Source organism: Pseudomonas sp. Pse1 (genome assembly GCF_024519635.1).
Taxonomy (GTDB): domain Bacteria; phylum Pseudomonadota; class Gammaproteobacteria; order Pseudomonadales; family Pseudomonadaceae; genus Aquipseudomonas.
The window spans coordinates 1-47,281 of sequence record NZ_JALJRO010000032.1; the positions used below are offsets into that span (position 1 = coordinate 1).

Below are 47,281 nucleotides of genomic sequence, written 5' to 3' on the forward strand. Positions count from 1 at the left end.
TACGCGCTCCCCTCGGATGAATGCCTCCACTCAGCCTTCTGTAACGGGGCCGGTGAATCAAAATCAAAAGCAACCGAGGCGGCCTACCGGCCGGCCTGTTCAGGAAAACCGGCGCAGCTCAAACCCCTGTGGGAGCTGGCTTGAAGCGATAACGGCAGCACATCCAGCATGGGTGTCGACTGCCCCACCACAATCGCGAGCAGGCTCGCTCCTACAAGGGGTTTGAGGTGTTTGCGATATGGGTGTTCGCCGCAGATTCATGTGGGAGCTAGCCTGCTAGCGATGACGGCAGCCCATCCGACAGGGATATCAGCTGCCCCACCACCATCGCGAGCAGCGGAACGCTGCCCGGCTGCTCCTACAGGTCTGTGAACGATCAGGCGGCGGCCAAGGACTCTGGCTGCCGGTCACGGCGCTCGGCCTCGTGCTGCGGCACAGCCGCCGGGGTCCAGGCCGGGGTGCTTGGCATTTCCTTGCGCAAGCTGTGAATCAGGGTGTACGACATCACCAGCAACAGCATGGCGATCGGCAGTCCGGCGACGATGCTTGCCATCTGTATCGCCTTCAGCCCCCCGGCCAGCAGCAGCCCCGCAGCAATCGCCCCTTCCAGCAGGCACCAGAGCACTCTGATCCAGTTCGGCGGATTGGTGCTGCCCAGAGCGCACAAGGTACAGAGCACCTGAGTCCCGGCATCGGCGGTGGTGACAAAATGCACCCCGAGCAACACACAGACGAGGATCGACAACGCCGCGCCAATGGTCGGGCCATCGAGGGACTGCAACAGGGTAAACATCGCCGCAGTGGTTTCTTTCTTGGTCGCCTGCAGAATCGTCCCGCCTTCGAATTTCGCCTGTTCCGTGCCGACCTGCTGCGTGGCAACAGAGGCCTGGTAAGCCTGACGGTCCTGCTGTTCATTCTTCAGCGCAGCACCACCGAACACCGACATCCACAAAATGGTGACCATGGTCGGCACCACCAGCGCACCGATCACCAGTTCGCGAATGGTCCGGCCCTTGGAGATACGCGCAATGAACAGGCCCACGAACGGCCCCCAGGTCATCCACCACGGCCAGTAGAACGCCGTCCACCAGTTCTGCCATTCGCTGTCTTTCTGGGTGTCCATCCAGAAACTCAGGCCGACAATGTTCTGCACATAGTCCCCGGTGGATTCAAACATCAGATTAAGAATGTAACGGGTCGGACCGATCGCCAATACCGCCAACATCAGAGCGAACGACAAATACATATTAAGCGTGGAGATACGCTTCATGCCTTTGGACAAACCGGCCAACAACGAAATACAGGCAACAATACTGACAAAGAGAATGATCGATAACTGCAGACCGACACTGATAGGCAAACCAAATACGTTATGCATACCGGTATTGATCTGCACGACGCCGAGACCCAGCGATTGGGAAACACCAAAGGCGGTAATGATCACGCCCATGATGTCGACCACATGCCCGATCCAGCCATAAATACGTTCGCCGATCAGCGGATACAGCAGCGAGCGCAAGGCCAGTGGCAAGCCCTTGCGGTAGGCAAAGTAGGCCAGGCCCAGGCCGATCATGGAAAAGATCGCCCAAGGGTGAAGGCCCCAGTGGAATAGGGTAATGCGCATCGCCAGGGTCGCCGATTCATCGGTCAGGCCCTTGGAGAAAGGGTTGTCGGCGTAGTGCAGCATGGGTTCGGCCACCGACCAGAAAATCAGGCCGATGCCCATCCCGGCGCTGAACAGCATGGCAATCCAGGAGGCGAAACTGAACTCGGGGCGGTCATGTTCGGTGCCCAGTTTCAGATTGCCGAAACGGCTCATGGAGATATACAGCAGCAAACCCAGGACACCGGTGATCAGCGCCAGGTAATACCACTTGAAGTTATGCAGGATAAAGGTGGAAGCCGCTTCAAAAGCCTTGGCTGCCTGTTGATCTTTGAAGGCACAGAATAAAACGAACAAGATAACGCCCACTATCGAGAGCACTGTCACAGTCGGATTAAGGCCCTTCAACATGCCGGATTGCGCACGCATTGTTATTCCCCTTTTGTTTTTGTTTAAGGGTGTAGTTGCTGTCCGCAGGGTGCTTATTGCCTGATATCGAGCGACATCAGGGCAGTGTTCATCTGCAGGTTAATTCAGGTCCATCTCGGTTTTGGCAGCCGTGCCAATTTGCTTGAAGCCCCACTACCGTTCAAACCATATTTAGTCACCGACTCATGAGAAAAACGCATCAATAAAACGATGGTGCTAGGGCCGGTCAGTGCCCTCCTCCACCGTCATCAGGTTGCAGCTGGCAATCCCGTTGGGGGTCACCGGATGCTGCAACGGCGCATCACTGCGCAAGTGTTCGCCGGTGACTTTTGCCTGGCCCACACAGAGGGCGAGCAACAGCGCGGTGCCGGTATAGAAAAAGTAAAAACTCGCCGCACCGAGGTGCTCCATCAGGGCGCCGGCCATCAGCGGCCCGACGCAGGCGCCGACGCCGAAGGTGATCAACAGCATGCCCGAGAGCGACACTCGCAACGCCGGTTCCATATTGTCGTTGGCCAGCGCCACACCCAACGGATACAGGCAGAACTGCAGGAAGCCGATGCCCGCACCAAACCACAGCAAGGTGACGAACCCAGGCGCCTGGTTGAACGCCAACGGCAGACTGATGACGATCAACAGCAGCGCCACCGCGCGGATCAGGCTCGCCCGTGGCAAGCGATCCGAAAGCCAGCCCAGGGGCAACTGGGCCAACAATCCGGCAGCGATGGACAGGGCCATGAACTGGCCGACCTGCGCGGTCGCCAGCCCCTGCTTGCTGGCGTAGATCGCTGCCAGGCCGTAGAAGCTGCCGTTGAGCACGCCGGACACCAGCACCGTGACCAGCGACTGCGGGATCCGCCGCAGGAACACGCGCAAGTCAATCGACGCCGCCGGTACCGCCGTGGGATGCATGCTGCGGGTCAGCGCCACCGGCACCGAACCAAGGGCGAAGACCATCGCCACGCCAAGCAGCGCGCGGATGCCCAAGCCTTCATCCAGGCTCAGGGCCAGGTTACCCAGCATCATGCCGACGTAACTGGCGACCATGTACAGCGCCAGGACTTTGCCGCGTTGCTCGGTCCTGGCCTGGTCGTTGAGCCAACTTTCCACCACCATCAACTGGCACATCATCGCCAGTCCCACCAGCGCCCGCAGCACCAGCCAGAACGGCAGCGATGCACTGAATTCATGGCCCACCACCGCCGCACAAATGATCCCGGCACAGGCCGCGTAAGTGCGAATATGCCCGACCTGCGCAATCAGGCTGCGCCCCACCCAGCCGCCCAGCACCATGCCCAGGGCATTGGCGGCCATCAACGCACCGCCAGCAGTTTCGCTGGCTCCCGAATCGTTCAGGCGCAACGCCAGGTAGGTCATCAACATCATCGATCCCAGCTGCATCATCGAGCTGGCCAAATACAGCGCGCCGAAGGTCTTCGTCAGTCCAAACACGGTGCCGATTCCAGAAAAAAGTGCGGATGCAAAACCCCTGGCGCGCAGCCATCGGCCAAGCGCCAAGGGTCGATGGCTCAGCTCAAACCGTGCAGCTCTTTCCAGTTGCCCGGGTGCACGACATAGCCGAACAAGGCGTGCCCGCCGTATACCAGTTCGGTGCCTTCGGGGATCCACAGCAACTGGCCCGGGGTGACCTGGAACAGCTCGGCGCCGACCTGCAGCTCGAAGCAGCCTTCAATGACGAAAATCACTTCGTCATAAAGCACCGTCCAGGCCACCTGGGCACCCTCCCAGCGAGCAAAGCCGACGCCGATATTCGGCGAGACTTCATTGCTCAGGGCCCGGGCCACGAAGGCGCCACCGGGTGGGCCACCGCGCACGCTGAAGTCGAGGTCGCGGTGATCGACTTGCAGCACCCGCACCGAGGGTTTCACGCCGGCAGTCATAGCTCGCTCCGGCTGTTCCAGGCCGCCAGGTGAATGCGCGAACGCACACCCAGGCCAAGGAAGGGTTCCGGCGGGTTGAGCGACGGCATGCCGGTCACGGCACGAATGTCGTCCAACTGTGAGGACTCGGCGCCCACCACCTGGTCTGCGAGCATCGTCCCGGAGATCGTGCCCCACGCCGCGCCGACGCCGTTGTCGCAAGCCGAGGCGTGAACCCCCGGCTCCAACTCGCCGAAGAAGTTGGTGAAGTTTCGCGAGATCGCATAGACCCCACCCCAGGTGTGGCTGAACGGCACCTCGGCCAACTGTGGGAAACGCGCCTTGAACGCCTTGCGGTGGGACTCGCGAATCTTCAAGCGCATGCCGTCGCTGGTGCTGCGCCCATACTTGGGCACGTGCTTGTAGGTGTTGCGGATGATCAGCCGGCGGTCCTGGGTCATGCGCACCGTGGTCCCGGCATGGTCCGCCGGGGTCAGGCCCCAATCCAGCTGGCCGCCATAGGTGGCCAGTTCGGCATCGGTCAGCGGACGGGTCCAGCTGGCGAAGGTCATCACCGGCAACAGGCGGTTGCGCAGGTAACCGAACTCCTGGGTGAAGATGCTGGTGCCCAGCAGCAGTTGCGGGGTGCGGATCAGCCCGTTGCTGCCCTGCAGGATCCAGCCGCCGCGACCGTCACGTTCCAGGCGCTGGATCGGTGATTCCTCCAGCAGCTCGACGTTATCCGGCAGGGTGCGCGCCAGGCCAGTGACCAACGCCGCCGGCTGCATCAGGTAGCAACCCGGGGTGTAGATCGCACCGCTGTAATGTTGCGTGCCAAGGACCTTGGCCAGTTCGGCAGAATCAGCCCGGCGGAACGGCTCGCCGAGCTCGCTCATCAAGCGCTCGAAGTGATCCAGATAGGCCAGCCCACGCGCGCCGACGGCACCCTGATACTTGCCGGCATGGGACCACTGGCACTCGATGCCCCGGCTCTGCACCAGCCCTTGCAACTGGGCAATGGCCGCGCGGTTGAGCGACAGCAGGCGTTGCTTGTGCGCCGGGTCCGGATGTTCCAGGGCAAATTTGTGCGGCAGGTCGATGACGAAACCCGAGTTGCGCCCGGAAGCGCCATGGGCGACGCGCTGGGCGTCCACCAGGATAATCCGCGCCTGCGGATGATGTTCGGCCAGGCGCCTGGCCGCCGCCAGACCGGCGAAGCCCGCACCGATCACCGCGTAATCCGCCCGTTGCTCGCCAGCCAGGCGCTTGACCGCCGGCTGTTCAGGCAGCGCGGCGTACCAGCCGCAACTGTTATCGTCGTAAGGCAGCTTGATTGAAGTGTTCATGTGTACCGCCTCAGGCGACCGCCTGCTGAGAGTTCTGACAGGACTGCAGCAATGCGCTGCGCTGTGTTTGTGCCTGGCGACCCAACAGCACAAAGCCGTTGAGTCGGCCTTCGGCGTCGTAAAAACCGCCGCTCAAGCCGTCCGGGGTTGGCGTGCAACGCCACTCCCCGGCTCCCGTCGGAGCCAGCAGACACAGGGGTGCGGCCGGAGTTTTCACGGTGACTGGCATCAGCGGGTAAGCGACGGCGGTCGGTTGTCCGAGCAGGGTCTTGCTGAGTGCCTGGATACCCTGGTTGATCGGCGCCAGATACGGCAGCAACTGGCCGTCGATCTCGATGCAATCGCCCAGCGCATAAATGCCCGGTACCGAGGTCTGCAACTGCGGGTTGACTTGAATGCCGCGCCCCACTGCCAGGCCGGCGCTCTGTGCCAGACTCAGGTCCGGGCGCAGGCCGACCGCCGACAACACCAGGTCAGCCTCGAGGGTCTGGCCACCGGCGAGTTTCAGCCGGTAGCCCGGCCCGCTCGACTCGATGGCCTCGACGGTGTTTTGCAGGTACCACTTGACCCCCAGATCGCACAGCGCCGCTTGCAATAGCTGCCCTGCTTCGGCGGGCAACAGCCGCTCCATGGGCCAGCGGCCGAGGCCGATCACGTCGACCTCGAAACCGTTGTGCGCCAGGTCATTGGCAAACTCGCAGCCGATCAGGCCATCACCGAGGATCGCCACGCGCCGCATGCCGCTCAGGCGCTGGCGGAAGCCGTGGTAATCCTGCAGGTTGTTGACGCTGACCATCGCCCCGTCACCCTCGATCGGCAGACGGATCGGTTGCGCGCCGCTGGCGATCACCAGTTGCCCGTACGCCATGTCGCCGAAACTGGTGCGCAATACCCGCGCCGAGCTGTCAATGGATTGCACGGTGCAGTGCGCATAGACGCGGATGTTCAGGCGCTGCTCAATCGCCAGGGGCGACTCGCCGGACAGCGCTTCGGCACTTTTGCCCTGGGACAAGCCGATCGACAGCGCCGGCTTGGAATACAGATGACCGGATTCCTGGGTCAGCACGCGGATCTCGACCTTAGGGTCGGCCTTGCGCAACGCCTGGGCCAAGCCGTAACCGGCGTAACCACTGCCGATGATCACGATCGGCTGGCGTGGCGCAGCAACGCTAACCGGTGCCACCACGGGCACCGCGAGCACTGCCGGCGGCACGCTGATCGGTGCCGTCACGGCCTGGGTGTATTCACTGATATCGAGCATCTCGAAGTCGGCCTTGCCGACGTGACACTCCGGGCAGATCCAGTCTTCGGGCACGTCTTCCCAGCGCGTACCAGCGAGGATCCCATCCTCGGGCCAGCCCAGCGCCTCGTCGTAAATCAGACCGCAAACGATGCACAGCCAAGTCTTGAACATGCTGCTCACTCCCCGGCGATCCGAATCGCCACGTTTTTCGTGCGCACGTAGCTGTACAACGCTTCCTGGCCCTTCTCGCGACCAAAGCCCGACAAGCCGACCCCGCCGAATGGCGTTTCGATACCGCCGGCGTACCACTCGTTGACGAATACCTGGCCGGATTTCAGGCGGCGGGTGCAGCGCATGGCGCGGCTGATGTCCTGGGTGAAGACCCCGGCCACCAGGCCGAAATCGGTGCCGTTGGCGATGGCAATCGCCTGTTCTTCAGTGTCGAAGGGCATGATCGCCAACACCGGGCCGAACACTTCCTCCTGGGCAATGCACATATCGGGCGTGACGTCGCGGAACACCGTCGGGCGCATGAAATGTCCGGCGCGGTCGGCAAAGGCTTCGCCCCCGGTGACGGCTACCGCGCCCTCTTCGATGGCCCGGCGGCACAAGGCTTCGATGCCCGCCAGCTGCCCGGCGCTGACCACCGGCGTCAGGTCGGCGTTGTCCTGGCCCAGACCCACGCTGAGGCCTTCGGCCATGGCCACCACGGCCTCGACCACCTGCTCATAGATTTCGCGCTGCACCAGCAGCCGCGACATCGCCGAACAGACCTGGCCGGCATTGAAGAAAATCCCCGACTGCACGCTGGCCAGCAGTTGCTCCAGATTGGCATCGGCGAAGGCGATCGCCGCCGACTTGCCACCCAGCTCCATCACGCTGGGAATCGCATGCTCGGCGGCATCGCGCAGGATTGTCTGGCCGGTGGGCACCGAGCCGGTGAAGACAATCTGGTCGACGCCGCGATGACGGACCAGGTGCGAGCCGACTTCGCGGCCACGACCACAAATCAGGTTCACCGCACCGTCTGGCAGACCGGCCTTGGCAATGGCGCGGATCAATACGCACATGCCCAGTGGCGACAGTTCCGGTGACTTGATCACCACCGCGTTACCGGCCGCCAGCGCTGGCGCCAGGGACCGGGCACAGATCGACACCGGGAAGTTCCACGGCACGATCTGCGCCGAAACGCCCATCGGGTCGTACAGGGTGAAGTCCATGTAGCCGTTGCCCAGCGGGATCGAGGTGCCCTCGATCTTGTCCGCCATGCCGGCGTAGTACTCGAAGTAGCGCGCCGCTTCGGTGAACTCGTCTCTGGCGTCGACCAGGCGCTTGCCGTTTTCCTGGCACAACACCCAGGCGCCCTCATCCGCCACCGCGCGAATTTCTTCGGCGATGCGCAGCAGCCAGGTGACCCGCTGTGCGGGACGGGCACGGGTCAACTCGCCGCTGTCGGCGCAGCGTCGGGCCGCCTGCAATGCGCGTTCGGCATCGGCCACGCTAGCCTGGGCGATGCTCGCCAATGGCTCGCCGGTGCCGGGATTGTTGACCGTCAGGCGCTGGGTGCTGTCGACCCATTGCCCGTCGATGTAGTTGAGCCAGTGGGAGGCTATCGGATACATGGCAACGCTCCTCAGACCGACTCGGTGGTAGCCAGCAGTTGGCGCGCGGCCCACTGGTGGAAGAAGTGCGTCGGGATGTCCATTTCCGGGGAGAACGCGCCGCCCTTGTAGCCAGGGGAATAACGGCCTTTCTGCATGCCTTCGACCGAGCTGATGTCTTCGGCGAATACCACTTTCCAGGATTCCAGGATCGCTTCGCGGCAGGCGCTGAACTCTTCGCTGCTGGCGGCTTCGTCGCCGACATAGAACAGGCGCAGGTGCTCGATGGTGCGGCCCGGCGATACCGGCTCAAGCTGCATGGCGAAGGCGTGGTCGGCCTGGATGCCGAGCAGCACGTTAGGGAAAAACGCCACGTATTCGGCGTTGCGCAGGCGGTCCAGCGGCCAGGCCGGGAATTTCGGCAAGTGCGTCCCAGCGACGTCGGACAGGTTGTAGGCGTAGCTGCCCTGACCCGAGAAGTGTTCGCCGACGATGATGTTGTAGTGGTCTTCCAGGCGCGAGTAGGAGTTCAGGCTCGGGTGGACCCACGGCAGGTGGTAGGCCTCGCAGTAGTTCTCCACCGCCAGCTTCCAGTTGCAGTTGATGTCCAGCACCGTGGCGTCATGGCCTGGACGACGGCTCAGCAGGCTCATGCCGTCTTCGCCGAGGAACTGGCTCCAGCGTGCGGTCAGGGGTGCAAGCATCTCTTCCAGCGGCTGGGCTTCGCCGGACAGGTTGATGAACACCATGTCCATCCAGATCGCGCTGCGGATCGCCTTCAGGCCGTGTTTTTCACAGGCGAAGCGTTCGTCCTTGTGCTTGTCGATGCCGCCGACGTGCGGCGTGCCACGCAGGCCGCCATTCAGATCGTAGGTCCAGGAGTGGTAAGGGCAGCGAATCACCCCTTGCACCTCGCCGGCCTCCTCCACCAGTTTCATGCCACGGTGGCTGCAAACGTTATGGAACACCTGCACCAGGTTTTCACGGTTGCGCATCAGCAGCAGCGGCAGGCCCATGAAGTCGATGGGCTTGACCGAGCCGGCCTTGGCCAGGTCGCTGGCGAAACCGACGCAGGCCCAGGTCTTACCCAGGACCTGATCGCGCTCGAGTTCGAAGTAACGTTGATCGGTGTAGAACTCGTTGCTCAGGCCGGTCGCTTCATGGATCGGGTTGAGCACGGTTTCGAGGTTCTGCACTGGAATTTGTTGGAGGGTGGTCATTATTGTTTTCCCCTGCTGGGCACGGTTCGGAAAGATCGGCAGGGCGCGTTGGCCCAGTCCGTTGGCGGCAATTCTGGAAAAACCGGAGCAGGGTCGACAAACGATATTTCGGGCGGGATTCATGACTTTTGATCATGAATATGGACGCGGTGTGCCCCCCCCTGTGGGAATGGGCTTGTACAGGGGGAGGTCGCTTGACTTATGGGGTACCGGAAGCAACCGGCAGTTGGTTCAGCAACCAGCTGCGAAAACGCTTGACGCTTTGGCGCATGCCGCCACGGGACAGCGGCTCCAGCAGGCAGAACTGCGCGTCAGTGCGCAACACGGCGTCGAGCGGACGTACCAGGGCACCACTGCGCAGGTGATCGTCGACCAGTCTCGACCAGGCCAGCGCCACGCCCTGCCCACCCATGGCCGACTGGATCACCATCGAGTAACTGTTGATATTGATCCGGCGCTTGGGGTCGACATTTTTCAGCCCCTGGCTGTTGAACCATTCGGACCAGCCCAGCCAGTCACGCTGCGGGTCGTCGAGCACCAGCCAGGTGCAGGCCGCGAGGTCTTCGGGCTTGTTCAACGCGGGGTGTTTTTGCAGGTATTGTGGGCTGCAGACCGGGAACACCTCCTCGGAAAACAGCGGCGTGACCTGCATATCCCTGGGTGGCGTACTGCAGTAATACAACGCCAGGTCGCAATCGAGGCGGGAGAAATCCTTGACGTGGTCATGGGCAATGATCCGCAGATCGATCTCTTCATTCTCCCGCTGAAACTCGGAGACTTTCGGCAGCAACCACAACGAGGCCATCGCCGTGCTGGTGGCCACCGTGACCTGTTCGGCGCCCTGCCAATGGCGAATTTCCCCGGTGGCCTGGGCCACTTGCAGCAGCGCGGCGCGGACGATTTCGTAGTAGGCAGTGGCCGCCGGGGTCAGGTGGATGGTGCGGGTGGTGCGTTCGAACAACACCTTGCCCAGGTAGTCTTCGAGCAGCCGCACCTGGCGACTGATAGCGCCCTGAGTCACGTTCAATTCGTGCGCGGCCAGGGTAAAACTCAAATGCCGCGCGGCGGCTTCGAAGGCGACCAGACTGTTGAGTGGCGGTAAGGGGTGGATTTTCATCAGGCAGGGTCACGTCGATATTTTGGTTTTATCCCGTGAGTCTAGCGGGTGGCGCAGGGGCTGGACAATGCGGGCAGCAATACCGAGGGCACCCCACCCCCGGATATTGGATGGGTGTCCTACCTCTGGGGCGCAGTTCACAAAACCTGTAGGAGCAGCCCGGGCGGCGTACCGCTGCTCGCGATGATGATGTTTGCCAGGTAGATCTGGTTCAGCTCGCCGCCAAGCCCTTCCCTGCTCGCTCCAGATTGCGCCACAGCCATACCGGCAATACGTCCGGATCAAGGCTGTCGATCAGATTTTTCAGGGTAAGCCCCAACTCAGTATCACCCTCGATCACCAGCCGGCGCCGGAAGAACAGGGTGTCGGGGTCTTCCTGACGGCTGGCGAGCAACAGGAACTCGCGCCAGTTGCCGCTGATGGTCACGTCGGCCGGAGCCTCGCGGGCGATCTGCAAGCCGTCGCGGCTGCGGGTGATGTACCAGGACAGGCCGAGGTCGTTGATCCGCAGGCACAACCAGCGGCCGCGCAGCACCTCGAATTCGCCGTCGCGCAAGGGCTCGGCGAGGCAGCGATTGAGGGTCTGTTGCAACGCCAGGCGCTGCACCACGAACGGCACACGACGCACCAGTGGCAGCACCCGGTCGGCGCCTTTCAACAGCCATTGTTTACGCTTCAGCACAGGCCCACCTCCTCGACCCGCAACATGCCGGCCTGGCCATGCCAGTAGCCGTTGCAGCCTTCGACAAACAACGGCGGCGTCGCGCCCTCGCGCACCTGCTGCCAGGCTTCGACCACCTGCGCCATGCCCTCGGCACGCGGGCTCAGGCGCACCAGATCGGCACCACAGGCCTGCAATCCGGCGTAATCGGCAAGCAGATTGGTCACCTCGGCGGACATGGTCTGGATGCCATTGAGGGTGAACAACGCCTGGCCTTCCTGGCTAGTCAGAGCTAACCCATCGGGGTAGTTGATGCAGCAGAACTGGCAGTCATCCTTGGGCCGGTTTTCCGCCCGCGCGGTAAAGCAGCGCGCGGAATAAGCCAGCGGCAAATGCCCGTAGGCGAAGATTTCCACCTCCGGCAGCGCGTGCCCGAGTGCACCGACCTGCTGGATCACATCGCGGATCAGCGCCGCCGAACACTCCACCGGCGGCACCCAGCGGACCATACCGCTATCGAGCAATTGCGCCAGCGAATGGCCGTTGTACAGATTCAGCGCCGGCCCGCCAACGAACGGCAGCTTGCGCTCGGCGAGGAACTGCACCGCGCCCAGGTCGTTGGCTTCCACCAGCAACTGGCCGTTGTCACACAGACGGCGCAGGCTCGACAGTTCGGACGCGGCTTCGATCAGCGTGAGGCTGGAAATCACCAACTGCGCCTGGCTGCACTCCTGCAACTCACGACCCAGGCCCAGCCATTGATCGAGGGAAAACGCCCGGCGTTTCGAACACACGGTTTCCCCCAGGTAAATCACGTCCAGGGGCAGCGCCGACATCTCGGCGTAAAAGCTGCTGAGCTGCTCTTTGTCCCAGTAGAACAGGACCGGTCCAAGGCTTAACTTCATGCTCCCTCCCTCACTGCCACGATCGATGATAAGCACCCAGGGTGGTCTGGTTGCCTTCGGACAAACCGGCCAACACCTGGCGCCATTCGTCCTTGACCCGGAACCCGCCCGGCGCACTGCGGTGCGCATCGAGTGCCGCGCGCCAGACCCGGGTGACCTGCTCGACATAGGCCGGGCTGCGTTGCCGACCCTCGATTTTCACGGCTTCGACACCGATGGCGGTGAGCTCCGGGAGCAGGTCCAGGGTGTCGAGGCTGGTGGGTTCTTCCAGCGCGTGGAAACGTTTGCCATTGACCAGGAAACGGCCCTTGCACAGGGTCGGATAGCCGGCCGGCTCATCGGCGCCGTAACGGTCGATCAGCACTTCGCTGAGGCGTGCACTCAAACCCTCGGCGTCCTCGCTCCAGCGCACGGCCTTGGCCGGCGAGCAGACGCCACACAGGTTCGGCGACTCGCCGGTGATATAGGAAGACAGGTGGCAGCGCCCTTCGGCCATGATGCACAGGCTGCCGAAACCGAAGACTTCGATCGGCACCGAACTGCTCGCCGCGACCTGGCGCACCTGGGCCAGCGACAGCACGCGCGGCAGCACGGCGCGACGGATGCCATAGCGCTGGGCATAGAATTCCAGTGCCGCCGCCTGAGTCGCCGAACCCTGGACCGACAAGTGCAGGGCCAGTTGTGGATGGCGCTGGCTGGCGTAATTGAGCACCCCGGGGTCGGCGGCGATCAGCGCGTCGACGCCGAAATCCGCAGCACGATCCACTGCCCGCTGCCAACGCTCCCAGCCCTTGGGCTGCGGGTAGGTGTTGACCGCGACATAGAGTTTGCGTTGGTGCTGGCGGATGTGGGCGACGGCGGCGTCGAACTGCTTGTCGTCCATGTTCAGGCCGGCGAAATGCCGGGCGTTGGTGTCATCGCGAAAGCCGACATACACGGCATCCGCGCCTTGGCGCACCGCCGCTTTCAGCGCAGGCAGATTCCCTGCGGGGCAGACCAGTTGCATGGGTGATCCTCATGTAAAACGAAGACGCAGATCACCTGTAGGAGCGAGCCTGCTCGCGATGGCGACCTTACAGGCGATGCATGTCTTACGGGCCCCATCGCGAGCAGGCTCGCTCCTACAGAGGAATTCAAAGGCCAGTTTATGCAGCCCGAAAGTAACGGCCTTGACCGCAATCAATTGCCGTCACTGCATCAGCCCGGCAAACGGCAGGAACAGCACTTGGTCATGCTTGTGCACCACCTGCTCGCGTTCAATCACCGCCAACCCGTCAGCCCAGCACGCAGCAGTCAACATCGCCGAGCTTTGCTGCGGGTGCAGTTCCACCTGCAACGCGCCACCGGCGTCAGCGGTCAGTCGGGCGCGCAGGTACTGGCGGCGCTTGTTCGGCTGCAGCCAGTCGAATCCGGCCGGCACGGCCACAGGCGTTGGCAGCACGTCGGTCATGCCTTGGGCGCGCAGCAGGAACGGTCGCACCACCACCAGCGCGGTGATCAGCGCCGCCGACGGATTGCCCGGCATGCCAATCCACGGCTTGCCACCCACTTCGCCAAAGGCCAACGGCTTGCCGGGCTGGATCGCCAGGCGCCAGAAATCCACGCTGCCCAGTTCCTTGATCGCCTGCTTGAGGTGGTCTTCCTCGCCCACCGACACGCCACCGGAACTCAGCAGCAGGTCGCATTCCGAAGACGCCAGGCTCAGGGCGTGGCGGCTGGCCGCCAGCTCGTCGACCATCACCCCGTAGTCATGCACCTCAACGCCCCAGCCCTTCAACAACGCGGCGAGGCAGTAACGATTGCTGTTGTAGATCTGCCCCGGCGCCAAGGCTTCGCCCGGCTCACGCAGCTCATTGCCGCTGCTCAGCAGGCACACCCGCAGCGGCCGATAGACCTCGACCCGGGCCACGCCGGCACCGGCCAGCAAACCGATTTCCTGAGCACGCAGACGCTTGCCCGCGCTGAACAGCAGATCACCGCGCCGAAGCTCTTCGCCCTCCTTGCGCACGTGATCGCCCAAGGTGACGGGAGGAAACCACACCCGCTCGCCCTCGACCTTGCAACGCTCCTGCGCGACCACCGTGTCGGCCCCCGGCGGCAACGGCGCACCGGTAAAAATCTGCACCGCCTGCCCTGCCGGCAACGGTATAGCCGCCTGATCGCCTGCGGCAATTCGCCCGCCTACCGGCAGGTATCCGCCGTCTGCAGGCAGGTCGGCAGCCCTCAGGGCATAACCGTCCATGGCGCTGTTGTCCCAGCCCGGCAGGTTCAACGGCGAGTGAATGTCCGCCGCCAGCACCCGGCCCATGGCCTGTTCCAAGGCAATCATCTGCGCCGCCGGCGGTGGCGGCACCTGGTCGAGCAGATGAGCGATGGCGTCATCCACCGGCATCAGGTGGCCAAGGTCACACACCCCGGCGCTCATGAGCGCGACTCGCACGCTGCAATCTCTCGCTGCGCCTGGGGCTTCAAATGCGGGGCGAAATTGCACGGGCCGGTGCGGCTGTCGAGTTGACCGAGGAGGATCTTGTTCCACGCGGTACGGCAGGCGCCTGGCGACCCGGGCACGCAGCACACCAGCACGCCGTTGCTCATCCCGGCCAGCGCCCGCGACTGCAGGCTGGACATGCCGATCTCTTCCAGCGACACCTGGCGGAACAGCTCACCGAAGCCTTCGACATGCTTGTCCAGCAACGGCAGCACCGCCTGCGGCGTGTTGTCCCGCGCGGTGAAGCCGGTCCCGCCGGTCATCAGCACCACCTGCACCTGGGGGTCGGCGATCCAGCGCGAAACGATGGCGCGGATCTGATAAATGTCATCCTTGACCAGCCCGCGGTCGATCAACTGATGCCCGGCGGTTTGCAGCAAATCCGCCAGGGTCTGCCCCGAGGTGTCGGTGTCGAAGGTGCGGGTATCGCTGATGGTGAGCACGGCAATGTTCAAGGGTTCGAAGGTGCGTTGCGCCAGATGGGACATGTTCAAGCCTTCCCGTAGATGAGGATGGCGCAAGCCTGAACCGGAACGCTGGCGGGGACTATTCCTCCATGGAGGTATCTCGGTTGGGTGCGGTGGTAGTTGCCAATCGGCGCTGATCAGGCCGTTGCATTCGGTCTCTCAACCGGGTTACCCGGCGCAGGCGAATCCACACCACCCCGACCAGCAGCAGTGGCACCCCCAGGGTCAGCCACGACAGCAGGTCATAGACCTCATCGCCAATCAGCGCCGACAGCAGACCGAACAGGCTCAGCAGCGCCAGCGCCAACGGCCAGCGAAAGATCATCCAGAGCCCGCGCCTCATGCCCTGCCCTCCGTTGACAGTCCGCTGGCGTTCAGTTCGGCAAGGCGTTTTTCCAGCGGCACCTTGCGCCGCCCGAGCCAGAGGTACAGGCCGCTGCCGAGGACGACAATGGTCACCAGGTCGAGCAGGGCCCAGATGATTTTCAACGGCAGGCCGCCGTAGTCGCCAAAGTGCAGGGGTTGGGAGATCAGCAGGGTTTTCACGTACAGGGGCATCTCGCGCATGTCCGTCAACTCACTGGTCCGGGCGTCCACCAGGGCCGGCTTGAGCAGGCGCGCCGTGAGTGGCGTGGTACCGCGCATGAACACCGCGTAGTGGTGCTGGCTGCTGAATTGGGTCCCGGGAAAGGCGACGAAACTCGGCTCCATGTCCGGCGCCGCCTTGCGAGCGGTTTCCAGCGTCTTATGCAACGAGCCGAGGCTTTGCAGCGGCGGTGCGTCCTTGTAGGGCGCGGTCATCTCCGCCAACTGGCCGCTCTGCCACATACCCTGGATGGGCAGCGACAGGGTATTGATCACGCCGGTGATGCCCACCACCGATACCCAGGCCAGGGTGACGATGCCGAGCACGTTGTGCAGGTCCAGCCATTTCAGTCGTTGACTGCGTCCGCTGCGCACAGTGGCGAAGTCCAGCTTGCGCATGAACGGCGTGTACACCACCACCCCGGACACCAGCGACGCCACCAGCAGCAGGCCCATGAAGCCGAGAAACAGATAGCCCGGCAGACCGAGGAACAGATCGGTATGCAGGCGCAACATCAGGTTCATGAAACCCTTGTCGGGCGGCTCCGCCGGGAACAGCTCGCCGGTGCGCATATCGAACGACTGAAAGTGCCCGTCAATCGGCGGCGGCACCAGGCTCGTGGCCGTGATCACCACTCCAATCGGGTCGTGCGGATCGAAACCGACAAAGCGCACGACCTCACCCGGCCGCGCGGCCAAGGCACCGGCGATCACCTGGTCGTAGTCGATTTTCGGCGTTTGCGCCGTCAGCGCAGGCAACGGCGGGTGCGGTTCGAAGTAATGCTCGATCTCTTCCTGAAAGATCAGCGGTAACCCCGTCAGGCACAGCAACAACAAAAAGACGGTGGCAATCAGGCTGGTCCATTTATGGACCAGATACCAGGTGCGCAAGGCTCGGGCGGTCATGTTCGTACTCGGCTTACCAGTTGTAACTCACGGTACCGTAGACCGTGCGCTGCTGTCCGTATTGGCAGCCAACATTGCTGAAGCAACCGGCCACATACTCTTCGTCGAACAGGTTAGTGGCATTCAACGAAACTTCCATGCCGTCCAGTGAGGCATCGAGCTTACCCAACTGGTAGCCGACCAGTGCGTCGACCACGGTGTAGCTGTCGACTTTGAAACTGTTGGCCGAATCACCGAAGGTGCTGCCCACGTAACGGGTCCCCGCCCCCAGGCGCAAGCCGGCCAATGCGCCACTCTGGACGATGTAGTCGCCCCACAGCGACGCCATGTGCTCGGGTACCCGGAACGGCGTATTGCCCTTGTTGCCGACGTCCGATTGGGTGACTTCGACATCGTTCCAGGTGTAGCTGCCGATCAGGTTGAAACCCTCGGTGATTTCAGTCTTGGCCTCCAACTCGATACCCTGGGAACGCACTTCACCTTCCTGGCGGGAGAAGCCGTTGACGCTCTCCGTGGCGTTCTCTTTGGTGAGGTCGAACCAGGCAATGGTGTAGAGGCTGTTGCTGCCCGGCGGCTCGTACTTGAGGCCGACTTCGTATTGCTTGCCGATTTCCGGATCCAGCTCCGAGTTGTTTGCGGTCACCCCCATCACCGGCAGGAACGATTCGCTGTAGCTGGCATAGGGTGCCAGGCCATTCTCGAAGAGGTAGACAATGCCGGCGCGACCGCTGAACTTCTCATCCTTCTGGGTTTGCGGCGCGCGATCGTCCTTCTGGTTGCTGGCCCAATCGTAACGACCGCCGAGGAGGAACACCCACTGGTCGACCTTCAATTGGTCCTGCAGGTAGACACCGGTCTGCGACATTTTCTGTTCATAGCTGCTGGCACTGAACGGCACGAACGTCAGTGGCTGGCCGTTGACCGGGTTGAACGCGTCAAAGCTTTCGAGGATGAAGTTCAGCGCTTGGTCCTGATCAAACGTGCCGTTGTTGTAGTCGACGCCGGTCAACAGCGTGTGTTCCAGCGGGCCCGTGGCGAAGTTGGCCTGAATCTGGTTGTCCATGGTGAACAGATGCCCGTCGCCCTGGCGTTGATCGTTGTAGCGTGAGTACTGGTCGCCCACCGGTCCGAAGATGGCGATTTCGGAACTGGCTTGACGGTAGTCGCTGTAACGCAGGTTCTGCCGCGCAGTCCAGACTTCGTCGAAGTGGTGCTCGAAGACGTAGCCCAACGAGGTCTTTTCGTTGGTCATGAAGTCATAGGCGGTGTCGCCGACGTAGGTGTCACGGTCCAGGCGTCCACGGGGATCGCGAAACACCGTGCCCTGGGCCGGCAACGGGTTGGCGAAGTTGCCGGTCTGTTTCTGGTACTCGCCGAGGAAGGTCAGCTCGGTGTTGTCGCTGGGCCGGTAGCTGATGGCGGGGGCGATGTACTGACGACGGTTGGTGATGTGCTCGGTCTGCGCATCACCCTCGCGGAACAGCCCCGTCAGCCGGTAACTCCAGATGCCCTCCTCGTCCAGCGCATCGCCCAGGTCAAAGGCGCCCTGCTGGTAGTTCTGGTTGCCCATCTGCAACTGCACTTCATGCAGCGGCTCGAGCGTCGGCCGCTTGGTCACCAGGTTGATCTGTCCGCCCGGGTCGGAGGCGCCGTAGAGCACCGAACTGGCACCCCGCAGCACCTCGATGCGTTCCAGGCCGTAAGGCTCGGGGGCGTCCCAGCCGAGAAAATCGGGCAGGAAAGTGCGCGTACCGTCACGCAACATGCGCCCGGTGCCCTGCTGAAAGCCCCGAATGGTCAACTGATCGGTGACGAACTGCGGGCCGGCAATTTCGGCATTGACCCCCGGCGTATAGCGCAGCGCCTGGGCGACGGTCTTCGGCTGCTGGGCTTCAATCTGCTCGCGGGTGACCACCGACACCGAATACGGCGTTTCAACCAGCGGTGTGTCGGTCTTGGTGCCCGCCGACGCGCGGGTGGCGACATAGCCGTCGTTGGGGTCCACGGAGCTGTAGGCCTGGCCAACGACGCTGGTTGCCGGCAAGGCCATCACTGAACCCTCACTGCTGCCCTGCAAGGTCACGTGATTGCCATCGATCTGATAGACAATCTTCGCCCCGCCCAGCAACTGCCGCAGCGCCGCCTCCGGCTCCATCGCGCCGGCGACGTCACGACTGCGAATGCCAGACACTGTGTCCTGGCTGTAGATGATCTGCAGATTGGCCTGCCGGGCCAGATCGGCAAGCGCCGACGACAGTGCCTGCGAAGGGATGTTGACCTGGACCGGGGCGGCGATTGCCGGCACGGCGGTCAGCAGTGTCAGGCCGAGGATGGCGGCGATGCAGGTGCGCAGACGCAGGGCGGGTCGATTCAGTGGATAGGCGCTCATAGTGCTTCCGGTGGCGTGATTTAAGGGCATGCCGGATCGACGAATGAGCGGGTGATTTGTTCAGCAAATCACTGAAAAGAAATTCACAGGACCGGTTTCAGCGGCGCAACAGCAGCGTCGCTTGATCCGTGTGGCGCACGTTGACCGGGAGGATTTTCGGCAGCGCGCTGACTAATTGCGCCAGCTCGGCGGTGTCATAGGTGCCGCCGAAGCGCAGGTCGCCGACATCGCTGGTCGCCAGCTGCAACGGCACGTCGAGGTAGCGATTGATCAGCGGCAGTGCGTCGCGCACGCTGACGTCATCGAGCATCAGCTTGCCCTCGCGCCAGGCCGCGGCCCGGGACGGATCAATGCGCGCTAGCTGGACCATTTGCTCCGGGCTGAACGCCGCTTGCATGCCGGCGGTGAGCACGGCCCCCTGATTATTGTCGCTGCTGCCTTCACTGCGCGAAGCCAGTACCGAACCTTCGGTGACGGTCACCGTGGTTTGCTCCGGCCCGGTCCAGACGTTGAAGTGAGTCCCGGTAACCCTGACATCGGCGTTATCGGCGCGAATCACAAACGGCTTATCAAAGTCGCGCTGCACATCGAAAAACGCCTCGCCATCGCGCAGCAGTACCTGGCGCTGATCGCGAAAACCGAGATAGACCAGACCCGTGCGCTGATTGAGTTGCACCTGGCTGTGATCCGGCAACTGCACCGAGCGCCGGACTTCCTGCGCCATGTAGTAGCGAACACTGCCTGGCAGCACGCCCGCCGACCACCCAGCCCCCCAAATGGCACCCACTGCAGCCACCAGCACCGCCGCGCGCGCCAGCAACGGCAAAGGCCGGCGCCAACGCGAGCGCTCCGAGCGTTCGACCTCGAATGTGGCGGGCAGTTGCTCGCTGACCTGCCAGATCCGGCACATGTTCGCGTACTCCGCCGCATGGGACGGATCCGCGTCATGCCAACGCCGAAACTCGGCACGATCGGCCGCCGTGCTCTCGCCAAAATGCAGGCGCACACACCAGTCGGCGGCGATTTCATCAGTGGATTTCTGCGGGCTGGAAGGATGGGTCATCTTGGCGGGTAGACAGAAAATTTCGCCAAGCTTACTCCATGTCCGGCGGTTTGAGTCCAGTTCCAACACCAGGCTGTGAGCGCCTTAAGCGTTGAATGATGGCATTTAGGCTGATCTGCCCGGAGGACTGATTGCAAATAATTCTTAATAAGAATAAATTCCCACCCCTCGCTGGCTGATTCATAAAAACAACCCAGGTGCACCATGCAAAAGCCCAGTACGGCGGGGAGCGGCTCCCAATTGCTGGAAGTGTTCTTCGAGCGGCGCCTACGCCTGATTGCACTCGCCGCGCGCATCACCGGCTGCCGCAGCCACGCCGAAGACATCGTCCACGAAGCCTTCCTGAAAATGGGCGAAGCCGACGCCAGCGGCCCAATCCGCTCCCAAGCCTCCTACCTCACCCGCATCGTGCGCAACCTGTCGATCGACCACTACCGCCGCCGCCAATTCGAAGAACGCCTGATCGCCCACGACGACGACAGCAGCGAAGTGTCCGGCCCACAAGCGGAAACGCCGGAAGCCTTGGTGTCGGATCAGCAGGTGCTGGAGAGGGTTTGCGGCGCGCTGTCGGATCTGCCGGAGCGTACGCGGTATGCGTTTGAAATGTGCCGGATTCATGGGATGAAGCAGAATGAGATTGCGCGGATTTTGGGCGTTTCGCCGGCGTTGGTGCATGGGATGATCAGTGAGGCGGTTTTGCATTGTCGGCGGCGGGTGCTTTGAGGGGTGATAACTTGGGTAGGAAGGCGCCGTTTGCCCTCGGACGAATGCACGTACGGTTATCCTCAGGAATGAGCATTCCTTAACGAGGTTGATGGCGGGCTTATGATCGTGCGGACTGGTAGTTGTGGGCCGATTTCTTTCTATTGGGAGAGGCAGCTATCGGCCAGAAGCAGTCGACAGCGAGCGGCGTACCGGGACGAAATGGTACACCAATGGACGCCATAGCCATGGCCATCACCTAGGGAGCTAATGCGTCGTGACATCATGTGCAATGACTTTTCGATTGAGGACAACGCGGACAGACTGGCAATTGAACTCGTCGCTGCTTGATTTGATGTCAAAGCTTGACGTTGCTGAGAGGTGCGCCCCCAGCAACATCAAGTTTTTGATCTTATCGCTTTTTGGTTTGTGTGGTGTTGATAATCCAGGTGGCCACGAAGGTTAGAGGGGTAATGAATGCTCTAAGAACGAGCTTCTTTTTCAGTTCGCTATTTTCAATCTTGGAAGCAATTGGAGGGCTGACCCTGTAGTAATAGGCTATGAATGCCCGACCGAGCTTGTGCTTTTGAAGAATTTCATCCCTGAACGACCTCAGCACCAGAACCTTTGGATGGTCATAGCTGCCTGTTGCTGCTGTTGCAATGAAGCAACCTGATTTTGCAGGCGGTGCTGTGTTAACTTGAAAACCAGCCGCATTTGCTTTTGAGACTAGCGAGGTTCTCAGTTGCGACAGGTAGGATGAGGCTTCCGGCTCATCTTTTAAGTAGTCCATGTACTCTGATGAATGAGAGTAAAAGGAGTCTACGGCAGCTATGATGGACTTCAAGGAGGCTTCGTTCTCATTCAATGAAAGCGATTTCTCCAAAAGCTTAATTGCTGCAATGCGCTTGGGTATGAAACCCTTCGCAGATAACCGTGCAAATCCTTTCTGAGCTACACGATGGAGCACTGCTGAGCCGCCTGCAGGCATCGGCACCTTATGGTGATCGATGATTTTTTCTTTGTGACTAGCTTCCAGGCTTTTAATGATGTCTGCGTAGCAGTTTTCTATAAGCGACTGAGTGTTTTCAATGCCAAAGCTTGGCGTGTGATTCTTAAAGCCCTGATCTAAGCTGAAGAGGACTTCTTCAACTTTGATGGTGTCGTCATCAACCATCATTGCTGCAGCAGATAGGCCTTTGGTAAGCCAAGCCTCTGACGCTGTGGGATCGGCTTCGATTATTGAGGAGCTGTATTTATAAGAGTCTCTATAGCTACATGCAAGAAATGAAGAGTTTGCCAAGTCTTTTAGAGTGTTGATATCCATTTCTCGATTCCATCGTGAATGATAGGGGTCAGTGCTGCGAGCAGAGGCGGGGCGTCCTGCATTGCAGTAATTGCATTCTGATATCATCGCTGAAGGTCTTTGAAAGATAAAGGAATTTGGCACCGCTGCCCTATGAAATCTAAAGCCTCAGGTGCTGCTTGCCCTGGTCAGCGCTGCAGATCTAAAAAAGGCTTTTGACTGCATAATCATGCAGTACGGGCTCCAGGCTTTGCTTGTCGTTCCAATGATGATCTGGGCTTGCTGTCACGATGAGGGCAATCCCATCGCCGCTGGTAGTGAGCTAGAAGTGGTACCTGTTGCCAGCGGTTGAATATTTCAGTTCGCTGAGCGGCACTGTGGGCGGGTAAAAAAGGAATGGCAGGCTGAGTCGCCCCAGCATGGTAGATACTCGATGACTGTATTGCTGTGAGCTGCCCTTCTCAAAGGCTGCTTTTGGCCGAGGCTGTGTAAAAACGTTTTTGAGTGCGACAGATACTCAAAACCGGACTGAAAATCGCGCTTCTACGCGAAATCCACATCTGCCGACGTGCCGATCAATTTCAGATTTAACGTAGACGCGCACACTTTAATTTTGGCGACGTGTTTTTACACACTCTGGGCCGATTGCTGTCTGTTGCCAAGGGCAGCAATCCACAACCCTTTATAGACGTTCGCAAAAACCAAAATTGAACCCAATGTCGTCTGACGCGGCTGCTCGGGAATATTCGTAGATTGACCGCCTCCGCCACTCAGAAGTTGTAGGTGCGATGAAACGGTGGATAGGATGTAAGCCTTCCATGGCTCTTGGTGGACTGGGGTGGGTCTACCCGCGCACCTAGCAGACCTGTGAGTCTGTCTAGGCACTGCTCGCGATCGACAGTTACGTAGTTGCCCTACGCTTCAAACCAGCAGGTGGGGTTTTGCCGATCCTTTCAGTAACCTCCTTGAGTTTCTTGATCCCGGGACCCGCTGCTTGTAGTTCTGGGCCAAAATCTTCCATGCGGACATCGAAGACTGAAACCGCAAGTTGCTCACTACCGTGAGAATGGGAGATGAGGCGCCGGTGTTCTTGATCGTAAGGGGCTTGAGCCGTCGAGCCCCCATATTCACCAATATTCGCGATCAGAATGTGCTGATACATGTGATAACGCAGGGCTGCGACCATCCCGTCAAACGTTTTCACGTCCTTGTTCATTGCAGATACCACATACATGTGGCTTTCATCCCTGAGGTCTGCCGCGAGGGCTAGGTCAGTTGCATCGAAGCATATCGACCCAGTTAAGCGGTATGGACTTGATGTAGAGTTCGACGGATCGTGAAGTTCGATCACCACCTGGTAAGGGCGCCATGAGTTAATCCCCAGAGTTTTCTCCCCCGGCGTGAGGTGGAACTTCCCCTGATCTACCTGAACCCATGAGCGACCTTGCGCTCTCATTTGGGGAACTAGCCACCTTGCCGCATTAATGGGGTTCCCACCAAGGTCGGCTGCCCCAAGTAGCCCATAGAACAACATCGCACCCGTGGCATCTGAGAACGCGCGCATCAAGTCCTGATCATCGACATGGATGCTCAATTCAGGAAACACGACCAAATCGAAATGTGGTTTTTCTGAGCGTCCCAAAACGTAATCACGTGCAGCGAGGTGTTTGGTCGTTAAATGCAATAGTGCTGCCGTGTGGTTCCGGTGCCGTTCCCTGTACCCTGGGTCATTAAGTCCTTCTAGTCCTCGATCAAAATGGGCCTGCATCGGCATCAGTCCTTGGACCATCACCACCCGCAAGCCACGCTTCGCGTTTAGACGCCACTCAAAAGGATACCTGTAAATGGGCAGATTACTGCTCTCTCCGAAGATCAAGGCTTGCTCGTCGATGCGTTTTTCGATGGTCTTCAAAAAGTCGGTACGCGTGCGAATGTTCACTGATTCAACTTGGTCTCGCTCAGCGATCCCAGGCCATCGAAGCAGATTAAGAAGAAGCTCTGAGAACCATGGAGTTATGGCAGCAGTGGTTCCACGCAAACCTTCAGCAGTATGGAGCATGCCCAGCCGGCGTTTATGCCACGTGCTGCGAATCCCGGAATACCAACTAGAATCTTCACGCGTCAGCCAATGACGAACCGTGAAGTCGGGCTCTCCCGTGGCGGCAGCGCGAAGTAGGCGACCAAAGGCGTACTTCCAGGCTTCCTCAGGGCGACACCAAGACGGCGTGTCATAGTACCCTCCCGTGGTTTTTATGTGCTCGATCGCCCTGGCATCCAGATTCGCTAAGCTGGGATTGTTTAATTTGTCCCAGTCGTCGCTTCGCACTTCAACGTTCAAAAGAGTAAGAATTTCGGGATCAAAGGTTCGAATCGTCTTATTGCGCGCCAAGGCGCGGGCTAGCACGAGAAGAGCGTTTTCCTGGGCGAATAATTCGGAAGGATGAGTGATCACCGTTAGCAGCGGCAGCCATTTGCGTGCGGGAAGGGGATCGGTGCCCTTATCCCACCTCGCGGCTGAGTAGCGGGTTAGATACCTCGGAACTTTGGATATTGCATCAGACATTCCACTGCGGGGGGATTCCAGCAAAGACATAAACAATTCTGAAGAGGTTTCTGCGATTGCCTGCCACGCTCTGCCGACCACGACCTTATCTCGATTCTCACAAAAACGTATGAACCATTTTTCGTAGTGAGGTATGTCGTTAAGCAACTGATGCCCTACAAGTGAAACGACGAGTTGCTCTTGCGCCAATACCTCATCTTTGAGAGGTCGGAATCTCACATAGGAGCTGAGCACTCTATAGAAACGCAATTCCTCGACACTTTTTTCCAACGACGCGGCTTGACGCTGCGAAGCCAACAAGAGCGTGGCTTGCTGTTGTACATACCATGGTGAATCTTTTCTCTCGATAATTTTCTTCGCCAAGATCGAAAGCGCAGCGCGGTAGCTCCCAACATCGGCAACGCTCAAAGTTGAGTCGCTTTCTGCCTCCTTCCCAGTTTCTGTAGCACCCGCTTTAAAAAGGTCAGCGAGTACGTACCAAGCAACACGTTTTCCAAACTCACCGGTCGACGTCGCCTGATCAATTTTGCTCATCAGAGCCTGCTCTATAGGTTCGAGGAGATCAGTGCTCGGATAGAGGTCTAGTGCATATCTGAGCACCTGAACCAAGGAGGGGTTGACGGCCCATGCGGACACCAGCCGGCGGGCAACGGCCTGATAGTCTTGGATAAGATCAATCTTAGGGTCTTTTCCGTCGGTAGACTCTGATAGATCAGTCATGCTCCGACGCATTCTCAATGAGCGAACGAGTCTGTACGCTGAAAACCTTGTCAGCGTATCGTCACGCACTTCAAGCTTCAGCTTCGCAACTGAAGCCAATTGAAGGCCTTGGGTCAGCAGTCGAGAAGATTCATCTTCAACAAGGCTGAGTTCAGCTAATGAAAGCAGGCCGTTCAGACCTGACTCCAACTGACGCAGTGACTCCACATCGAATGGGCCACTTAGCTGCTTCTGAAACGTTTTCATTCGAACAGCCGTGCCGGATTCGCCACCTACTTCGATAAGTGGTTCAAGCTGAGTTTTACGCTCGTTGATTTTCAAATACGCATCAGGGTTATCCTTTGGGGCGGTATGTCTCTTTAGCAGGCGTTGCACCCAGTCGCTGATTTCACTACCTAATTGCGTCGGATCGACAAAATCTCCCTCATCCTTGTCTACTGATACAACCAATCGGATGTCATCGACGTATCGGCAGTAATCGTGAATGCGGAAAGATCTCTTTTGAGGCCGTCTGCCGATAAATGCGCCCACCACGCGATCAAATTTCAAAAGATATGCGTTTGCAAAAAAACCACTTCCGACCAAGCCTTGAGGAAGGCCTAATGGGAGCAACTGGTCTCGGAATAAGTTCGCAAGCGGTTGGTCTTCAGCTCGCCAGTCAAACTTGAGAGCCGCGCTGGTAGCCGTCCAAAATGCTTCGTCAGAGTCAAGGTAATCCTCTTCGGTGGCCTCTACGAAACGCGCATATTCATCACGCATTCGCTCTATGAGTAGATCCACGTCGATGCTGTCGAAAAACGCGCTCAAGTCCAAGCTCACGATGAAAACGTTCTCTTCACCTTCGGCTTCAGCCTGCTTAGCCAGAGCTATCGGCCTCTCCACGAAACGTTGGTAGTCCTGAAAATAGCGACTGTAGGTATTGGAATTACCCCATGAGAAGGTTGCAGCGGAATGGTCTTTCGACCATGAACAAAAAAGCCGGTTGCCGTAGCTATACACTTTGGCTGTCGAGGCCGCTAGCGCATCCTGCGACGTGTCGCCTTGAGCCGTCTCGATACAGTCCGCAAGGCACAACATAACTGCGGTCGCAATGGTCTGTTCCTTGATCCCGATGTGAGCAAGCGGGCGCAGTACGGGCTCGTCACCGTTTCCGCTCTTTCGAGGTGCCCAGCCACCTTCTTCGTTCTCCCGAAAGCCCCAAAGGCCGTTTTTCGGTGCGGGCACGAGCCAGGCAGGAGCAGTCTGGTACTCCCCGGATGAGATCGACTTTGACCAAAGACTTAAATTATCAGAAAGGCATACAGCAGAAGCATCAAGCTCCAACACATCCGCATACCAGTTATGCCGTCTTATAAAGGTGTGGGTTTTCTTCCATGCTTGGGCAAGTACGACTTCATCTTGGAGCAACCCAATTCTCGGGCTCAACCTATCGTATCGTGAATCCACAACGCTCATTAGCAGTCCTTTAAATGGCTGTAGACCTGCTGCTCGTATCCTTAGGCTGGAGTTACCGTCAGCAGGCCTTCTGCCAGCAACTCTAACCGTCTCGGCTTAATTGGTCGACTGTCCCCTTCTGGCCGAGGCTGTGTAAAAACGTTTTTGAGTGCGACAGATACTCAAAACCGGACTAAAAATCGCGCTTCTACGCGAAATCCACATCTTCTGACGTGCCGATCAATTTCAGATTTAACGTAGACGCGCACACTTTATTTTTGGCGACGTGTTTTTACATACTCTGGGCCGATTGCTGCCATCAACAATCGACCGCTTCCAGCAAAAAACAGCCGTCATACCCACCCTTCCCCTCAACCACTCTGCTCCCCCCCACCCCAAGACTCAAACAACGGCGCCTGCAACTCCTTCATCCGCAACAGCTCATCAATCACCCTCCGGACTTTCGGTTGGATGTAACGTGTTTTCGGCCAGATGACATGTATCGGCATGCGCGCCCCGGCGTAGTCGTCCAACACCGTTTTCAACTCACCGCTGCCCAGGTGATCGCGAACCAGCCATGTGGGCAACTGGCATAGGCCACGTCCTTCGAGCGTGGCTTTGAGCATCATTTCGCCGTCGCCGAACTCGTGCCGGACACGGATTTCCTGCTGCTCCAGGCCGTCGGGGCCTTGCAACAGCCACGAGGCCCGCAGGCCTTTGCGCCAGGCGATGATGCAGTCGTGTTGCAGCAGATCGGCTTTGTCCCGCACCGGTGGGTGGCTGCGCAGGTAGTCGGGCGCGGCGCAAATGACCAGGTATTGATCCCCCAGGCGCCGGGCGACCAGGTCGGGGTCGTCGTTGAGCTCACCAATGCGCACCGCCAGGTCGATGCCCTCGGCGACCAGATCGACCGTGCGTTCGCCGAAGGTCATGGCCAGGTCGAGTTGGCTGTACCTGCGCGCCAAATCGATGATCACCGGGGCGATGTGGCGGCGCCCGAATGCTGCTGGCAAGTCGATGCGCAAACGGCCTCTGGGTTCCACGTGTCCGGTGGTCAGGGAACCCTCGGTTTGCTGCAGGTCCTCCATCACCCGAAGGCAGGTGGCGAGGTAGATTTCGCCCTCGCTGCTCAGGCTCAACTTGCGTGTGGTGCGGTGCAGCAGCTTGATGCCCAGGCGTTTCTCCAGGCGTGAAACGCTCTTGCCGACGGCCGAGCTGGTGACCCCCAGTTGCAAAGCGGCTGCGGTAAAACTCTGCAGTTGAGCCGCGAGGATGAACTCGCGAATGCCATCGAGTTGCAGGGTTTCCATCATGGGTTCTCCGAGCGGCAGGGCTGTCGATTTCATCCTCAAGGGATCAACTCAAGAGAATGTTCGCACATTAATAAACCCAGACGCCTTAATTAAACTTGCCTCACTTTATTAAACCTTGCTCACCGAGGCATTTATGGAACCCGAACTGACGCGTCTGCTCACCCGTGAAGCGATCCGCGATCTGCGCCTGCGCTACTGCCATTATCTGGATACGAACCGCATGGATGCCATGGCCGGGTTGTTTACCGAGGATGCAATCTGTCAGGTCGACCGCGGCATCTGGCGTGGCCGCGCGGCAATCCGTGATGGGTTGGCCGCGGCATTCGCCGCGTATGACATTCACCAGCGCGGCGCTTATCCGTTCCTGCATGCGGTTTCCAACCACTGGATCGACGTGCTGGACGAGGACCGCGCCGAAGGCCGCTGCTACCTGATCGATTTCGATACCGCACGCCCTGCCTCGGTCAACCCGCTGCTGTTGCTCGGTGTCTACGCAGACGAGTACCGCCGCGTGGACGGCCAATGGCTGATCAGCCGTACCCGCCTCGACGTGGTCTGGCCGCAACCGAATGTCGGCGGCGGCGCTCCGGCAGACGGACTGGTGTTGCCGAGCTGAGCGCGTTTCAAACCCTACCTGCCCCCCCTGCATCGAGAACTGAAATGAGTCTGTTACTGAGCCCCTTTGATATGGCCGGCACCCCGCTGACCAACCGCGTCGTGATGGCGCCCATGACCCGCGCCAGAGCGCTGGACGACATCCCCGACGACCACACCGTGCTGTATTACCGCCAACGCGCTTCGGCGGGGTTGATCATTTCCGAAGGCATTCCAATCTCTCGCGAAGGCTGCGGCTACCTGTTCAATCCGGGGCTGTACAGCGACGAACAGGCCCTGGCCTGGCGTCGTGTGACAGATGAGGTGCATGCCAAGTGCGGGCGCATCTTCGCCCAACTCTGGCATGTCGGGCGCATGTCCCATGTTTCCATCCAGCCAGGGCAGGCAGCCCCCGTGTCGTCGGTGGCGGTCGTCGCCGAACGCTCCAATGCCTACGCCTGGGTCGAACCCGGCAAGGCCGGGCCGGTTCAGGCCAGCACGCCGCGTGCGTTATCTATTGATGAGATCCAGCGCATCTCGGGCGACTTCGTCAGTGCGGCACGGCGGGCAATGGACGCCGGGTTCGATGGCATCGAACTGCATGGCGCCAACGGCTATCTGTTCGAGCAGTTCATCAACGGCGCGCTCAATACCCGGGATGATCGCTACGGCGGGTCAATCGCCAACCGTCAGCGCTTCCTGCTGGACACGCTGGACGCCTTGGCGGCGACGATCGGCGCGGAAAAAGTTGCGGTGCGGATTTCTCCTTTCGGTCGCCTGTTCGATATGCAGCCCTATGGGGACGAGGCCGAAACCTGGATCAGCCTCGCGGCCGCATTGAGCGCACGCAACCTGGCCTATGTACACCTGAGTGACCAACTGACCATTGGCGCCGAAGCCATTCCGCAAGGCTTCGCCAGCCAGTTCCGCAAAGCGTTTCGCGGCACCCTCATGGCGGCGGGTGGTTTCAATCGGACCACGGCCGAAACCGCGTTGGCCGAGGGCGAGCTGGACCTGATCGCCTTCGGTCGTCCCTTCATCGCCAACCCGGACCTGGTGGAACGCATGCGCCACGACTGGCCGTTGGCGGAGGGTGATCGCGCGACGTTCTATGGTGTCAACGGCGCCGTGACTCGCGGCTATACCGACTACCCCGCCTACCAAGCGGACGCGTCGCTTTGATTCGATAGCCTGTCCACGAGCCATGGGGTGACACCGATGCCGAACGCAATGGATAAATTGTCCTGTCGCGTTCGGCGCATCCCGCCCTTGGCATTCAAACCCCGGCGCTGCCCTCCCCTGCAGACACCTGTGCGGGATAATCCCGCCGCGCCTGTTCCCCCGAGATATACCCGTTCTTCACATCCTCCAAAACCGACGCCACACTCCGCTCTTTCGCCGGCCCCCAGCCGCCGCCATTGGCCGTCACCAGCCGCAGCAAATCACCCTTGTGCAACTCCACCCGATTGGCACGGCTGAAGCGCTCGGTCGCCCCGTTTGCCCGTATGACCTCGGCATAGTTGCACGAGCCCTCATGCCCGGCGTCAATGCCCCACGGCGGCGTAATACCTCGGCCGAAGAAGGTCGACACCCAGGCCTTGGGCGAGAGGATCCGGTAGTCGAGCGTGACGCCTCGGCCGCCCCGGTGACGGCCCGCACCGCCGTCTTCCTGATGAAAGCCATAGCGCTCCACCAGCACTTCATAACAACGCTCGGTCAACTCGACGGGAATGTTGCTGGTCTCGCCGTTACCCACGCAGAACTGGCCGCTCTCGCCGTCCTTGTCGTGCCCGGCGCCCCAGCCGCCGACCAAGGGCTGCACCAGCAGGTATTCATCGTTGGTCTCGGAGTGACGGCCGTTGAGGACCATGGAGCACACGGAACCCAGTTGTCCGGCGATCAGGCGGTCCGGCAAGACCTGCGCCAGTGCCCGACGAATCACGTCGGCGGCTGCGACCATTGACTCGAAGTAGGCCGACACCGGTGCAGGACGCTGGGCGGTGCAGATGGTGCCGGGTGGGCAGATGACTTCGATGGGGCGGAAGCAGCCGGCGTTGGCGGCGATGCCTGGGCGCACGACGCCCATGAACACTTCGCGCACTGCCGACTGCAGGCCGCACAGGGTGTTGTTGATCGGCCCTTGGGCTTGCAGGCTTGAGCCGGTGAAGTCGGCGACGAAGCGGCCCTCGCTGATTTCGACCCTGACTTTGACAGTGAACGGACCGTTGCCCAGGCCATCTTCATCGATCACGTCCTCGGCATGGAACACCCCTTTGGGCAGGTCGGCAAAGGCCGCCAGGGTCATCGCCTCGCCGTGCTCGAGCAGGCGTTCGATGGCGTCCAGGGTGGTCTCCTCGCCATACTTGGCGACGATCGACAGCAACCGCCGTTCGCCCACGCGCAACGCTGCGGCGCAGGCATGCAGGTCGCCCAGGGTCATTTCCGGCAGGCGCACGTTGGCGGCAATGATGTCGACCACGGCCTGGTTGATCCGGCCCCTGTCGTAGATGCGCACGGTGGGAAACTGCAAGCCTTCCTGGTAAATCTCCGAGGCGTCGGAGCTGAAGCTGCCCGGGTCCTTGCCGCCGACCTCGGTCCAGTGCGCCTTGTTCGCCGTCCAGGCGATCAGCCGTTCCTGATGGAACACCGGCATGATCATCGACACGTCCGAAAGGTGGGTGCCACCGCCGCCGTAAGGGTCGTTGGTGATGAACATGTCGCCCGGGAGAATATCCTCCAGAGCAAATTTCTCCATCACGCTGCGCACCGCGCCATCCAGCGTGCCGATAAACCCCGGAATGCCGTTGCCCTGGGAGATCAACTGGCCTCGCGCATCAGTGAGGCCAATGCCATAGTCCAGCGCCTCGTAGATGATCGGGCTCATGCTGGTGCGTTTGAGGGCAATGAACATCTCTTCGCCAATCGCCACCAGGGCGTTCTTGATGATTTCGCGGGTAAATGGATTGGCGTTGCTCATGCCGACACCTCCTGCACGTTGATATGGATGTGAAGACCGCCGTAGGGGTCGACTTCAAGGCGATCGCTCGGACGGACGACGGTGGTGGTGGTCGCCTCTTCGATGATCGCCGGGCCTTCGATGCGCATCCCGCTGAGCAGCGCCGAGCGTTGATAAAGCGCGGTCTGCACCGCTTGCTCGGGCTCGAACTCGACCCAGCGCCGGCCACTTAACGCGGTTTCGGCTGAGGCTCCGGTGCTCACGCCGATCGGCGCCATGGGTGATTTCGGGACTTCGCCGAAAGCCACCAGGTGCAGGTTGACCACCTCGATCGGCAGTTCCAGGCGGAAGGTGTAGGCCTGTTCATGCTGTGCGTGGAAGCGCTCGATGATTGACGCCAGTTGCAGCTCATCGAGGACGACTTTGACCGTGTGTTCCTGACCGTTGTAGCGGGCGTCGATGTGCCATTCGAAGCGCAGCTTGTCGCGTGTCATGCCGTCGTCGGCAAACTGCGTTTCGGCCGTCGCCTGCAGTGCGGTAAAAGCCCCGATCAAACTGGGCAGCCCCTGCTCATCGAGACGTTGCAGGTGGGTCTGGATGTAATCGCGTCGCGAATCGAGCATCAGCATCCCCCAGGCCGAAAACACCCCGGCGAAGGGCGGAATGATGACTTTCGGGATCCCCAGCTCGGCTGCCAGGGCGGTGGCATGCAAGGCCCCGCCGCCGCCGAAGGCCATCAGCGCGAAATCCCGTGGATCGTGGCCACGGTTGACCGAAATCAGCTTCAACGCGTTGACCATGTTGGCGTTGGCAATCTGCAATACGCCATGGGCCAGCAGCTTGGCCGAGACGCCGATTTGCTCCCCGAGCCGAGCGAAGGCTGCATGCACGCCGTCGATGTCCGGCTGGATTTCGCCACCGGCGAAGTCTTCGGGATTGATCCGCCCGGTGTAGAGGTTGGCGTCGGTGGTGGTCGGCGCCAGGCCGCCGCGACCATAGGCCACCGGCCCTGGCGTGGAGCCGGCACTTTGCGGGCCGACCCGCAGGCTGCCGGCGGCATCGACCCAGGCCAGGCTGCCGCCGCCATTGCCGATTTCAACGATGTCCACCACCGGGGTCATGATCGGGTAACCGGCACTGATCGCGGTTTTCTCGATCACGTAATCGTTGCTGATCTCGACCTTGCCATCGTGGATCAGCGAGCACTTGGCGGTGGTGCCGCCGATGTCCAGGGCCAACAACTGCTGTTCGCCGATCAACTGGCCGTAAGCCTGCGCCCCGAGGATGCCGCCCACCGGGCCGGACTCCACCAGGCTGATGGGGTCCTGCTTGGCGGCCTTGACCGGGGAAATGCCACCGTTGGACTTCATGATGAAGGGCGCCGATTGCAGACCGTTGTCGGTCAGATGCGTCGACAGGTTGTCCAGGTAGTCGCGGGTGGCCGGCATCACATACGCCGACAGCACCGTGGTGTTGGTGCGCTCATATTCACGCAGTGCGCGGCTGACCTGATGGGACGCGATCACCGCCACCTGCGGCCACAACTCGCTGACGGCGGTCATCAATTGCGCTTCATGCGCGGGGTTGCAGTAGGCATGCAGCAGGCAGATCGCGATCGCCTCGACGCCCTCTTCGCGCAAAGTGGCGAGGATTGCCGGCAGGCCCTCGAGGTCCAGCGGGGTGACGACTTCACCGCGATAGTTCAGGCGCTCGCTGATTTCCACGCGCAGGTGCCGCGGCACGAAAGGCGGTGGCTTGCGGTAGTAGGTGTTAAAAATATCCGGTGTGTTGCCCCGGGCAATTTCCAGCACATCGCGAAAGCCTCGGGTGGTCAGCAAGGCGGTCTTGACGCCCTTGCGTTCGGTCAGGGTGTTGATCACCACCGTCGAGCCATGGGCGAAGAATTCGATATCGGCGTAACTGACGCCACTTTTGGCGACGGCGTTGAGCAGCCCCTGTTCGAAGTTAGGCGGTGTGGTGTCGGCCTTCACCGCGTTGATCACGCCGTTTTCCAGGTAAACCAGGTCAGTAAAAGTGCCACCGATATCGGTAGCCACACGGATTGTCATAAGTCCTCCGGCAATCACGCAGAAGCCGGCCAGCCGCGGGGCCGCCGGCTGTTGTCTCAAAAGGTGTGGGAAACAGTGAAGATCAGACGGCCGTCGTTGCGCAGGTACTCGCCATCGTTGTAGTAACGCCCCGACAGGTCCGTATCGACCCAACTCAGTTTGGTATTGATCGGGCCAAAGCTGCGTTTCAGTGCGACTTCCCAGTTCGAGTATTCATGGGCGCCGGTCAGTTCGGTCTGGCGGAAGTACTCGCCAAAGGAGTGCCCGGCCATCAACGACAGGTCGACTTGATACGGCAAGTTGAAGGTGTAGTCGGCCGCCAGGTACTGCGACGACTGCGAGGTGCTGATCATGTCGTTGGAGTAATAGGCATAGGCATTGAAGTTGCCGTAGCCAAGGCTGACGCCGATCTCCGGGTAGTTGATGTTGTAATTGGTTGACGGGAAGGTGTAGTAGTAGCCGATCACGCCGTAGCGCAAGCCGTTTTCCAGTTGGCCGTTGTAACCACCGTAAAAGTCGATCTCGATATTCGCGCCATCGTCGTAGGGATCGCCGCTGGCGAAGCTGTCGGTGTTTGACGCCCAGGCGCCGACGAACAAGCCATTCTCGCCGGCCCAGTCCAGGCTCATGCTCAATGCCGGATCGTTGCCGGAGTAGCCGATGCCGCGCACCTGGTATTCAGTGGTCAGGGCCACCGTGCTGGACACCTGCGCCTGAGCGGCACCACTGCAGCCGAGTGCGGCCAGGGCTATGAGTCGGATGATCTTCATTGAAACTGCTCCTGAATTTCTTATGGTTTTATCGGCGTTGAACCGTGCAGACAAAAGGCGAGCGCGCCCGGCAAACGCAGTGTTCGCTTGAGTAAAAACAGGCATGGCTTCGCCCTCCCGGCTTGTTCCGGGTCAACGCATTGGCTAAGGGGTTGGCGACTTACGAGTGCGAGGGCGCAACCGTGGAAACGCGGCTCAAGCGCTGCAGCAGCAGGTACGCGACCAGGGCCACCAGCAGAGAGTCCAGTGTCGGCTGCGTGGTCAGGGTCCAGCCGGCAAAGGTGGTCATCCAGGCGACCAGGCTGGCCAAGGCCCAACTGACCAGTGCCGGCCAACCGAAGGCGCCGGACTGCGCCAGCGCATCGACGTCGTAGCGTTGCTGGCGGACCACAAAGAAATCCGCGACATAGATGCTTGCCAATGGCGGGATCACGATGCTCAGGGTCATCACGAAATCGAGGAAATGGCTCATGAAGCCACCCACGGCCAAGCCCGTCGCCAGCACGCTGCCTGCCACGGTCAGTTTCCAGCTCGGGGTGCGGCTGACGGTCGCCAGGGTCAGCGTCGCCGAATACAGATTCGCGGTGTTGGTGATCCAGGTGGAGAACACCAGCACGGCCAGCGCCGGCAGCAGCACGCCGAGGCTCGCCATGATCAGCATGATTTCGCTTTGGCCGGTGATGATCGACAACAAGCCGCCGACAATCAGCACAAAGGGAAAGCCGATGACCATGCCCAGAATAGCGATCAAGGCGTCACGTTCAGTACGGGCGTAACGGGTGAAGTCGGGCATCAGGACGGGTGTCAGCACCACCATGCCGATGGTGCTGGCAATGGCCAGTGCCAGGCTGTCGCCGGCCCCGACGAACCCGCCCAACTGGCCGGGCGCCGCACGTTGCACGCCGAGGTACAAGGCAAACAACATGAACAGCGCCATCAGCGGCACCGAGACAATCGACAGCCGATCCAGCCCGCGCAATCCATAGATCGCCATCAAGGTCATCAGCACACTGCCCCACACGCTGTGCACCCAGGCCGGCGTGACGATATCCCAGGAACTTTGCAAGGCGCTGGCCACGGTGCTGCCGAATATATCGGCGGTGGCCGCATAGAACCCCAGCAAGGTCACCGCCATGATCAGGTTGATCAGCTTGGCGCCATGCCGACCGAATGAAAACTGCAGGACCATATAGGTGCTGAGCCGCGTCCGCACGCCGACCATCGCGGTCAATGCACAGAGCAAACCGAGCGCCCCGCAAACCCCGGCGAAAATCAGCGCGGCGCTCGCGAACCCGACTTTCTGCGTAACGTCGGCCCCGAGCCAGAACACCGGCAGGGTCATCCCGATGCCAAAGGTGATCAGCGCCAGACCAACGCCAGAGACCGTTTCGGACTGGGGCACGGGCCGGCGGTCGTAGCCATCGGGAATCACATTTTCTGTACTGCTCATGCTCGCCTCTCGACTGGCAATGTCTGCTCTCCCGCCCATAAACAGGAGGCAAACCGATTATTAGAATTGTAGTGAGGCGCTCGCGAACGCTGGACACATAGTGCCAGCGCCCTCGAAATCAAACTGCGCTTTTGCGCCGACCAGGAAAAACAATCAACGGTTATTGCCCCTGAAACTGCAGGTTGTTCGGCTGGGTCTGGCACAGCAACCAGGCGCCGACGTCTGGCTCCAAAGCGTCGATCAACGCGGCCTGAACCGTCCGGTGATACTCATCGAGCCAACAGGCTTCGGCCGGACTCAGTCGTTCGCGGTCGATCAGTTCATTGGCGAATGGCGCGAGGGTCAGGACGCGGAACCCAAGGAATCCCGGATGCGCCTCGACCTCGATGACTTCGTAGAGGTTCTCGATGCGGATTCCCAGTTCACCTGGCAGATAAACCCCCGGTTCGATCGAGGTGACCATGCCCGCCTGCAGCGGCACCGCGCTGGCGTGGGGGGCAATCCGGTGAGGGCCCTCATGCACATGCAGGTAGCTGCCCACCCCGTGTCCTGTGCCATGGCCGTAGTCCAGCCCCTCTCGCCACATCACCTGGCGCGCCACGCTGTCCAGCTGTTGGCCGCTGGTGCCCATCGGGAACAGGCAACTGGCGAGGGCGATATGAGCCCGCAGCACCGTGGTGTAGAGCTCACGTTGCCAGGCGCTCGGCGGGCTGCAGGCCAGGACCCGGGTCACATCGGTGGTGCCCTGGGTGTATTGGCCGCCAGAATCGATCAGCAGCAACTCGCCGCGCCGCAGTTTTGCCGCCTGCCCCGGCTTGGGCAAGTAATGGGGTTGGGCGCCGTTGGCACCGGTGGCCGCGATGGTCTCGAAACTCACACCCCGGTAGTCGGGATGCCGGGAACGCCAGCCCTCCAGGGATTCGACAATCGACAATTCGCTCTGCCCGATAAACCGCTCACAGCGGCAGTGAAACTCATAGAGAAAGCGGCACAGCGCCAGACCATCGATGCGATGGGCTTCACGGCTGCCGCACAACTCGGCCGGTTGCTTGCAGGCCCGCTGGAGCAGCAGCGGATTGGGCGCCTCATGCAAGACACAGGCAGCGGACTCGAACTGACGGTAAACCGCCGCCGTACACATCCGCCGATCAATCCACACCCGCTGGCCCTGCAGCTCGGCGATGCATTGCTCAAGCCGTCGCGGAGCACGCACGGAGACCGTAGCGGGCAGCCACTCCTCGGGCAATTGCAGGCGCTCGGCATCGATGAACCAGTCCAGCCGACCATCGGCGTACAGCAGACCATTGCTGAACGGCAATGGCGCGATGGCGATATCCCCGCCGCGCACGTTCAACAGCCAGGCCAACATGTCCGGCGCCGGCAACCACAGGGCATCGCACTGCGCGCCACGCACGCTGGCGGTGAGTTGATCGAGCTTGGCCTGCGCGGTCATGCCGGCGTACTCCAGCGCCCAGGCCAGCACCGGGCTGTTGGGTGCGTCCGGGCGATTGCGCCAGGATTGGTACACCGGATTATCCGCAGACGCGTGCCAGTTGAAGTCCGATTGCGTCGCCAGGGCCTGCCAGCGGGCGCACTCGTCGATACTGTGCAGCCTGGCGTCGCAGGCGATGGTCGCGCCCGCAGGCAACTGGCCGCGCAGCCAGTCGAACAGGCTGCTGTCGTCGAGCATCAGGGTCTCGAAACGCGGGCACTCGTGGCGGGCCTGCTCGGTGTAACGGCCGTCCACCAGCAGCGCCGCGCCCTTCTGCGTCAACGCCGCCAGGCCGACGCTACCGGTGAAACCGCTCAGCCAATGCAAGGCTTCGTCAGCCGGGGCCAGGTCTTCGTTGAGGTAGGCATCACTGCGCGGTAGCAGAAAAGCGTCGTAGCGACGCGCGCTCATTAGCTTTCGGACCCAGTCACAGCGCCCCATTACACACCTCGTGGCTGACGGTAGGCGCGCAGGATGCCGATCTCCGCCTCAGGTGCCAGGTATTCCTGCGCCCCGGCCTGGGCAAAGATCGCTTCGACCACCTCCATGCCCGCGCAGACCTGTCCGAACGCGGCAAACCCCAGGCCGTCCGGATGGCGCGCGCCGCCGTGGTCGAAGTGCGGTTGATCGCCGATGCAGACGAAGAAATCACCTTCGGCGCTGTTGGCCTCCTCACGGCCCATCGACAAGCAGCCGTGGCGGTGGCGCAAGCCGGTCTGCAGGGTGGTTTCCAGCTCGATCATCGGCAAATTACTCGCCGCCAGCGGTCGCGTGCCGCCGTGCACGACATTGATGCGCACAGGATCTTCCGCTTGCTGGTTGGACGGATTGACGATGCGGAAAATGCTGCTGCCGTCATACCGACCACTGTCCACATAAGCCAGGAAATTCGCGGTGGTCAGCGGTGCCTGCTGGCCAAACAACTCGAGGGTGAAGGCGCCCAGTACGGTTTCCAGGGTGACGTATGCCGTTGCAGTCATGGTTGTTCTCTGCCTTGGGAAAACCCCCATTGTGGGCAAAGACGGCAATGCAAAAGATTGAGATAGGCGGTGTGCCGTGCACTTGCTGCGGGATGCGCGGGCATTTACCGCAGATTGTTCACTCCCGCCACATTAGATTTTCCAGCGGATAGCCGGCGAACCACTTGGTCTTGTCGAGGATGATGTTGCTGCTGATTTTCAGGATGTTGGGGTTTTCATCCAGCAGCTGTTCGCACAGCAAGTTGAAATCGCTCACGGTGGAACAGGTGGCGAGGGCAATGTAGTCGTACTCGCCATCGACCTTCAGGCAGTCCACCAGCTCACGACGCTTGGCAATAAAACGTTCGAATTGCACCCGCAGGTGGCCGGCGTGATCGCGCAGGCTGAACATCACGTAGGCCATGACGTTGATACAGATTGCGTCGATATCGATCGATGCCATGTAGGCGCGAATGTAACCGGCATCCTCAAGCGCCTTGGTCCTTTGCAGGCAAGCGCTGGGGGAGAGATTGATCTTCTCGGCCAGTTCGAGATTGCTGATCCGCGCATTGCTTTGCAGATTTTCGAGGATTGCCCGATTGATACGATCCAACTTCACTTTTTTCATGCTGCCCCTACACCCATCGACGATAACCCCGGGCATCTCGCGGAAAATGCCAGCCGCGAGACTGCCACGCGGCTGGCGATCTGGATAGCCCATTGGTCACTGGACAAGGCAGATGCACTTCCCCCTCAAGGCGCCAACCGACTCCGACACCACCCCCCATTGAGCAACCGATAATCCAGCCGATCATGCAAGCGATCCGCCCGCCCCTGCCAGAACTCCACCCGCTCCGGCTGCAAGCACCAGCCGCCCCAATGCTCGGGGCGCGGGATCGGTTGGTCGAGAAAACGTTGGGCCGTCTGTTCCAGCATCGATTCCAGCGAAGCGCGACTGGCGAGCATGCGGCTTTGCGGTGAGGCCCAGGCGCCGAGGCGGCTGGCCAGGGGGCGGGAATCGAAGTAGGCGTCGGACAATGCCGGATCGAGTGGCACCACCTGGCCTTCGATGCGCACCTGACGCTCCATGGCGGGCCAGAAGAAGGTCATCGCCGCGTGGGGGTTGGCTGTCAGTTGCTGGCCCTTGTCGCTGTGGTAGTTGCCGAAGAAGATCAGGCCGGCGTCGCTCAGGCCTTTGAGCAGCAGCACCCGGCAATGGGGGCGGCCGGCGCTGTCGACGGTGGCGAGCATCATGCTGTTGGCCTCCACCGGAGGCTGCTCGGTGTCGCGGGCCTGCTGCAGCCATTGGCCGAACATCGCCAGCGGGTCGTCCAGGGCCTGTTCGTCCTGCAGGCCTTGCAGGGTGTAATTGCGGCGCATCTCGGCGAGGGAAAGCGGCATGTCGATGGTCTCCGAAAAGGTTTGGCCCAGTGTGCGAGGCACCGGGTCAAATCACCTTGACCGCCATCAATCCCTACCTGGGTTGCGGGCTTATTTCATGCCCAGACGTCGGGCCAATTTGTGCAGGTTGCTGGGGTCGATCTGCAGCAGTCGCGCGGCGCTGGCCCAGTTGTCGGCCGACAGTTCCAGGGCCTGGCGCACCTTTTCGCGCTGACACTCATCCACCGCATCGCCCAGGGCCTGGAACGGCGCGTCGGCGGGCAATGCCTGCGCGCGCTCGACCGGCGCAGGTTGATTGCTCGCCGCACTGTCGAGATCGAGCACCTGCGGCTCCAGGGTCAGGATCGCCGCACGACTGCTGCCGCGACTGAGTTGCTTGAGCGCGGCGCGGCTGATCACGTGTTCCAGCTCGCGGATGTTGCCCGGCCAGCTGTACCCCAGCAGCGCCCGTTCCGCCGCCGGTGACAGGCGCAAGCCGCGCAGGCCGAGGCGTGCGCGGTTGAGTTCGAGGAAGTGCCCGGCCAGCAGCAATACGTCGTTGCCGCGCTCGCGCAGGGGCGGAATCGGCACCGGGTACACCGACAACCGGTGGTACAGGTCGGCGCGAAACAGGCCATCGCGGATGCTGTCGGGCAGGTGGCGGTTGGTCGCGGCGATGATTCGCACATCGACGTGCAGCGGCTTGTCCGCACCCAAGCGCTGGATCTCGCCGTTCTGCAAAGTACGCAGCAATTTGGCCTGCACGCTCAGGGGCAGTTCGCCGACTTCATCGAGAAACAGCGTGCCACCGTTGGCCGCATCGAAGCGCCCGGCGCGGTCGCTGCTGGCGCCGGAGAAGGCGCCTTTGACGTGGCCGAACAGCTCGCTCTCGGCCAGCGATTCGGGGAGCGCCGCGCAGTTGACCTGGATCAGCGGCTTGTGACTGCGCCGCGACAAGCGATGCAGGCGCCGCGCAAACAGTTCCTTGCCGACCCCGGTTTCGCCCAGCAGCAACACCGGCAAATCGGCGTCGGCCAATACGTCCAGTTCGTTGAGCAGGCTGTGCAGGACCTCACTCTGGCCGAGGATCTCGCCCTCCTCGACCGGCATCCGTTGATCCTGAGGATCGCTGCGCGACATGCGCAGGCTGCGGTTTTCCTGTTCCAGCCGGGTGACCCGCACGGCGGCTTCGATCTGCAGGGTGCAGCGCTTGAGCTCCTCGCGGGCCTGGCTGTCGAAGGTGCCGGCGTGCAGCGCGTCGAGGGTGATCGCGCCCCAGATCCGGCCTTCCACATACAGGCTCACGCCCATGCAATCGTGGACCGGCAGGGATTCGCCGACGTGGTTTTCGAGCAGGCCGTCGTAGGGATCCGGTAGGCGACTGTCGGGTTCGAACCAGGTTGGCTCGCGGGAGGCCATGATCGCCGCCAGACGTGGATGCTGGGCGATCACGAAGCGCCGGCCCAGGGCCTCGTGGACCAGGCCGACGGTCGCCACTGGCCGCAGGCTGTCCTCGTCGAGGCGCAACAAGCCCACGGCGCCACTGTTGAAGTATTCGCGCAGGGTCTGCACCAGACGTTGCAACCGCACGGCATTGGGCAACTCGACAATCAGGTCGGCGGCCAGGCTTTCACGCAGCATGGTAGTTATAACCCTCTATGGTGGGATTCACCCTAATGCCTCAGGGTTCAGTTCACCACCGTTAAAAATTATTCCATTGATATCAATCAGTTAAATTTGGCATCTGCTGTGCAATGAGCTTGGGGAACCGTTACAAACCGAGAGGAACCCCTGATGAGCCACAACCTGCTGGAACAAAGCCTGGGCCAACTGGCCTGCGACATTCCCGGTGCCACGCGGATCTTTCACACCTTCAACCTCGACTTCTGCTGCGGCGGCCACAAGAGCCTGCGCGACGCCGCCCTGGGCAAACAACTCGACCCGCAATTGATCGCCGATGCCCTGCAGATCCTGCAAGACAGCGGCGAAAGCCAGGACGACTGGCGCCAGGCGCCGCTGGAACAATTGATCGCCCATCTGCTGTCGCGTTATCACGCCCGCCACCGCGAGCAACTGCCGGAACTGATCCGCCTGGCGCGGCGCGTCGAGCAGGTTCACGGCGCACGCAGCACCTGCCCCAACGGCCTGGCCGAACTGCTCTGCGAAATGCAGCAGGAACTCGAAGGGCACATGTGCAAGGAAGAACAGGTGCTGTTCCCGATGCTGCAACACGGCCTCGGCCCGCGTGCGGCACCGCCGATCCAGGTGCTGCGTTTCGAGCATGATCAACACGGTGAAAGCCTGGAAAAACTGCTGGGCCTGACCCACCAGATCACGCCGCCGGCGGATGCCTGTAACACCTGGCGCGCGTTGTATCGCGGACTGGCGGAATTTCGTGATGACCTGATGCAGCATATTCATCTGGAGAACAATGTGTTGTTCGTCAATGCGCTTGAGGCGCGGCATTGATCGGCTATCGATGAATCTGTGGGGCCTGTAGGGCCCCACAAAATCCTGTGGGCGCCAGCCTTGAGACAGTTCACCACTGCCAATAAAACATCGCCTTGGCGAGCACCACGATCAGCACCATGTGCCCGAGGATGCTGCGGCGGATCCAGGTGGCCCGAGTGGCGCTGAGGCGTCCGTGGGTCAGCCAGTACGCGAGCAGCAGGTAGTGGCCGATGATGCTCAACGCCAACAAAATCTTCAGGCTCAACAAGGTGCCGAAACTGCTCGCCAGCGGCTGGCTCAGGGCGCCGCGGTACTGCGAGGCCAGACCAATGCCGGCGCCATACAACAGCAGCACCACCCCATGCAGGACCTTGCGCGAACGCACGGCGATGGCTTGCTCGGCGCCTGCTTGCGAGATGTCCGACAGTTGCCGGCGAGCGTTGTGCCAGATGACCACTTCGAAGAACAACGTGCCGATGAAAGCAATGGCCGCCAGCAGGTGGCTGACCAACAGATAGGGATACATGAACGAGCCTCTCCTTGAGTGTGCGGGCTTAACCCGGATGTCCATCGACCCGGGTGCGCAGCAGCATCGGCCCATAACGCCAGGCGTACAGCGCGAAGGCCAGGGCCCAGCACACACCCGCCAGCCACAACGCCGGCATCGGCAACCACAGGATCAGACCAACCCGACTCAGGCACGCCAGGTTGAGCAGAATGAACGCCAGGCTCATCCCCGCAGGCGGCTGCAATGGCCGGCCGGTGTGGCCGAGGGTGACCCGCGCGATCATCGCCAGCACCAGGCCGCCCATGGCGCCGATAGTCAGGGCGTGCACCGCCAGGCTCGGGTTGATCGCCACGCCGAAATGCCACAGCGCCATGCCCAGGCACGCCACCGCCAACCAGGCGTAGGCCAGGTGCAGCGACCACAACAGCGGCACGCGCCACAGGGCGCGGTCCTGCCAACGCAGCAGGCGGATCAGGTGACCGACCCCGAGCACCGCGAACAGCAGGCCAACCCACAGGTTCGGGATCAGTGCAGGACCTGCGGCGTAGAGGAACGCCACCAGCGGCGAGCCGATCAACAGCAGCCAGTCGAGCCACGGCCATGGCGAAACGGCGTCGACCCGACCGAGACCACGCTGGGTGAAAAACGGAATCACCCGGCCACCGATCAGGCCCATCATCGCCGCCACCAGCCAGATGCCGCTCAACACACCCTGACGCTGCCAGCCTTCATGGCCGGCGCTCAGCCCATACAGGGACAAGCCGTCGGCCAACGCCAGCAACAGCAGGACCACGACAATCGGGTAGTTACGCTTCTGCCGCACCTGCCACAGGCTGATGCCCATCAGTGCCGCCACCGCCAGCGGGAAAGCCAGTTCGAGGACGGCGAGCAGCGCCCAGGGCGCATTGACCAACCAGGCCACCCGCGCCAGTAACCACACCAGCGCCAGGGCGGCCAGGGGTCGGCCGCTGAGTCCGGGGCGGCCGGTCCAGGTCTGTACTGCGGTCAGCAGGAAGCCGGCGATGATCGCCAGGCCGAAGCCGAACAGCAGCTCATGCCGATGCCAGCCCAACCAGCCACCCGCCGGCTGCCAGTCGCTGATCGAACCGCTGAAAGCCGCCAGCCACAGCGGGATCGCCAGCAGCGCCAGCAGGCAACCGGCGAGGAAAAACGGCCGGAAAGCCAGGCGTAACAGCGGCGGGATTGCCATTGCTTTGCTGCGTTCGAGCACTTGCATGTTGCTACTCCTCTGCATGCCCGGCACCTATACGCAGTGCGCGGGTCCATCCGCGTTCGATCATCAGAGAGTAGTGATCGCACGGTGTTGTTGCAGATCAACAGTGCAAGCGTCATGCCTGAGGAGCTTGGCGTTGCAGCGACGGGGGTTTGATCGGGAGCAGCGATTCGCTGATAGGGTAAAAACAACCCTTAATAGTTAATTTTACCCATTTACACAGGGTCATTTTTACCGCATCCACCATAGACCTGTAGGAGCTAGCTTGCTAGCGATGGACGTCAACGATAACGCGCTCTGTCTGGATAAACGCGGCGATCTCGGGTTTTTCGCGAGCAGGCTCGCTCCTACATTGCATTGCGCCGAGGCGACAGATTGCGGCTGGCCCGAGTCTTGCTGAACAGGGTAATCCCAACCCCTTTTCGCTTATCCGGAGTCGTCATGAGCAAAGTCATTCACCCCCTGGCCTGGTTCGTCGTGTTGAGTTCCGTCCTCGCCCTGGCCAGTGGTCTTTCTCTGGGTCTCGTCTAAGCCGAATTTCACTTTCAAGGAAGCCTTGCCATGGTCCTTCACCGCGTCCACCACCAGATCCTGCGCAGCCACCATCTGTTCGAACCCTTGAACGACGAGCAGATGGACCAACTGATGGGCAGCAGCCAGTTGCTCAGCGTCGACAAGGGCGAACCGCTGTTTCGCCAGGGTGAGCCGGCCGATTCGTTTTACTTCGTGATTGCCGGCGCGGTGAAGATTTACCGGTTGACGCCCGATGGCCAGGAGAAGGTGTTCGAGGTGCTCGGCGACCGGCAAACCTTCGCCGAAGCGATGATGCTGATGGACACCTCCAACTACGTGGCCTCAGCCGAAGCCGTGGGGCCGACCCAGCTCTACCGGTTTTCCAACAGCACCTACCTGCACCTGCTGCAAAGCAATAGCCGGCTGACCCTGGCGCTGCTGGGCAAGCTGTGTGTGCGCCTGCATCAGCGGGTCAACGAGATCGAGACCCTGTCGCTGAAAAACGCCACTCACCGGGTAGTGCGCTATCTGTTGACCCAACTGGTGCGCGAGCAAACGGTGGACAGCCATTTCGAGCTGCCGATGGCCAAACAGTTGATTGCCGGGCACCTGTCGATCCAGCCGGAGACTTTTTCGCGGATCATTCGCCGCCTGATCGACGAGCAGATCATTACCCAGGATGGCCGGCACATCAGCATCCTCGATCGCCTGCGCCTGGAACAGTTCGAGTGAACACCCTGCCCGTCTGCCTCTACTGCCAACACCCCAACCCCGCCGGCAGCCGCGACTGCCACCACTGCGGCATGCTCCTACCCTTGCATGCAGCCCACGCGGCAAAACAGCGTTTGCGCAGGTTTCAATGGTTTTGTATTGGCCTGAGTGTGTTTTGCGTGGCGATGTTTTTTTGGTTGCCGCGTTAGCCGCTTGCCCCCCCTGTGGGAGCCGACTCAACAGGCTTCCGCATCACCCGCAGCTGCCTGAGTATTACGGACACGACTGCGGCTGTGGCAGATGCAGCGGCGTCTTGATCGGGTATTCGGGACTGCCGTAGGCATGGCAGGAGGTGGTGACCTGGAGTTCGTCGCAGGGCAGGAAGTGCACGGTGAGGCCGCAGACTTTTTGGCCGGTGTAGTCGGGGATGGGGACGGATTGGGTGTGTTGGCGTTTGTAGGATCGCATTTCGTCCCTCCAGGCTAAGTACTTCGCCCGATCTGCGTAGCCAGGGAAACCATCGGGATAAGCAACGCCGGTTTCCCACTCAACTTGCACCGTCATTCCCGGTTTCCAGCGCCACGGGGCGACATAACAACAGCCTCCCCCCCCACCTTGATACGGTCCAATGATGTCGACTCCCGAGCGGCCCTCGACGCTAAAACGATTGATCGCCCAGTGCGTGTGATTGATCGCTTCAAGAGAGCCGGCCAGGGCACCTTGAACCAGGAGCATTCCCACCAGTCCGCATGTACCGGCCGCCATTGAGGTCCGCAGAGGGTGCTTGAGCAGCGGTTCGCTCGCTTGAGTCATGCGCAGACAAGCCCTGTCAGACCGTTCCATCAACGGCTCCTGCATCTTGCGCGTCATAGGCTGCCCACCGCGCGTCGATGGCTTTCATAACGGCTGCCATACGCTCGACATCCATGTACGGCGGCTGTTGAGCACGCTCAGCTTCCAATCTGCGCCGACCGGCGTCCTCGGCCAGCAACTGCCCATTCTTCTCAAGGAACAACACCAATTCGCGGCGGTTGCTCTCGCCAAAGAACACCATGCGCTCCCCAAAGTAGCTGCCACCGTGTTCGCGGCCCAGCGAGTAAAGAAACCAGGCGCGGGAGTCGTGGACCTGATCGTCGAACAGTGCCCGCAACAAACCGGTCGGTTCCTTGGCGTTGCGGCTTTCGTCGACGTTCAAACGCAGGGTTTCACTGAAATGATTGCGCTCGTGTTTCGGCGGTGGGAACAACAGGCTGACTTTTTCCTTGCCGGCATTTCTCATCAACTGGCGCTCGACCCGGGCTTCAGGGCTCGCCTGGTTGACAATCAGCGCAGGGATGATCGCCAGCCGTGCCAGGCGAATCACAAAGGGTGTGATGACGCTGGGGTTGCGATAGTCGATGCCGAACTCTTCGGCTGCCTCGCGCAACTGCGTCTGGGCCATGTCGGCGTCGAAGTCCTTGACGCCGGGGGCCAATGGCATGGGTGCGATACGTTTGAATTGTTCGTTGACCTGTTGTTCTCGACGGTTTTTTACGATGAGTGCCTGTCTTGCGTTCCGGGCAGCTTCGGCGTTTTCTCGATCGATTGGATCGGCTTCAGTATCAGAAGCCTGCGCATAAAAAAGAGTCTGCTTCAGACTGGCGAAAGCGTAGCGGTCGATGCGCCACGCGGTGATCCAGGCCATCTGCTCGCGCAGGGCTTGTTCGAGGGCCGTCGTGGATGGCAGGGGTTGGTAGAGTGCTGTTTGTTCTGGGGATAGCGGCTGGGAAACAGGGAGTAGGCCTAGAGTTACTTCGCGCCAGGCGTTATATCGTTGTGTCAATGCTGGTGAAACACTGAAGGCTTTCACAACACTATCTTCCATGGCTCGCCAAAGCTCTTGACTGAGGCTCGAAGGCAAAGTGGCCTTGGGTACTTTCAATGGCGCGCCATGAGCAAAAGCATCCGCATACATGTCATGCAACGCAATCTGCGATAGCAATAGACCGTCACCTTCAACGTTGCCCACGCTGTAAGCCTTCCCCTGATCTCCCGGCGGATACCCTCCTCCCTGATCCGAATGCACCCCCGGATAAATCACCTCGGTGGAGTTTGCCGGATACCCACCGTTCTCTTGCCGAATCGACTCAAGCGGAAAACACAAACGCTGCTCATGGCTGGCTACGATATGCAGGCAACGCTTGACCAACCGTTCCGGAATCTGTTGATTGCCATCGGCCCAACTCATATGACCGGTTGCCCCCGGAAAAATAT

The 47,281-nt window shown here is 60.9% G+C and carries 37 protein-coding genes and 3 pseudogenes; 6 read left to right on the forward strand and 34 right to left on the reverse strand.

Annotated elements, in window-relative coordinates:
• Nucleotides 1–376 precede the first annotated feature (376 nt).
• The 18 genes and pseudogenes from NR126_RS27125 to NR126_RS27210 form a co-directional block, all read right to left on the reverse strand.
• A complete protein-coding gene (locus NR126_RS27125) occupies nt 377–2,032 on the reverse strand; it encodes a BCCT family transporter (protein WP_105755629.1) in 1,656 nt (551 codons plus the stop codon).
• A gap of 216 nt (nt 2,033–2,248) precedes the next feature.
• Nucleotides 2,249–3,484 (reverse strand): MFS transporter, encoded by a 1,236-nt coding sequence (locus NR126_RS27130; protein ID WP_256832385.1) that lies wholly within the window; start codon nt 3,482–3,484, stop codon nt 2,249–2,251.
• 77 nt (nt 3,485–3,561) lie between these two features.
• Entirely contained in the window at nt 3,562–3,933 is a 372-nt protein-coding gene (locus NR126_RS27135) for an ethanolamine utilization protein EutQ (RefSeq protein ID WP_105755630.1), read from the reverse strand.
• Nucleotides 3,930–5,258 (reverse strand): FAD-binding oxidoreductase, encoded by a 1,329-nt coding sequence (locus tag NR126_RS27140; protein ID WP_256832386.1) that lies wholly within the window; start codon nt 5,256–5,258, stop codon nt 3,930–3,932. The genes NR126_RS27135 and NR126_RS27140 overlap by 4 nt, the downstream gene beginning before the upstream one ends.
• A gap of 10 nt (nt 5,259–5,268) precedes the next feature.
• On the reverse strand, nt 5,269–6,519 hold the full coding sequence (locus tag NR126_RS27145; RefSeq protein ID WP_256832400.1) for an FAD-dependent oxidoreductase: 1,251 nt from the start codon (nt 6,517–6,519) through the stop codon (nt 5,269–5,271).
• Nucleotides 6,508–6,672: pseudogene (locus NR126_RS27150) on the reverse strand (rubredoxin); the annotation flags it as partial. The gene NR126_RS27145 and the pseudogene NR126_RS27150, both read right to left, overlap by 12 nt.
• 5 nt (nt 6,673–6,677) lie before the next feature.
• Nucleotides 6,678–8,123: an aldehyde dehydrogenase family protein gene (locus tag NR126_RS27155; protein ID WP_256832387.1), complete on the reverse strand. Its 1,446-nt coding sequence runs from the start codon at nt 8,121–8,123 to the stop codon at nt 6,678–6,680.
• Between the two features lie 11 nt (nt 8,124–8,134).
• Complete coding sequence (locus NR126_RS27160; protein WP_027620432.1) at nt 8,135–9,322, reverse strand: aromatic ring-hydroxylating dioxygenase subunit alpha; 1,188 nt, start codon at nt 9,320–9,322, stop codon at nt 8,135–8,137.
• Between the two features lie 199 nt (nt 9,323–9,521).
• Nucleotides 9,522–10,439: a LysR substrate-binding domain-containing protein gene (locus NR126_RS27165; protein WP_027620433.1), complete on the reverse strand. Its 918-nt coding sequence runs from the start codon at nt 10,437–10,439 to the stop codon at nt 9,522–9,524.
• A 211-nt stretch (nt 10,440–10,650) separates the two neighbouring features.
• Nucleotides 10,651–11,121: an SCP2 domain-containing protein gene (locus NR126_RS27170; RefSeq protein WP_105755634.1), complete on the reverse strand. Its 471-nt coding sequence runs from the start codon at nt 11,119–11,121 to the stop codon at nt 10,651–10,653.
• Nucleotides 11,115–12,005: a U32 family peptidase gene (locus NR126_RS27175; protein WP_256832388.1), complete on the reverse strand. Its 891-nt coding sequence runs from the start codon at nt 12,003–12,005 to the stop codon at nt 11,115–11,117. The genes NR126_RS27170 and NR126_RS27175 overlap by 7 nt, the downstream gene beginning before the upstream one ends.
• 10 nt (nt 12,006–12,015) lie before the next feature.
• On the reverse strand, nt 12,016–13,011 hold the full coding sequence (locus tag NR126_RS27180; protein WP_027620436.1) for a peptidase U32 family protein: 996 nt from the start codon (nt 13,009–13,011) through the stop codon (nt 12,016–12,018).
• Nucleotides 13,012–13,194: 183 nt separating this feature from the next.
• Nucleotides 13,195–14,430, reverse strand: coding sequence for a gephyrin-like molybdotransferase Glp (glp, locus tag NR126_RS27185; RefSeq protein WP_027620437.1), 1,236 nt, complete (start codon nt 14,428–14,430; stop codon nt 13,195–13,197).
• Nucleotides 14,427–14,981 (reverse strand): molybdenum cofactor biosynthesis protein B, encoded by a 555-nt coding sequence (moaB, locus tag NR126_RS27190; RefSeq protein ID WP_027620438.1) that lies wholly within the window; start codon nt 14,979–14,981, stop codon nt 14,427–14,429. Before moaB ends, glp begins: the two co-directional genes overlap by 4 nt.
• Before the next feature lie 142 nt (nt 14,982–15,123).
• Nucleotides 15,124–15,303: pseudogene (locus tag NR126_RS27195) on the reverse strand (hypothetical protein); the annotation flags it as partial.
• Nucleotides 15,300–16,451, reverse strand: a complete 1,152-nt coding sequence (locus NR126_RS27200) for a PepSY domain-containing protein (protein WP_027620439.1) — start codon at nt 16,449–16,451, stop codon at nt 15,300–15,302. The pseudogene NR126_RS27195 and the gene NR126_RS27200, both read right to left, overlap by 4 nt.
• Before the next feature lie 13 nt (nt 16,452–16,464).
• Complete coding sequence (locus NR126_RS27205; protein WP_256832389.1) at nt 16,465–18,840, reverse strand: TonB-dependent siderophore receptor; 2,376 nt, start codon at nt 18,838–18,840, stop codon at nt 16,465–16,467.
• A gap of 97 nt (nt 18,841–18,937) precedes the next feature.
• Entirely contained in the window at nt 18,938–19,903 is a 966-nt protein-coding gene (locus tag NR126_RS27210) for a FecR domain-containing protein (RefSeq protein ID WP_256832390.1), read from the reverse strand.
• A gap of 204 nt (nt 19,904–20,107) precedes the next feature.
• Here NR126_RS27210 and NR126_RS27215 point away from each other — a divergent pair, with 204 nt between their 5' ends.
• Nucleotides 20,108–20,626, forward strand: a complete 519-nt coding sequence (locus NR126_RS27215) for an RNA polymerase factor sigma-70 (protein WP_105755639.1) — start codon at nt 20,108–20,110, stop codon at nt 20,624–20,626.
• A gap of 391 nt (nt 20,627–21,017) precedes the next feature.
• Here the strand turns inward: NR126_RS27215 and NR126_RS27220 are convergent, their stop codons facing one another.
• The 3 genes from NR126_RS27220 to NR126_RS27230 form a co-directional block, all read right to left on the reverse strand.
• Nucleotides 21,018–21,932: a CFI-box-CTERM domain-containing protein gene (locus tag NR126_RS27220; RefSeq protein WP_256832391.1), complete on the reverse strand. Its 915-nt coding sequence runs from the start codon at nt 21,930–21,932 to the stop codon at nt 21,018–21,020.
• 880 nt (nt 21,933–22,812) lie between these two features.
• Nucleotides 22,813–26,649 (reverse strand): RNA-directed DNA polymerase, encoded by a 3,837-nt coding sequence (locus tag NR126_RS27225; protein ID WP_256832392.1) that lies wholly within the window; start codon nt 26,647–26,649, stop codon nt 22,813–22,815.
• 350 nt (nt 26,650–26,999) lie between these two features.
• Complete coding sequence (locus tag NR126_RS27230) at nt 27,000–27,941, reverse strand: LysR family transcriptional regulator (RefSeq protein ID WP_256832393.1); 942 nt, start codon at nt 27,939–27,941, stop codon at nt 27,000–27,002.
• Between the two features lie 133 nt (nt 27,942–28,074).
• Between NR126_RS27230 and NR126_RS27235 the strand changes: the two genes are divergently transcribed.
• Nucleotides 28,075–28,557 (forward strand): nuclear transport factor 2 family protein, encoded by a 483-nt coding sequence (locus NR126_RS27235; protein ID WP_256832394.1) that lies wholly within the window; start codon nt 28,075–28,077, stop codon nt 28,555–28,557.
• Between the two features lie 44 nt (nt 28,558–28,601).
• Nucleotides 28,602–29,717, forward strand: coding sequence for an alkene reductase (locus tag NR126_RS27240; protein WP_256832395.1), 1,116 nt, complete (start codon nt 28,602–28,604; stop codon nt 29,715–29,717).
• Between the two features lie 94 nt (nt 29,718–29,811).
• Here NR126_RS27240 and NR126_RS27245 read toward each other — a convergent pair whose 3' ends face one another.
• The 9 genes from NR126_RS27245 to norR form a co-directional block, all read right to left on the reverse strand.
• On the reverse strand, nt 29,812–31,512 hold the full coding sequence (locus NR126_RS27245; RefSeq protein ID WP_256832396.1) for a hydantoinase B/oxoprolinase family protein: 1,701 nt from the start codon (nt 31,510–31,512) through the stop codon (nt 29,812–29,814).
• Nucleotides 31,509–33,560: a hydantoinase/oxoprolinase family protein gene (locus NR126_RS27250; protein WP_256832397.1), complete on the reverse strand. Its 2,052-nt coding sequence runs from the start codon at nt 33,558–33,560 to the stop codon at nt 31,509–31,511. Before NR126_RS27250 ends, NR126_RS27245 begins: the two co-directional genes overlap by 4 nt.
• 56 nt (nt 33,561–33,616) lie before the next feature.
• Entirely contained in the window at nt 33,617–34,330 is a 714-nt protein-coding gene (locus NR126_RS27255; protein ID WP_027620450.1) for a TorF family putative porin, read from the reverse strand.
• 160 nt (nt 34,331–34,490) lie between these two features.
• Nucleotides 34,491–35,780, reverse strand: a complete 1,290-nt coding sequence (locus NR126_RS27260) for a cytosine permease (RefSeq protein WP_027620451.1) — start codon at nt 35,778–35,780, stop codon at nt 34,491–34,493.
• 160 nt (nt 35,781–35,940) lie between these two features.
• Nucleotides 35,941–37,713, reverse strand: coding sequence for an aminopeptidase P family protein (locus tag NR126_RS27265; protein ID WP_033866391.1), 1,773 nt, complete (start codon nt 37,711–37,713; stop codon nt 35,941–35,943).
• Nucleotides 37,713–38,252 carry a peptidylprolyl isomerase gene (locus NR126_RS27270; protein ID WP_027620452.1) on the reverse strand — a complete coding sequence of 180 codons (540 nt, stop codon included), beginning with the start codon at nt 38,250–38,252 and terminating at the stop codon, nt 37,713–37,715. Before NR126_RS27270 ends, NR126_RS27265 begins: the two co-directional genes overlap by 1 nt.
• 118 nt (nt 38,253–38,370) lie before the next feature.
• Nucleotides 38,371–38,859 (reverse strand): Lrp/AsnC family transcriptional regulator, encoded by a 489-nt coding sequence (locus tag NR126_RS27275; protein WP_027620453.1) that lies wholly within the window; start codon nt 38,857–38,859, stop codon nt 38,371–38,373.
• A 125-nt stretch (nt 38,860–38,984) separates the two neighbouring features.
• Nucleotides 38,985–39,632: a pyridoxamine 5'-phosphate oxidase gene (pdxH, locus tag NR126_RS27280; RefSeq protein WP_027620454.1), complete on the reverse strand. Its 648-nt coding sequence runs from the start codon at nt 39,630–39,632 to the stop codon at nt 38,985–38,987.
• Between the two features lie 90 nt (nt 39,633–39,722).
• Nucleotides 39,723–41,252, reverse strand: a complete 1,530-nt coding sequence (gene norR, locus NR126_RS27285; protein WP_256832398.1) for a nitric oxide reductase transcriptional regulator NorR — start codon at nt 41,250–41,252, stop codon at nt 39,723–39,725.
• Nucleotides 41,253–41,405: 153 nt separating this feature from the next.
• Between norR and ytfE the strand changes: the two genes are divergently transcribed.
• Nucleotides 41,406–42,080, forward strand: a complete 675-nt coding sequence (ytfE, locus tag NR126_RS27290) for an iron-sulfur cluster repair protein YtfE (RefSeq protein ID WP_027620456.1) — start codon at nt 41,406–41,408, stop codon at nt 42,078–42,080.
• 70 nt (nt 42,081–42,150) lie between these two features.
• Here the strand turns inward: ytfE and NR126_RS27295 are convergent, their stop codons facing one another.
• Nucleotides 42,151–42,588, reverse strand: coding sequence for a membrane protein (locus NR126_RS27295; protein ID WP_027620457.1), 438 nt, complete (start codon nt 42,586–42,588; stop codon nt 42,151–42,153).
• Nucleotides 42,589–42,616: 28 nt separating this feature from the next.
• A complete protein-coding gene (locus NR126_RS27300; protein WP_027620458.1) occupies nt 42,617–43,807 on the reverse strand; it encodes an NnrS family protein in 1,191 nt (396 codons plus the stop codon).
• Nucleotides 43,808–44,365: 558 nt separating this feature from the next.
• Here NR126_RS27300 and NR126_RS27305 point away from each other — a divergent pair.
• Both NR126_RS27305 and NR126_RS27310 read left to right on the forward strand, forming a co-directional pair.
• Nucleotides 44,366–45,049, forward strand: a complete 684-nt coding sequence (locus tag NR126_RS27305) for a Crp/Fnr family transcriptional regulator (RefSeq protein WP_027620459.1) — start codon at nt 44,366–44,368, stop codon at nt 45,047–45,049.
• Nucleotides 45,046–45,237, forward strand: coding sequence for a protein DnrP (locus tag NR126_RS27310; protein ID WP_081786409.1), 192 nt, complete (start codon nt 45,046–45,048; stop codon nt 45,235–45,237). Before NR126_RS27305 ends, NR126_RS27310 begins: the two co-directional genes overlap by 4 nt.
• Before the next feature lie 64 nt (nt 45,238–45,301).
• On the opposite strand, the gene NR126_RS27315 is transcribed toward NR126_RS27310, so the two are convergent.
• Both NR126_RS27315 and NR126_RS27320 read right to left on the reverse strand, forming a co-directional pair.
• The gene (locus NR126_RS27315) at nt 45,302–45,763 is read right to left on the reverse strand and encodes a DUF3304 domain-containing protein (RefSeq protein WP_371321433.1); all 462 of its coding nucleotides are present in this window, start codon (nt 45,761–45,763) and stop codon (nt 45,302–45,304) included.
• A 94-nt stretch (nt 45,764–45,857) separates the two neighbouring features.
• Nucleotides 45,858–47,281: pseudogene (locus NR126_RS27320) on the reverse strand (phospholipase effector Tle1 domain-containing protein); the annotation flags it as partial.

Bases quoted from the DNA above. Each gene is read 5' to 3' on its own strand.
- norR (WP_256832398.1), bottom strand. From the start codon at position 41,252: ATGCTGCGTGAAAGCCTGGCCGCCGACCTGATTGTCGAGTTGCCCAAT.
- NR126_RS27220 (WP_256832391.1), bottom strand. From the start codon at position 21,932: ATGGATATCAACACTCTAAAAGACTTGGCAAACTCTTCATTTCTTGCA.
- NR126_RS27270 (WP_027620452.1), bottom strand. From the start codon at position 38,252: ATGACTGCAACGGCATACGTCACCCTGGAAACCGTACTGGGCGCCTTC.
- ytfE (WP_027620456.1), top strand. From the start codon at position 41,406: ATGAGCCACAACCTGCTGGAACAAAGCCTGGGCCAACTGGCCTGCGAC.
- NR126_RS27210 (WP_256832390.1), bottom strand. From the start codon at position 19,903: ATGACCCATCCTTCCAGCCCGCAGAAATCCACTGATGAAATCGCCGCC.
- NR126_RS27275 (WP_027620453.1), bottom strand. From the start codon at position 38,859: ATGAAAAAAGTGAAGTTGGATCGTATCAATCGGGCAATCCTCGAAAAT.
- NR126_RS27230 (WP_256832393.1), bottom strand. From the start codon at position 27,941: ATGATGGAAACCCTGCAACTCGATGGCATTCGCGAGTTCATCCTCGCG.
- NR126_RS27145 (WP_256832400.1), bottom strand. From the start codon at position 6,519: ATGCTCGATATCAGTGAATACACCCAGGCCGTGACGGCACCGATCAGC.
- pdxH (WP_027620454.1), bottom strand. From the start codon at position 39,632: ATGCCGCTTTCCCTCGCCGAGATGCGCCGCAATTACACCCTGCAAGGC.
- NR126_RS27245 (WP_256832396.1), bottom strand. From the start codon at position 31,512: ATGAGCAACGCCAATCCATTTACCCGCGAAATCATCAAGAACGCCCTG.
- NR126_RS27295 (WP_027620457.1), bottom strand. From the start codon at position 42,588: ATGTATCCCTATCTGTTGGTCAGCCACCTGCTGGCGGCCATTGCTTTC.
- NR126_RS27155 (WP_256832387.1), bottom strand. From the start codon at position 8,123: ATGTATCCGATAGCCTCCCACTGGCTCAACTACATCGACGGGCAATGG.
- glp (WP_027620437.1), bottom strand. From the start codon at position 14,430: ATGAGCGCCGGGGTGTGTGACCTTGGCCACCTGATGCCGGTGGATGAC.
- NR126_RS27305 (WP_027620459.1), top strand. From the start codon at position 44,366: ATGGTCCTTCACCGCGTCCACCACCAGATCCTGCGCAGCCACCATCTG.
- NR126_RS27235 (WP_256832394.1), top strand. From the start codon at position 28,075: ATGGAACCCGAACTGACGCGTCTGCTCACCCGTGAAGCGATCCGCGAT.
- NR126_RS27165 (WP_027620433.1), bottom strand. From the start codon at position 10,439: ATGAAAATCCACCCCTTACCGCCACTCAACAGTCTGGTCGCCTTCGAA.
- NR126_RS27135 (WP_105755630.1), bottom strand. From the start codon at position 3,933: ATGACTGCCGGCGTGAAACCCTCGGTGCGGGTGCTGCAAGTCGATCAC.
- NR126_RS27200 (WP_027620439.1), bottom strand. From the start codon at position 16,451: ATGACCGCCCGAGCCTTGCGCACCTGGTATCTGGTCCATAAATGGACC.
- NR126_RS27300 (WP_027620458.1), bottom strand. From the start codon at position 43,807: ATGCAAGTGCTCGAACGCAGCAAAGCAATGGCAATCCCGCCGCTGTTA.
- NR126_RS27140 (WP_256832386.1), bottom strand. From the start codon at position 5,258: ATGAACACTTCAATCAAGCTGCCTTACGACGATAACAGTTGCGGCTGG.
- NR126_RS27250 (WP_256832397.1), bottom strand. From the start codon at position 33,560: ATGACAATCCGTGTGGCTACCGATATCGGTGGCACTTTTACTGACCTG.
- NR126_RS27225 (WP_256832392.1), bottom strand. From the start codon at position 26,649: ATGAGCGTTGTGGATTCACGATACGATAGGTTGAGCCCGAGAATTGGG.
- NR126_RS27260 (WP_027620451.1), bottom strand. From the start codon at position 35,780: ATGAGCAGTACAGAAAATGTGATTCCCGATGGCTACGACCGCCGGCCC.
- NR126_RS27240 (WP_256832395.1), top strand. From the start codon at position 28,602: ATGAGTCTGTTACTGAGCCCCTTTGATATGGCCGGCACCCCGCTGACC.
- NR126_RS27255 (WP_027620450.1), bottom strand. From the start codon at position 34,330: ATGAAGATCATCCGACTCATAGCCCTGGCCGCACTCGGCTGCAGTGGT.
- NR126_RS27205 (WP_256832389.1), bottom strand. From the start codon at position 18,840: ATGAGCGCCTATCCACTGAATCGACCCGCCCTGCGTCTGCGCACCTGC.
- NR126_RS27160 (WP_027620432.1), bottom strand. From the start codon at position 9,322: ATGACCACCCTCCAACAAATTCCAGTGCAGAACCTCGAAACCGTGCTC.
- NR126_RS27125 (WP_105755629.1), bottom strand. From the start codon at position 2,032: ATGCGTGCGCAATCCGGCATGTTGAAGGGCCTTAATCCGACTGTGACA.
- moaB (WP_027620438.1), bottom strand. From the start codon at position 14,981: ATGTCCCATCTGGCGCAACGCACCTTCGAACCCTTGAACATTGCCGTG.
- NR126_RS27265 (WP_033866391.1), bottom strand. From the start codon at position 37,713: ATGGGGCGCTGTGACTGGGTCCGAAAGCTAATGAGCGCGCGTCGCTAC.
- NR126_RS27180 (WP_027620436.1), bottom strand. From the start codon at position 13,011: ATGCAACTGGTCTGCCCCGCAGGGAATCTGCCTGCGCTGAAAGCGGCG.
- NR126_RS27215 (WP_105755639.1), top strand. From the start codon at position 20,108: ATGCAAAAGCCCAGTACGGCGGGGAGCGGCTCCCAATTGCTGGAAGTG.
- NR126_RS27315 (WP_371321433.1), bottom strand. From the start codon at position 45,763: ATGCTCCTGGTTCAAGGTGCCCTGGCCGGCTCTCTTGAAGCGATCAAT.
- NR126_RS27175 (WP_256832388.1), bottom strand. From the start codon at position 12,005: ATGAAGTTAAGCCTTGGACCGGTCCTGTTCTACTGGGACAAAGAGCAG.